Origin of the sequence: Curtobacterium sp. PhB190, from assembly GCF_004365385.1 — a bacterium.
Taxonomy (GTDB): domain Bacteria; phylum Actinomycetota; class Actinomycetes; order Actinomycetales; family Microbacteriaceae; genus Curtobacterium.
The window spans coordinates 172,193-227,343 of the sequence record NZ_SODN01000001.1 but is presented as its reverse complement, the minus strand read 5'-3'; the positions used below and the strand labels follow the sequence as shown (position 1 = coordinate 227,343).

The 55,151-nt window shown below is 72.2% G+C and carries 59 protein-coding genes and 1 tRNA gene (2 of these 60 running past the window's edge); 27 read left to right on the top strand and 33 right to left on the bottom strand.

All coding sequences use genetic code 11. The features are described 5' to 3' along the window. A protein-coding gene (locus EDF47_RS01045) for an SDR family NAD(P)-dependent oxidoreductase (protein ID WP_165901398.1) crosses the window boundary here: on the bottom strand, positions 1-361 show its 5' end (the start). 602 nt of this gene lie to the left of the window's left edge; the window shows 361 of its 963 coding nt (coding positions 1-361); it begins with the start codon at positions 359-361; its stop codon lies beyond the left edge, outside the window. A gap of 76 nt (positions 362-437) precedes the next feature. On the opposite strand from EDF47_RS01045, the gene EDF47_RS19685 reads away from it, so the two are divergent. Continuing rightward, entirely contained in the window at positions 438-701 is a 264-nt protein-coding gene (locus tag EDF47_RS19685; protein WP_123672725.1) for a hypothetical protein, read from the top strand. 45 nt (positions 702-746) lie between these two features. On the opposite strand, the gene EDF47_RS01040 is transcribed toward EDF47_RS19685, so the two are convergent. Beyond that, on the bottom strand, positions 747-950 hold the full coding sequence (locus EDF47_RS01040; RefSeq protein ID WP_111085656.1) for a hypothetical protein: 204 nt from the start codon (positions 948-950) through the stop codon (positions 747-749). Positions 951-1,094: 144 nt separating this feature from the next. Here EDF47_RS01040 and EDF47_RS01035 point away from each other — a divergent pair, with 144 nt between their 5' ends. Further along, entirely contained in the window at positions 1,095-2,093 is a 999-nt protein-coding gene (locus EDF47_RS01035; RefSeq protein ID WP_133936679.1) for an alpha/beta hydrolase, read from the top strand. Here EDF47_RS01035 and EDF47_RS01030 read toward each other — a convergent pair. Then, positions 2,087-2,341 carry a Rho termination factor N-terminal domain-containing protein gene (locus tag EDF47_RS01030; protein WP_133936680.1) on the bottom strand — a complete coding sequence of 85 codons (255 nt, stop codon included), beginning with the start codon at positions 2,339-2,341 and terminating at the stop codon, positions 2,087-2,089. The genes EDF47_RS01035 and EDF47_RS01030 overlap by 7 nt on opposite strands. Before the next feature lie 53 nt (positions 2,342-2,394). Beyond that, positions 2,395-2,736 (bottom strand): DUF3140 domain-containing protein, encoded by a 342-nt coding sequence (locus EDF47_RS01025; RefSeq protein WP_133936681.1) that lies wholly within the window; start codon positions 2,734-2,736, stop codon positions 2,395-2,397. 108 nt (positions 2,737-2,844) lie between these two features. Between EDF47_RS01025 and EDF47_RS01020 the strand changes: the two genes are divergently transcribed. Next, positions 2,845-3,744, top strand: coding sequence for an SDR family oxidoreductase (locus EDF47_RS01020; protein WP_133936682.1), 900 nt, complete (start codon positions 2,845-2,847; stop codon positions 3,742-3,744). Here the strand turns inward: EDF47_RS01020 and EDF47_RS01015 are convergent. Beyond that, positions 3,734-4,477, bottom strand: a complete 744-nt coding sequence (locus EDF47_RS01015; protein WP_133936683.1) for an alpha/beta hydrolase — start codon at positions 4,475-4,477, stop codon at positions 3,734-3,736. The two genes, EDF47_RS01020 and EDF47_RS01015, sit on opposite strands and share 11 nt — an antisense overlap. A gap of 30 nt (positions 4,478-4,507) precedes the next feature. On the opposite strand from EDF47_RS01015, the gene EDF47_RS01010 reads away from it, so the two are divergent. After that, entirely contained in the window at positions 4,508-5,473 is a 966-nt protein-coding gene (locus EDF47_RS01010) for an isoprenylcysteine carboxylmethyltransferase family protein (protein WP_166673167.1), read from the top strand. On the opposite strand, the gene EDF47_RS01005 is transcribed toward EDF47_RS01010, so the two are convergent. Together EDF47_RS01005 and EDF47_RS20110 are read right to left on the bottom strand one after the other, a co-directional pair. Beyond that, a complete protein-coding gene (locus tag EDF47_RS01005) occupies positions 5,454-5,870 on the bottom strand; it encodes a VOC family protein (protein WP_123672882.1) in 417 nt (138 codons plus the stop codon). The genes EDF47_RS01010 and EDF47_RS01005 overlap by 20 nt on opposite strands. A gap of 146 nt (positions 5,871-6,016) precedes the next feature. Next, entirely contained in the window at positions 6,017-6,610 is a 594-nt protein-coding gene (locus EDF47_RS20110) for a DapH/DapD/GlmU-related protein (RefSeq protein ID WP_132100522.1), read from the bottom strand. A gap of 201 nt (positions 6,611-6,811) precedes the next feature. Between EDF47_RS20110 and EDF47_RS00995 the strand changes: the two genes are divergently transcribed. The 3 genes from EDF47_RS00995 (at position 6,812) to EDF47_RS00985 (ending at position 11,801) form a co-directional block, all read left to right on the top strand. Continuing rightward, complete coding sequence (locus EDF47_RS00995) at positions 6,812-7,645, top strand: mechanosensitive ion channel domain-containing protein (protein ID WP_133936684.1); 834 nt, start codon at positions 6,812-6,814, stop codon at positions 7,643-7,645. 129 nt (positions 7,646-7,774) lie between these two features. Further along, on the top strand, positions 7,775-10,117 hold the full coding sequence (locus tag EDF47_RS00990) for an arylsulfatase (RefSeq protein WP_133936685.1): 2,343 nt from the start codon (positions 7,775-7,777) through the stop codon (positions 10,115-10,117). Position 10,118: 1 nt separating this feature from the next. Then, positions 10,119-11,801 carry a SulP family inorganic anion transporter gene (locus EDF47_RS00985; RefSeq protein ID WP_133936686.1) on the top strand — a complete coding sequence of 561 codons (1,683 nt, stop codon included), beginning with the start codon at positions 10,119-10,121 and terminating at the stop codon, positions 11,799-11,801. 8 nt (positions 11,802-11,809) lie between these two features. Here EDF47_RS00985 and EDF47_RS00980 read toward each other — a convergent pair whose 3' ends face one another. After that, positions 11,810-12,763, bottom strand: a complete 954-nt coding sequence (locus EDF47_RS00980) for a formylglycine-generating enzyme family protein (protein ID WP_131878845.1) — start codon at positions 12,761-12,763, stop codon at positions 11,810-11,812. A 171-nt stretch (positions 12,764-12,934) separates the two neighbouring features. On the opposite strand from EDF47_RS00980, the gene EDF47_RS00975 reads away from it, so the two are divergent. Further along, entirely contained in the window at positions 12,935-15,490 is a 2,556-nt protein-coding gene (locus EDF47_RS00975) for a LuxR C-terminal-related transcriptional regulator (RefSeq protein WP_133936687.1), read from the top strand. 144 nt (positions 15,491-15,634) lie between these two features. After that, positions 15,635-15,835, top strand: a complete 201-nt coding sequence (locus tag EDF47_RS00970; protein ID WP_123292622.1) for a hypothetical protein — start codon at positions 15,635-15,637, stop codon at positions 15,833-15,835. A gap of 58 nt (positions 15,836-15,893) precedes the next feature. On the opposite strand, the gene EDF47_RS00965 is transcribed toward EDF47_RS00970, so the two are convergent. The 9 genes from EDF47_RS00965 to EDF47_RS00920 form a co-directional block, all read right to left on the bottom strand. Beyond that, positions 15,894-17,531, bottom strand: a complete 1,638-nt coding sequence (locus EDF47_RS00965; protein ID WP_243692467.1) for a solute carrier family 23 protein — start codon at positions 17,529-17,531, stop codon at positions 15,894-15,896. Then, positions 17,531-18,208 (bottom strand): GAP family protein, encoded by a 678-nt coding sequence (locus EDF47_RS00960; protein ID WP_131878849.1) that lies wholly within the window; start codon positions 18,206-18,208, stop codon positions 17,531-17,533. The genes EDF47_RS00965 and EDF47_RS00960 overlap by 1 nt, the downstream gene beginning before the upstream one ends. Continuing rightward, positions 18,205-19,416 carry an AI-2E family transporter gene (locus EDF47_RS00955; RefSeq protein WP_131878851.1) on the bottom strand — a complete coding sequence of 404 codons (1,212 nt, stop codon included), beginning with the start codon at positions 19,414-19,416 and terminating at the stop codon, positions 18,205-18,207. The genes EDF47_RS00960 and EDF47_RS00955 overlap by 4 nt, the downstream gene beginning before the upstream one ends. A gap of 51 nt (positions 19,417-19,467) precedes the next feature. Continuing rightward, the gene (locus EDF47_RS00950; RefSeq protein WP_131878853.1) at positions 19,468-20,826 is read right to left on the bottom strand and encodes a hypothetical protein; all 1,359 of its coding nucleotides are present in this window, start codon (positions 20,824-20,826) and stop codon (positions 19,468-19,470) included. A gap of 31 nt (positions 20,827-20,857) precedes the next feature. Then, entirely contained in the window at positions 20,858-21,577 is a 720-nt protein-coding gene (locus EDF47_RS00945) for a GAP family protein (RefSeq protein ID WP_133936688.1), read from the bottom strand. 139 nt (positions 21,578-21,716) lie between these two features. Next, positions 21,717-22,211: a DUF1269 domain-containing protein gene (locus EDF47_RS00935; protein ID WP_123292617.1), complete on the bottom strand. Its 495-nt coding sequence runs from the start codon at positions 22,209-22,211 to the stop codon at positions 21,717-21,719. Between the two features lie 28 nt (positions 22,212-22,239). Continuing rightward, positions 22,240-22,746 (bottom strand): DUF1269 domain-containing protein, encoded by a 507-nt coding sequence (locus tag EDF47_RS20020; RefSeq protein WP_159573007.1) that lies wholly within the window; start codon positions 22,744-22,746, stop codon positions 22,240-22,242. A gap of 57 nt (positions 22,747-22,803) precedes the next feature. After that, the gene (locus tag EDF47_RS00925; protein ID WP_131878857.1) at positions 22,804-23,106 is read right to left on the bottom strand and encodes an SHOCT domain-containing protein; all 303 of its coding nucleotides are present in this window, start codon (positions 23,104-23,106) and stop codon (positions 22,804-22,806) included. Positions 23,107-23,114: 8 nt separating this feature from the next. After that, positions 23,115-23,543, bottom strand: coding sequence for a DUF6325 family protein (locus EDF47_RS00920; RefSeq protein WP_133938274.1), 429 nt, complete (start codon positions 23,541-23,543; stop codon positions 23,115-23,117). Positions 23,544-23,722: 179 nt separating this feature from the next. Here EDF47_RS00920 and EDF47_RS00915 point away from each other — a divergent pair, with 179 nt between their 5' ends. Both EDF47_RS00915 and EDF47_RS00910 read left to right on the top strand, forming a co-directional pair. After that, positions 23,723-23,977, top strand: a complete 255-nt coding sequence (locus tag EDF47_RS00915) for a DUF6458 family protein (protein ID WP_123340453.1) — start codon at positions 23,723-23,725, stop codon at positions 23,975-23,977. A gap of 17 nt (positions 23,978-23,994) precedes the next feature. Beyond that, the gene (locus EDF47_RS00910; protein ID WP_166673166.1) at positions 23,995-24,657 is read left to right on the top strand and encodes a GAP family protein; all 663 of its coding nucleotides are present in this window, start codon (positions 23,995-23,997) and stop codon (positions 24,655-24,657) included. A 61-nt stretch (positions 24,658-24,718) separates the two neighbouring features. Here the strand turns inward: EDF47_RS00910 and EDF47_RS00905 are convergent, their stop codons facing one another. Then, positions 24,719-25,654 (bottom strand): AraC family transcriptional regulator, encoded by a 936-nt coding sequence (locus EDF47_RS00905; protein ID WP_243650021.1) that lies wholly within the window; start codon positions 25,652-25,654, stop codon positions 24,719-24,721. A gap of 104 nt (positions 25,655-25,758) precedes the next feature. Between EDF47_RS00905 and EDF47_RS00900 the strand changes: the two genes are divergently transcribed. Further along, positions 25,759-26,091 carry a hypothetical protein gene (locus tag EDF47_RS00900; protein ID WP_131878863.1) on the top strand — a complete coding sequence of 111 codons (333 nt, stop codon included), beginning with the start codon at positions 25,759-25,761 and terminating at the stop codon, positions 26,089-26,091. Positions 26,092-26,177: 86 nt separating this feature from the next. Here EDF47_RS00900 and EDF47_RS00895 read toward each other — a convergent pair whose 3' ends face one another. After that, the gene (locus EDF47_RS00895; protein WP_123672695.1) at positions 26,178-26,492 is read right to left on the bottom strand and encodes a hypothetical protein; all 315 of its coding nucleotides are present in this window, start codon (positions 26,490-26,492) and stop codon (positions 26,178-26,180) included. Positions 26,493-26,699: 207 nt separating this feature from the next. Between EDF47_RS00895 and EDF47_RS00890 the strand changes: the two genes are divergently transcribed. Beyond that, positions 26,700-27,536, top strand: coding sequence for an alpha/beta hydrolase (locus EDF47_RS00890; RefSeq protein WP_133938270.1), 837 nt, complete (start codon positions 26,700-26,702; stop codon positions 27,534-27,536). Between the two features lie 172 nt (positions 27,537-27,708). On the opposite strand, the gene EDF47_RS00885 is transcribed toward EDF47_RS00890, so the two are convergent. Genes EDF47_RS00885 through EDF47_RS00855 form a run of 7 tightly spaced genes read right to left on the bottom strand, consistent with a single transcriptional unit; the run spans position 27,709 to position 36,555 of the window. Then, positions 27,709-29,334: an ABC transporter ATP-binding protein gene (locus EDF47_RS00885; protein WP_166673165.1), complete on the bottom strand. Its 1,626-nt coding sequence runs from the start codon at positions 29,332-29,334 to the stop codon at positions 27,709-27,711. Next, positions 29,331-30,227: an ABC transporter permease gene (locus EDF47_RS00880; RefSeq protein WP_133938266.1), complete on the bottom strand. Its 897-nt coding sequence runs from the start codon at positions 30,225-30,227 to the stop codon at positions 29,331-29,333. The genes EDF47_RS00885 and EDF47_RS00880 overlap by 4 nt, the downstream gene beginning before the upstream one ends. Beyond that, positions 30,224-31,207: an ABC transporter permease gene (locus EDF47_RS00875; protein WP_131878869.1), complete on the bottom strand. Its 984-nt coding sequence runs from the start codon at positions 31,205-31,207 to the stop codon at positions 30,224-30,226. The genes EDF47_RS00880 and EDF47_RS00875 overlap by 4 nt, the downstream gene beginning before the upstream one ends. Continuing rightward, positions 31,204-32,766, bottom strand: a complete 1,563-nt coding sequence (locus EDF47_RS00870) for an ABC transporter substrate-binding protein (RefSeq protein WP_123292605.1) — start codon at positions 32,764-32,766, stop codon at positions 31,204-31,206. The genes EDF47_RS00875 and EDF47_RS00870 overlap by 4 nt, the downstream gene beginning before the upstream one ends. A 56-nt stretch (positions 32,767-32,822) precedes the next feature. Then, positions 32,823-34,145 carry an NtaA/DmoA family FMN-dependent monooxygenase gene (locus EDF47_RS00865; RefSeq protein ID WP_123292604.1) on the bottom strand — a complete coding sequence of 441 codons (1,323 nt, stop codon included), beginning with the start codon at positions 34,143-34,145 and terminating at the stop codon, positions 32,823-32,825. Beyond that, positions 34,142-35,518 carry an LLM class flavin-dependent oxidoreductase gene (locus EDF47_RS00860; protein ID WP_133938264.1) on the bottom strand — a complete coding sequence of 459 codons (1,377 nt, stop codon included), beginning with the start codon at positions 35,516-35,518 and terminating at the stop codon, positions 34,142-34,144. Before EDF47_RS00860 ends, EDF47_RS00865 begins: the two co-directional genes overlap by 4 nt. Next, the gene (locus EDF47_RS00855; protein ID WP_166673164.1) at positions 35,515-36,555 is read right to left on the bottom strand and encodes an LLM class flavin-dependent oxidoreductase; all 1,041 of its coding nucleotides are present in this window, start codon (positions 36,553-36,555) and stop codon (positions 35,515-35,517) included. The genes EDF47_RS00860 and EDF47_RS00855 overlap by 4 nt, the downstream gene beginning before the upstream one ends. 235 nt (positions 36,556-36,790) lie before the next feature. On the opposite strand from EDF47_RS00855, the gene EDF47_RS00850 reads away from it, so the two are divergent. Next, the gene (locus EDF47_RS00850) at positions 36,791-37,798 is read left to right on the top strand and encodes an AraC family transcriptional regulator (RefSeq protein WP_133938260.1); all 1,008 of its coding nucleotides are present in this window, start codon (positions 36,791-36,793) and stop codon (positions 37,796-37,798) included. Between the two features lie 118 nt (positions 37,799-37,916). On the opposite strand, the gene EDF47_RS00845 is transcribed toward EDF47_RS00850, so the two are convergent. Both EDF47_RS00845 and EDF47_RS00840 read right to left on the bottom strand, forming a co-directional pair. After that, positions 37,917-38,249: an ASCH domain-containing protein gene (locus EDF47_RS00845; protein WP_133938258.1), complete on the bottom strand. Its 333-nt coding sequence runs from the start codon at positions 38,247-38,249 to the stop codon at positions 37,917-37,919. A 3-nt stretch (positions 38,250-38,252) separates the two neighbouring features. Next, on the bottom strand, positions 38,253-39,242 hold the full coding sequence (locus EDF47_RS00840) for a hypothetical protein (protein ID WP_123292599.1): 990 nt from the start codon (positions 39,240-39,242) through the stop codon (positions 38,253-38,255). Positions 39,243-39,372: 130 nt separating this feature from the next. Here EDF47_RS00840 and EDF47_RS00835 point away from each other — a divergent pair, with 130 nt between their 5' ends. Further along, on the top strand, positions 39,373-40,059 hold the full coding sequence (locus tag EDF47_RS00835) for an HAD family hydrolase (protein WP_133938256.1): 687 nt from the start codon (positions 39,373-39,375) through the stop codon (positions 40,057-40,059). Positions 40,060-40,147: 88 nt separating this feature from the next. Continuing rightward, positions 40,148-41,314 (top strand): N(5)-(carboxyethyl)ornithine synthase, encoded by a 1,167-nt coding sequence (locus EDF47_RS00830; protein WP_133938254.1) that lies wholly within the window; start codon positions 40,148-40,150, stop codon positions 41,312-41,314. A gap of 99 nt (positions 41,315-41,413) precedes the next feature. Here EDF47_RS00830 and EDF47_RS00825 read toward each other — a convergent pair whose 3' ends face one another. Further along, a complete protein-coding gene (locus EDF47_RS00825) occupies positions 41,414-41,992 on the bottom strand; it encodes a TetR/AcrR family transcriptional regulator (protein ID WP_123292596.1) in 579 nt (192 codons plus the stop codon). A gap of 81 nt (positions 41,993-42,073) precedes the next feature. On the opposite strand from EDF47_RS00825, the gene EDF47_RS00820 reads away from it, so the two are divergent. Further along, positions 42,074-42,955, top strand: coding sequence for an NAD-dependent epimerase/dehydratase family protein (locus EDF47_RS00820; RefSeq protein WP_131846194.1), 882 nt, complete (start codon positions 42,074-42,076; stop codon positions 42,953-42,955). Positions 42,956-43,104: 149 nt separating this feature from the next. Here the strand turns inward: EDF47_RS00820 and EDF47_RS00815 are convergent, their stop codons facing one another. Together EDF47_RS00815 and EDF47_RS00810 are read right to left on the bottom strand one after the other, a co-directional pair. Then, positions 43,105-43,302: a hypothetical protein gene (locus EDF47_RS00815; RefSeq protein WP_133938252.1), complete on the bottom strand. Its 198-nt coding sequence runs from the start codon at positions 43,300-43,302 to the stop codon at positions 43,105-43,107. Positions 43,303-43,327: 25 nt separating this feature from the next. Then, a tRNA-Val gene (locus EDF47_RS00810) sits at positions 43,328-43,400 on the bottom strand. A gap of 111 nt (positions 43,401-43,511) precedes the next feature. On the opposite strand from EDF47_RS00810, the gene EDF47_RS00805 reads away from it, so the two are divergent. The 5 genes from EDF47_RS00805 to EDF47_RS00785 all read left to right on the top strand — a co-directional run bounded on the left by EDF47_RS00805 (position 43,512) and on the right by EDF47_RS00785 (position 48,055). Further along, a complete protein-coding gene (locus EDF47_RS00805) occupies positions 43,512-44,156 on the top strand; it encodes a SatD family protein (RefSeq protein WP_123292593.1) in 645 nt (214 codons plus the stop codon). After that, positions 44,156-45,013 (top strand): hypothetical protein, encoded by an 858-nt coding sequence (locus EDF47_RS00800; protein WP_133938250.1) that lies wholly within the window; start codon positions 44,156-44,158, stop codon positions 45,011-45,013. Before EDF47_RS00805 ends, EDF47_RS00800 begins: the two co-directional genes overlap by 1 nt. Positions 45,014-45,938: 925 nt before the next feature. After that, entirely contained in the window at positions 45,939-46,466 is a 528-nt protein-coding gene (locus tag EDF47_RS00795) for a hypothetical protein (RefSeq protein ID WP_133938248.1), read from the top strand. A gap of 60 nt (positions 46,467-46,526) precedes the next feature. Continuing rightward, entirely contained in the window at positions 46,527-47,507 is a 981-nt protein-coding gene (locus tag EDF47_RS00790) for an aldo/keto reductase (protein ID WP_131920437.1), read from the top strand. Next, entirely contained in the window at positions 47,504-48,055 is a 552-nt protein-coding gene (locus EDF47_RS00785) for a hypothetical protein (protein WP_123292588.1), read from the top strand. The genes EDF47_RS00790 and EDF47_RS00785 overlap by 4 nt, the downstream gene beginning before the upstream one ends. Positions 48,056-48,141: 86 nt before the next feature. Here the strand turns inward: EDF47_RS00785 and EDF47_RS00780 are convergent, their stop codons facing one another. Continuing rightward, positions 48,142-49,725, bottom strand: coding sequence for a CoF synthetase (locus EDF47_RS00780; RefSeq protein WP_243833983.1), 1,584 nt, complete (start codon positions 49,723-49,725; stop codon positions 48,142-48,144). Continuing rightward, complete coding sequence (locus tag EDF47_RS00775) at positions 49,722-50,759, bottom strand: hypothetical protein (RefSeq protein ID WP_133938246.1); 1,038 nt, start codon at positions 50,757-50,759, stop codon at positions 49,722-49,724. The genes EDF47_RS00780 and EDF47_RS00775 overlap by 4 nt, the downstream gene beginning before the upstream one ends. A 103-nt stretch (positions 50,760-50,862) precedes the next feature. Here EDF47_RS00775 and EDF47_RS00770 point away from each other — a divergent pair, with 103 nt between their 5' ends. The 5 genes from EDF47_RS00770 to EDF47_RS00750 all read left to right on the top strand — a co-directional run. Then, positions 50,863-51,240 (top strand): holo-ACP synthase, encoded by a 378-nt coding sequence (locus tag EDF47_RS00770; RefSeq protein WP_131920443.1) that lies wholly within the window; start codon positions 50,863-50,865, stop codon positions 51,238-51,240. A gap of 124 nt (positions 51,241-51,364) precedes the next feature. Further along, positions 51,365-51,673, top strand: coding sequence for an acyl carrier protein (locus tag EDF47_RS00765; protein ID WP_123292585.1), 309 nt, complete (start codon positions 51,365-51,367; stop codon positions 51,671-51,673). Continuing rightward, positions 51,670-52,845: an acyl-CoA dehydrogenase family protein gene (locus tag EDF47_RS00760; protein WP_208320983.1), complete on the top strand. Its 1,176-nt coding sequence runs from the start codon at positions 51,670-51,672 to the stop codon at positions 52,843-52,845. The genes EDF47_RS00765 and EDF47_RS00760 overlap by 4 nt, the downstream gene beginning before the upstream one ends. Continuing rightward, positions 52,842-53,795, top strand: a complete 954-nt coding sequence (locus EDF47_RS00755; RefSeq protein ID WP_133938244.1) for an amino acid--[acyl-carrier-protein] ligase — start codon at positions 52,842-52,844, stop codon at positions 53,793-53,795. Before EDF47_RS00760 ends, EDF47_RS00755 begins: the two co-directional genes overlap by 4 nt. Continuing rightward, positions 53,792-55,151 carry the 5' portion of an alpha/beta fold hydrolase gene (locus EDF47_RS00750; protein WP_133938242.1) on the top strand. The gene runs 227 nt beyond the window's last position, so 1,360 of the gene's 1,587 nt are visible here — the first part of the coding sequence; the start codon lies at positions 53,792-53,794; the stop codon falls past the right edge of the window. Before EDF47_RS00755 ends, EDF47_RS00750 begins: the two co-directional genes overlap by 4 nt.

The following is a 55,151-nucleotide window of genomic DNA, read 5'->3' as shown; positions in this document are numbered from 1 at the left end:
TGAGGTGGCCGTAGAGGTTCGTGTCGACGACCCGCTTGAACGCCTCGGTGGGGGTCTGCTCGAACAGGCCGTAGACGAACAGGGCCGCGTTGCCGACGAAGACGTCGATCCGCCCGTGCCGACTCGTCACCGTGCCGATGAGGTCCTTGACCTGGTGCTCGTCGGCGACGTCCGTCGGGATCGCGACCGCGTCGGCCCCGAGTGCACGGCACTCGGCGGCAGCGGCCTCCAGGGAGTCGTGGCCGCGTGCGGCGAGCACGAGCGTGGCACCCTGTCGGGCGAACTCGTGCGCCGCGGCCCTCCCGATGCCGCTCGATGCTCCGGTGACGACGACGATCTTCCCGCGGTACCGATGTCCCATGCGTCCTTGGTACGCGCCTGCTGGTCCGTTCCCGCACAGACGGGCCGTACCCCTCACCCCGGTGCGAGGATGGAGCATGCGCAAGGACGACCTGACCGTCGACGAAGCCACGGTCATCGCCGAACACGCCCGGTCCGGTGCCCTCGAGCTGGACGACCCCGAGGTCCGCAAGGTCGTCGAGCAGGCGAACCGGGTGCTCGTCCGCGCACAGATGTGGGGCGAGGAACGGAGTCCGAAGCTGCGTCGTCGCCGTCGGTTCATCGCGATCGGTGCGCTCGTGATGGTGCTCGTCTGGGTGGCTGGCTTGCTCGTGCCGCTCGCGCTGCGCTTCGGCGTGTAGCCGGAGCCGAGCCGAGACCGGAGACGAAGCGTCGGCCCCCTCGGTTCAGCGGCCGGTGCGGGCGTTCCGGGCGAGGAGCCAGAGGTACGTGCTGTGCCCGACGAGCGCCAGGCCGAAGAAGATCGCGGCGACGGCGTAGACGCGGTCGAGCTTCCCCTGCCCGATCACGAGCATCACGATGCAGAAGGCAACGGCGATCGCCAGCACGCCGACCTGCACGGTCGACCAGATCCGTCGGAAGCGCGGCATGCCCGTCTCGTTCACCCGGCCATTCTCCCCCATGCCGAGCCCGCCGTGCGGTCGCCCGACGTCAGCCCGCGGTACGACGCGGGCGAGGCACGTCGGTACCGTGCTCCGATGTGCTGCCCCGCAGGCCGGACCTAGCGTGCAGGCATGGACACGCACCACCCCACGGCCACCCCCACCAGCATCCCGGCCCGCGCTGCACGCCGACGCCGACGCCCGCTCCGGATCATCGGGTTCTCGCTCGTCGGGCTCGTCGGCCTCGGCGCCCTCACGCTCGGCGGCACGGCCACCTACGACGCGATCGCGACGGCGGCGGAACGGGACGACATCCGCCCGTACGGCGAACTCGTCCCCGTCACCGGCGGCCGGGTGAACGTCGCCGTCACCGGGTCCGGCGCGTCGACCGTCGTGCTGCTGCCCGGCTTCGGCACGGCATCCCCCGTGATCGACTTCGCCCCGCTCGTCGACCGGCTGCAGGACACGCACCGGGTGGTGGTCGTCGAGCCGCTCGGGTACGGCCTGAGCGACGGCACCGACCGGCCCCGGACCAGCGCGAACATCGTCGACGAGGTGCACCAGGCGCTGTCGACCCTCGGCATCGACCGCTACGTGCTCGCGGGGCACTCGGTCGCCGGGATCTACGCGCTCGAGTACACGAACGCGTACCCGGACGAGGTGCAGGCGTTCGTCGGCATCGACAGCAGTGTGCCGACGCAGCCCGGCATCGACGAAGCCGTCGGGTCCGGCCTGTTCCGCTTCGTGAAGGCCACCGGGCTCGCCCGTGTGCTCACTGCCGTGTCCGGCGACGCGTACGCCGGGTTGCCCTACACCGATGCGCAGAAGGAGCAGATGACCCTGCTGTCACACCGCACCAGCATGCGCGCGACGTACCTGGACGAGTACGAGCACCTCGGCGCGAACTTCCGGCACGCCCGCAGCCTCGCGTTCCCCGTCGATCTACCGGTCCGCCTGTTCGTCGTGGGCGACGACCCGGAGGTGCCGGGGTGGGAGCGCCTGCACCGTGAGCAGGCGGCGTCGGTCACCGACGGCCAGGTCGTCCTGCTCGACGGCGGGCACTACCTGCACCACACGCGCGCGGCGGAGATCGCCGAGGGCATCGACGCGGTCGCCGACCTCGGTCAGTGATCCCGCAGCGCCTCGACGAGCTCGGCCTTGCGCTTCGACGAGTACCCGGTCAGTCCGAGCTCCTTCGCCCGCTTCCGGAGGTCCGCGACGGTCCAGTCGTCGTACGAGCCGGACTCGCCGCCCTTCCTCCCGACGGCCTCCTCGCCGCGGGCCGCTGCGGCGTTGCTGATCCGCGCGGCCTTCTCCTTCGAGTTGCCCTCCTTGCGGAGCTCCTCGTACATGTCCGGCTTCTTGAGTTGGTTCGGCATGGTGCGTCACGGTACGCGCGCCGGTCCCTGGTCGTTCCGAGCCGGCGCGCGGCTCAGCGCTTCTCGGGGTCGTGGCCCCAGTTCATCAAGGACCACCGCCACGGGGTGTCGTGTACGTCACCGTCCGGCCGCTGTTCCGAGTGCCGGGCGACGTAGCCGACCACCTTCCGCATGTGGGCGTGGTCGTCGTCGGTCAGGTCCGCCTTGTGCTTCTCGAGGATCCGGATGACGTGCCGCCCGCTCTCGTGCCCGGTCGACTCACCGCCGCCCGGGGGCTTCTGCCCGACGTGCTTCGACTCGTCGGTGTCGAGCCACTCGCGGAGCTCCGACGGGGTCATGTTCACCGCGTCGGCGAAGTCGCGCTCGGTCTGCTGGTCGTCGTCGTCGTCACTCATGGCCCCGAGGCAACCCCGCCGTCCTGGACGGGTGCGCAGGGCGGATGGCGCTCCGCCGCCGTCCAGCCGGGACGGGTTCCGTGGAGGCACGAGCAGGAAGGAACTCGCATGCCCACCGACCAGTACGAACACGGCGACCCGCGCACCCGCTACCCCGACGTCCAGCCGGAGCCGCAGACGCAGGACGAGCCGGGCCTCCAGTCCGCCATGGACCCGGTCCCCGACCTGGGCGAGACGAGCTACCGGGGCACCGGCCGGCTCGCCGGCCGCAAGGCCCTGATCACCGGCGGTGACTCCGGCATCGGCGGCGCCGTCGCGATCGCGTTCGCCCGCGAGGGCGCCGACGTCGCGATCGCCTACCTGCCGGAGGAGCAGTCCGACGCCGACCACGTCCTCGAGCAGATCCGTGCCGCCGGACGCACCGCCGTGGCGATCCCCGGCGACCTGCGTGACAAGGCGTACGCGCACGAGCTCGTCGACCAGGCGGTCGCCGGACTCGGCGGACTCGACGCCCTGGTGAGCGTCGCCGGCAAGCAGCGCTGGCAGCCGGACGTGCTCGACATCACCGACGACCAGTTCGAGGCGACCTTCGACGTGAACGTCTTCGGGCTGTTCCGCCTCGTCAAGGCGGCGCTCCCGCACCTGGAGCCCGGCGCGACGATCACCACGACGGCGTCCATGGAGGCGTACAAGCCGGCACCCGATCGGCTCGACTACGCGGCGTCGAAGGGCGCGATCAACAACCTGTCGAAGGGACTGTCGCAGCTGCTCGTCGAGCGCGGCATCCGCGTCAACGTCGTCGCTCCCGGGCCGACGTGGACGGTCCTGCAGCCGAGCGGCGGCGTCGACCCGTCGACGCTGCCCGAGTTCGGCAGCAGCGAGTCGCCGATGGGCCGCGCCGGGCAGCCGGCCGAACTCGCACCGGCCTACGTGTTCCTGGCGTCGGACGAGTCGAGCTACGTCGTCGGCGAGACGCTCAACGTGAACGGCGGCATGGTCACGCCCTGACCTGCGGATCCCGCCGCCGTGGTGCGACGCCGTCCGTCTTGTCCGCCACGTGGAAGTCGCGCAGGAGCGCTGCGACGAGTGCGGGCTTCTCGACGATGAGGCCGTGGGTGGCCCGCGGGACCACGGCGAGCTCGGCGTCGGGCAGCACGTGGAGTGCGGCGGTGACGTGGTCGATCCGGACCTCGTCGTCGTCGCCGTACAGCAGCAGCACGGGGACCGCGAGCTCGGCGAGCTCGTGGTTCCCGAACGCGGGCTCGGTCTCGTGCAGCGCCCGCGACTTCTCGGTGACCTCCGCCCAGTGCGCGGCTCCGTCCGGCGACACCTCGGCGTACGCGTCGGCCATGAACTGCGGTGGCACGCCGTCGAGCACACCCGGGTGCCACCCCGTCACGTCGAACGGTGCACCGCCGTGCACCAGCGTCCGCACCAGGTCGGGTCGGGAGAGCGCCAGGCGCAGTCCGACGAGTGCGCCGTCGCTCCAGCCGAACACGTGGACCGGACCGACACCGAGCGTCTCGATCACCACGGCCATCTCGGCCGCCGCGTCCGCGAGGTGCCAGGGGCCCTCGACGTCGGCGGTCCGACCGTGCCCGGAGCGGTCGGCGAGCACGACCCGGTAGCCGGACAGCGCGTCAGCGAGCGGCTCCATCGCCCGCGAGTCGGTCCCGCCGGGGTGCAGCAGGAGCAGGACGGGGCCGGTTCCCCCGCGGTCGGACGTCCAAGTGTGTCCCATGCGTGAGTCTCCCACTGCTAGCGTGCAGACGTGTCCTGGGGCCGACGGTACTTCGCACTGCAGGCCCTCGGCGGCGCGGTGTGGTGGATCACCATCGCGATCGTCCCCGCCGTCCGGACGCTCACGCTCGGCTCGCTGGACCCGGTGGTCGTCGCGGCCCTCGACGTCCCGCTCTTCGTCGTGGCCTCGGCGCTCGCGGCGGTCTCCGCGGGCACGGTCGGACGGATCGCGGCGACCGTCGCGACCGTGTGGACCGCGCTCGTCCTCGCCGGGCTCGCCGTCTGGGCGACCGGCACCGGCGAGGCCGGCTGGGGCGTCGTCGTCATGACCGCGGCGACCGTCGGTTCCGTGTTGGCCTTCGCCCTCGTCCTGCTCGGCCGGGTACCGACCGAGTGGTTGACGTCCGGTCCACTGCGGTTCCGCACGGCCGACCCGGGTGCCGCGACGTCACGGCACGTGGTCGCGACGACCGTGCAGATCGTCGTCTTCTGGGGGCTGTTCCTCGGGGTGTTCCCCGTGGCCATCGCCGTCGCCGAGCACCGCTGGCGGCTGCACCCCGCACTGCCCGGACCGGTCGTGACCGCGCTGCTGGTGGTCGGGCTCGTCGTCCTCGCGCTCGCCAGCGCGCTCGGCATCGCGTCGGCGGCGGCGATGTCGACCAAGGGCGCTGGGACCCCGCTGCCGTCCGCCAGTGCGAACCGGTTGGTCGTCGCCGGCCCGTTCCGCTCGGTGCGCAACCCGATGGCGCTCGCCGGCATCACGCAGGGCGTCGCCGTCGGGCTGCTGCTCGGGTCGTGGATGGTCGTCGTCTACGCACTCGCCGGGTCGATCGTGTGGAACTGCGTGGTCCGGCCGCTCGAGGAGGCCGACCTCGAGGCCCGCTTCGGCGACGACTTCCGCCGCTACGCCGCGCGGGTCCGGTGCTGGGTGCCGCGGTGGCCGATCGCGGCGAGCGTCGGCGGGGTCCCGGTCCCCCTCAGCTCGCCGCGCCGGTGATGTTCACGAGCCACGTGACGCGGAACCGGTCGGTGAGCATCCCGAAGGTGTCGCCCCACGGAGCCGTCGTGAGCGGTTCGATGATCGACGCGCCCTCTGCGAGCCCGTTCCAGTAGCGGGTCAGGGCCTCGTGGTCGTCGCCGCTGAGCGACAACGAGATCGTGCTCTCCGACGGCGTCTCCATGCCCGTCGGCGCGTCCGAGGCCATCAGCAGCAGGCCGTTCTCGCCCTCGAGCTGCCCGTGCATGACCTTGTCGGCATCGGCGGGGTCCTGGCTCATGCCGGCTTCGCCGAAGGTGCCGATCGTGAGCTCGCCGTGGAACACCGAGTGGTAGAAGTCGAGGGCTTCGCGGGCCCCCGAGCGGAAGCCGAGGTACGGGTTGAGACGCACGGACATGGTGGACTCCTCACGACGGGGCGGGCGTCGTCGCCCGCTGCGCGCCCATCGTCGCAGACGCGACGTGCCCGCGGAAGGGCACGGCGCCTTGGGCGTGCGATGCGGCCTGGAGGCTCGTGGCGGCGCCGCCCCGCGCCTCCAGGCCGTCAGGCGGTCGCTCTGCGGTCCGTGGCCGGGTCTGCCCCGGCCAGGTCACGGATGCGCTTCGCCGGCACGCCGGCGTAGACGCCGTGCGCCAGCAGGCGCCCGGTGACGACCGCGCCGGCCGCGACGACCACGTCGTGCTCGATGTGCGCGCCGGGCAGGATCGTCGCACGGCCGCCGATCCACACGCGGTCCTCGATGACGACCGGACGGCCGGTCGCGGTGTCGCTCCACCGGCCGTCGGCGTCGATCGCGTGGTGGCTCGTCATGATGAGGACCTGCATGCCGATCGCGGCGTTCGCACCGATGCTGACGGGGGCGATGGCCTCGATGGTCGTCGCGCGGTTGAAGTAGACGCCCCGCGCGACCGACAGGTTGCGCGGGTCGCCCGTGAGCGAGAAGCCGACGCCGGGGGCCGACTCGGCGTGCGCGCCCGCGGCGTTCAGCAGGAGCCGTCGCACGACCCGCGGCAGGAACGGCGAGCCGAGCAGGGCCGTGAGCAGGACGTGTTCCCGGGCGTGCGCGACGTCCTCGCGGAGGCGTCGGGCGAACGTCGAGGGGACGGGGACGGGGACGGGGACGGCTGGCGTGGCCATGCGGCCTCCTGGGCTCGGGGGACGGTGCGGGGTCGCACAGCCGAAACGTAGGCGCTGCAGGGCCGCTCGACAACGGACGCACTGTTGGTTGCGCGATCCTTGCGGTATCGCCCGCCGGCCGGCACGGCGGGCGATCTCACCCGGTCGGTGCGATCCGGGCAGCGCCCGTGCACGCCTACCGTGCTGCGGCTGGGAGGCGACATGCAGGAATTCGTGAGCGGTCTGGTGCAGAACTCGTCCTTCGGCGCCTGGGACGTGGTCCTCGCCGTCGTCGTCCTGGTCGTCGGGTGGTTCGCGTCCGTGTGGGCCCGGCGAGGCGTCGTCGTGGCGCTGGCGAAGTGGAGCGGGCTCGGACCGAGCGGGACGAACCTCGTGGCGCGTCTCGTGCGCTACTCGATCCTCCTGCTCACGATCGGCATCGTCCTCACCGTGCTCGGAGCGCCGTTGCAGCCGGTGCTCGCCGCGGTGATCATCATCAGTGCGGTCGCGTTCCTCGCCCTGCGCGGGATCGCGGCGAACTTCGGCGCGGGGCTGGTCATCCAGGCCCGACGACCGGTGCGGATCGGCGACTCGATCGAGGTCGAGGGCGTGGCCGGCCGCATCGTCGAGTTGACGGGGCGTTCCGTCCTGCTGGCCACCTCGGACGGCAGGACGATCCGGATCCCGAACACCATGCTGCTCGAGAACCCGCTCTGGAACGCCAGCGAGTCGGGGTCGGTCCGGAGCGAGGTCCGGGCGCGGCTGCACGGGTCACCGGACCTCGACCGGGTCTGCCCGGTGCTGCTGGACGCGGTGGCCTCGGTGTCCTCGGTGTCCTCGGTGTCGTCGACGGATCCCGAGGTCTTCCTGCACACGATCACGCCGGCCTGGGCGGACATCACCATCCGGTTCTGGTCCGCGTACGACGACCGCGAGGCCGCCCGGTCGTCGGTGGTGCGCGCGGTCGCGGTGGCGCTCGGCGGGGCCGGCCTGACCTGCTCGGTGTCGTCGGACGGACCGCGGTTCCTGACCGCGCTCGTCGACGCCGTGGACTGACGGTTCTGCCGGGTCGTGCGGGGTCGTGCGGGATCGTGCGGGGTCGTGCGATCTCACCCGTTCCGGGCGTGCACGTCGACGCGCCGGGCGGTGAGGCTCGTCGCGCAGACCAACGAACAGGAGCGGACCATGGCCAAGCAGTTCTCCGGCAAGGTCGAACTCGACGTGCGCGACTCCGTCGCCGACTGGGACGCGTTCATCCCGTCGAAGGCGCGGACGGGATCCCCGAACGTCCTCGTCGTGCTCTACGACGACACCGGGCAGGCAGCGTGGTCACCGTACGGCGGCCGGATCCAGATGCCCACGATGGAGCGGCTCGCCGCGAACGGCCTCACCTACTCGCAGTGGCACACCACGGCGCTCTGCTCCCCCACGCGGTCGACGTTCCTGACCGGCCGGAACCACCACGCGAACGGGTTCGCGTCGATCTCGGAGTCGTCGACCGGGTTCCCCGGCTACAGCTCGCACATCCCGCCCGAGAACGCGACGATGGCGAACGTGCTCCGTGACGCCGGGTGGTCGACGTTCTGGGTCGGCAAGAACCACAACGTCCCCATCGACGAGTGGACGGCCGGCGCCTCCAAGAAGAACTGGCCGCTCGCGCAGGGCTACGACCGGTTCTACGGCTTCATCGGCGGTGAGACGAACAACTGGTACCCCTCGCTCGCCGAGGACAACCACTACATCGACCAGCCGTCGCTGCCCGAGGACGGCTACCACCTGTCGAAGGACCTCGCCGACCAGGCGCTGAAGATGATCCGCGACACGAAGCAGACCGAGCCGGACAAGCCCTGGTACCTGTGGTTCTGCCCGGGCGCGAACCACGCGCCGCACCACGCCCCGCAGGAGTACATCGACAAGTACAAGGGACAGTTCGACGACGGCTACGAGGCCTACCGTGAGTGGGTGCTCCCCCGGATGATCGAACGCGGCATCCTCCCGGAGGGCACCGAACTCACGGAGCTCAACCCGATGACCCCCGGCACGTTCTCGGACTCCGACGTCGTGCGTCCGTGGGACGAACTCGACGCCGAGGAACGCGCGATGTTCAGCCGGATGGCCGAGGTCTACGCCGGGTTCTCCGAGTACACCGACGCGCAGGTCGGCCGCATCGTGGACTACCTCGAGGAGTCCGGGCAGCTCGACAACACCATCGTCGTCTACTGCGCGGACAACGGCGCGTCGGGCGAGGGCAGCCCGAACGGTTCGGTCAACGAGGGCAAGATCTTCGGCGGCTACCCCGACGACCTCGCGCAGAACCTGACGATGGTCGACGAGCTCGGCAGCCCGGACACCTACAACCACTACCCGACCGGATGGGCGGCGGCGTTCTCGACCCCGTACCGGATGTTCAAGCGGTACGTGTACCAGGGCGGGATCTGCGACCCGCTGGTGATCTCGTGGCCGGCCGGCATCGCCTCCCGCGGCGAGGTCCGGAACCAGTACCACCACTCGACCGACATCGTGCCGACCATCCTCGACGCCTGCGGCGTGACGTTCCCGGACACGTACGCCGGCGTGGAACAGCGACCACTCGACGGGGTCTCGATGCGGTCGTCCTTCGACGCAGCCGACGAACCGACGTCGAAGCACACGCAGTACTACGAGATGTTCGGCAACCGCGGCATCTGGCACGAGGGCTGGAAGGCGGTGACCGAGCACGGACCGGGAGCCGGGACGAGCGGTTTCGACAGCGACCGGTGGCAGCTGTTCCACACCGACGTCGACCGCTCCGAGGCGCACGACCTCGCCGCGGAGCACCCGGACAAGGTCGAGGAACTCGTGGCGCGCTGGTTCGCGGAGGCGAAGGCCAACAACGTGCTGCCCCTGAACGACCTGCTGATCCTGGGGAACCCCGAGGACTTCGAGACCTTCATCACGATGGAGTTCAAGGTCCCCGTCCCGCCGAGCGGGCAGTACACGTACTACCCGGGCACCACCGAGGTACCGGAGCGTTCCGCGGCCAACGTGCACGGGGTGTCGTACAAGATCGTCGCGGACGTCGACTTCACGCCGGACACCGAGGGCGTCGTGTTCGCGCACGGATCCCGGTTCGGCGGCCACGCCCTGTACGTCAAGGACGGGGAGCTGTCCTACGTGTACAACTTCCTCGGCATCCCGCCCGAGAACGTCGTCTCCACCCCGGCTCCCACCTCCGGGCGGCACCTCGTCGGGGTCTCCTTCACGAAGGAGGGCACCGGGGAGTACCGCGAGGCCACCGGACCGCTCGCGCTCTTCGTCGACGACGAGCAGGTCGCCGAGGCGCCGATCAGGACCGTGCTCGGGCACTTCTCGCTCTGCGGCGAGGGACTCTGCATCGGCTACGACAGCGGCGACGCCGTCACGCAGGCCTACGCGGGCGAGCGGTTCGAGTTCCACGACGGCACGATCCACAAGGTCGTGTTCGACATCGCCGACGATGCCTACGTCGACCTCGAGGCGCACCTCGCCGCCGCGATGTCGCGCGACTGAGATGGCGACCCGGCAGGTGGGGGCGGCACCGGCGCGCAGCCGGACGTGGTTCGCCCCCACCCTCCGGGGCTACGACCGCCGGTGGCTCGGGCGCGACGTCCTCGCCGGCCTGAGCGCCGGCGCGGTCGTCGTCCCCCAGGCCATGGCCTACGCGAGCATCGCGGAGCTGCCGGCACAGGTCGGGCTCTACACGTGCATGGCGCCGATGGCCGTCTACGCCCTGCTGGGCGGGTCGCGCGCGATGAGCGTGTCCACGACGTCGACGATCGCGACGCTCAGCGCCACGACGTTCGTCTCCGCGGGCGTCGCGGTCTCGTCCAACGACGCGCTCCGCGCACTGTCGACCCTCACCCTGCTCGTCGGCGTCGTCCTCGTCGTCGCCCGGCTGCTCACCCTGGGCTCGCTCGTCGAGAACATCAACAAGTCGACGCTGATCGGCGTCCAGATCGGGGTCGGCGCGACCGTCGCGGTCGGGCAGTTGCCGAAGTTGCTCGGACTCACCGACGACCCGACCGGCACGGGGTTCATCCGCTCCGTGGTGGCGGTCGTCGAGGCGCTCCCCCGTGCGCACGCCCCGACGGTCGTGCTGTCCGTCGCCTCGGTCGCCGTGCTCCTGCTGCTGCGCCGGTTCGTGCCCGCGGTGCCGGGTCCGCTCGTCGTGGTCGCCGGTGGCATCGCGGCCTCGGCCGTCCTGCACCTGACCGATCTCGGCGTCGAGGTGATCGACCCCGTCCCGAGCGGTCTCCCGGTGCCCGTGCTGCCCGACCTGAGCCTCGTGCCGGCGATGCTCCCCGGTGCCCTCGGCATCGCGATGATGGCGTTCCTCGAGTCCGCAGCGGTGGCACGTGGGATCCGACAGCCGAGCGAGCCGCCGATCGACAGCGACCGCGAGCTGCTCGCGGCCGCCGCGGCGAACCTCGCCGGCTCCCTGACCCAGACACTGCCCGCCGCCGGCGGGTTCTCGCAGAGCGCGGTCAACCAACGGGCCGGCGCACGCACCCAGGTGTCGACCCTGGTGACCGTCGCGCTCGCGGTGCTGGTCGCGCTCGTCCTCGGACCGGTCCTGGCCCTGATGCCCACGGCGACCCTCGCCGCCCTCGTCGTCACCGCCGTCGTCGGACTCATCGACGTCCCCGCGCTCCGGCGGCTGGCCCGCATCAGCCGACGCGACTTCTGGCTCGCCGTGGTGACCGCAGCGGTCGGACTGACCGCCGGACTACTGGCAGCCGTCGTCGCCGGGGTCGCCGGGACGTACTTCCTGGTCCTCCGCGAACTGCAGCGCGTCCGGCTGGCCCCGGGCCCCGTCGTCGGCACGACGATCAGCGCACGGATCGAGGGCGCCGTGTACACCGCGAACGTGCTGGCGTACGAGAACGCCGTCCTCCGGCTCGCCGACGACGCGGACGCGGCCGACGCCGTCGTCCTCGACCTGTCGCGGATGCACGAGGCGACCGTCACCGTCCTCGACGGCCTCGCCGACCTCGATCACGAGCTCGCGCAACGCGGCGTCGTGCTCCTGCTCGTGGGCCTGCCCGGGTCGGCTGCGGAGACGGCGGCGCGGACCGCGTGGTTCCGCGGCCTCGTCGACCACGGCAGGGTGCTGCCGACGGTCGACGCCGCGATGGCCGCGCGGACGGCACGGGCGCCACGGGCGTCTCAGGCGGGGAGGCCCGACCAGGGCTGAGGCCGGGATCAGCCGTCCCAGACCACCCGGAAGCCGATGTGGGTGGCGGCGGAGTCGCTGGTCTGCGGCGAGCGAGCCGCCGGCCGGTACCGCAGGCAGTACTCGGGCGCACACAGGTGCGACCCGCCCTTGAGGACCCGCGTGACGGTCGACGGTGTCGCCGGGGCGGCGTCGTGGTGGGTGTCCGTCGGGCCGCAGCCGCAGTGCGCGGACGACTCGGTCGCCCGTGCCTCGGCCGGCGGCGTCGGGGTCGTCGACGGGTCGTGCCGCTCGGTGTACCGCGAATCGGTCCACTCCCACACGTTGCCGATCATGTCCGCCAGACCGAGCGCGTTCGCGGGGAACGAGCCCACGGGCGACGTCCCCGTCCACCCGCGGGCTCCGGTGTTGCGGTACGGGAACGCCCCGTGCCACGTGTTGGCCATCGTCCGCCCGCCCGGGTGCGCCTCCCTCCCCCAGGCGAACGGCCACGACGGGTCACCGCCGGCGCGCGCCGCGTACTCCCACTCGACCTCGCTCGGCAGTCGCCCACCGACCCACGCCGCGTACGCCGACGCATCGCCGTGCGAGACCTGGACCACCGGGTGCTCCTCGCGTCCGTCCACCGACGACGTCGGCCCGGCCGGGTGCCGCCAGTCAGCACCCGGACACCAGGTCCACCAGGCCCGCCAGTCGCCGAGGTCCACCGGTCCGGTCGTGGGCGCGAACACCAGTGACCCCGGAGCCCGGTCGGCCGGCGCCAGGTCGGGGTACTGCACGGGGTCGAGCGCGCGCTCGGCCTCGGTCGTCCACCCGGTCGCCGCCACGAAGGCGGCGAACTCGGCGTTGGTGACGGGGTGCGCGGCGATCCGGAACGCGGCGACCGTGCGTTCGTGCACCGGCCCCTCGTCGGGGTAGTAGCGGTCCGAACCCATCAGGAACGCACCGCCCGCGACGTCCACGGCCTCGAGCAGGGTCAGCATGCACCCGATCCTCGGGCGTCGGGACCGCGGGCCGCCTCACCCGGAGCGGATGAGGCGGCCGCCCTCACCCGGATGGGGTGAATGTCCTCAACGCGCACGACGATCCCTCGCCTCAACCGCCCGCCGCACCTATCGTGAGCAACGCAAGCCTTTTCAGGGAAAGGCCTCCACATGCACACCTTCCAACAGACCAGGAGCAGCGGACAGCGCACCGGCACGGGGACGCCGGTCGGGTCGGACCCGACCACGACGGTCCCACCCACCGATGCGTTGGAGCGACCGCGGCTGCTCGACCACCTCCGACGGTTCCGCCGCTCCGACCGACGCCTGCTCACCATGTGGGCGCCGGGTGGTGCCGGCAAGTCCACCGCGCTCGCCGCGTGGGCGGAAGTCCTCTCGGCGGACGACGTCGTCGTGCGGTGGCTCGACGCGGACACACTGCTGCAGGAGGACCCGCCGCAGACCGTGCACGACGACACCGAGCAGTGGCTGTTCCTCGACGACGTCGACCGTCTGCTCGGCGGGCTCGGTGTCCCGCCGCTCATCCGACTCCTGCGCGCGTGCGGTCCCCGAACCCGCGTCGTCGTCGCCGGACGCTTCGAGCCGAGCGGGTTCGCCGCCGTCACGCAGGCGGCAGGCGGGCGGCTCGTCGTCCCGACGCAGGACCTCGCGTTCAGCGTCGAGGACACGCTGGCCCTCGCGCTCCGCTTCGACCTGGTGCTGCCGATCCAGGATGCCGAAACGCTCACCCACCGGACGGCGGGGTGGGCTGCGGGGCTCGCGCTGGCGATGCCGTACCTGCTCGAGCAGTCCGACCGCGGCGCAGCGGTCCGCCACTTCGGCGGCGACCAGCACCAGGTCGCCGACTACCTGGTGGCACGGGTCCTCGACACGCTCGACGACGACCACCGCGACGTCCTGATGCGGACGGCCGTCGGGTCCGAGGTCCCGCTCGCCCTCGCCGTCGAGCTCACCGGGCGTGCCGACGTCGGCACGGTGCTGCAGCGGCTGAGCGCCCGGAACGTGCTCGTGACCACGAGTGCCGACCAGGACGGCTTCCGGTTCCACCCGATCCTCGCCGGCTTCATGCGCGCCGAGTTCCGTCGCCGCGACGAGTGCGGCGCGGTCCGCAACCACGTCGCGGCGGCCGGGTGGTACGAGTCCAGGGGCCTGCACGTCCTCGCGCTCGAACAGGCACTGCTCGCGCGCGACCAGTCGGCGGTGCGCGGGCAGCTGGAGCGGTCCGGCGGTGTCCTGCTCATGGAGGGCCGCGCCGCCATCGTGGCGACGGCTCTGCGAGCGCTCCCACCGAGCCAGGACTCACTGGCCACGCTCACGATCCGCATCGGCATGGACGCCCCGTCGTTCCCGGACCGCATCGGCACCGAGGAGCGGTTCGCCCAGGCCGCCGTGCAGCTCGCTGCCGCGACACCCGACGAGGCACGGGCCTGGCGGCCCGTGGTCGAGGCGCTCCGGTCGTTCACCGTCGAGGACCCCGACGACGCCTCGGCGCGGTTGCAGGAACTCGGCGCGTACCTGCGGCAGACGCCCGTCGAGTCGCTCGACGTCGCGCTGCTGCTCCGGGCTGCGGTCGCCTGGTGCCTCGTCGTCGCCGGCCGCCGCCGCGACGCCGACCAACTGCTCCGCTCGATCCAGGCCGCCGCCGCGCACGCCGGGTTCTCGTGGGTCTTCCTCATCGCCTGCGACACCGCCGCGACGCTCGCCGTCCGCACCGGCGACTGGCGGACGGCCTGCGAGTACGAGGCGCGGATGGGCGCACTGCCCTTCGACACCGCACCGCCCTACAACCGCGCGACCGCCCGCGCACTGCTGCTCGCGACGTCACGCGCCTACCTGCGCTGCGAACCGGTGTCGTTCACCTCGTTGCACCGCATCGACCAGGCCGACCCGACCGGCAGCGAGCTCGGGCTGCTCTTCCAGGTGCGCGCACTGCTCCTCGTCGCGGCGATCGACGCCTCGCCCGCCCCGCGGGAGGCCCTCGCCCGGCTCGTGCCGCTCGTCCGCTTCGACGGCCGTGACCACCCGCGGGTGGTCGCCGGGGCCGCGACGCGCCTGCACGCCTGGTCGAGCACGCTCCACGGCGCACCCGCAGCGGCCGAGGTCCGCCGCATCGTCGCCGACGTCCTCGGCACCGACTCCCTCGAGGTGAACACGCTCCGGCTGCTGGCCGGCGGGCGGACCGACCACCTCGTCGAACGCGACCTGGCCGCGGCGGTCGACGGCGACGACGCGGCGTGGTCCGGCACGAGCATCGTGAACGCCCACCTCGCCCTCGCCGAGCACGCGTGCACCCACGGCCGGCCCGCCGAGGCGGCCGAGCGGATCCGCCGCGCGCTCGCCGTGAGCGAGGAGTTCGGGTACGCCCGCGAGTTCCTCGCCTGCCGGGGTGCGGGCGCGCAGCTGGTGTTCCGGCACCACGGGTCGTACGGGGCGCTCGAACCGTACGCCGACCACGTCCTCGCGCTGGCGGAGCACGAGCGGATCGGCGTCGGGCTGGAACGTCCGGAGGCCACGGTCCCGCTGACCCCCAAGGAGCAGGAGCTGTTGCTCGAGCTTCCGGCGCACCAGACCGTCGCCGAGATCGCGGCGAAGCACCACCTCAGCGTGAACACGATCAAGACCCACCTGCGGAGCATCTACGGCAAGCTGTCCGCCGCGGGGCGCACCGAGGCGGTGCAGGCCGCTCGTCGGCGCGGCCTGCTCTGAGGCAGTCCGACCGGGGACCCGGCACGCTCGGGCCGGACCCCCGGCGTGCTGCGGACACGACGGAGACCTCACCCGGATCAGGGGAACCCCGCACCGGCCCCCGCGCGGGATGATCGTGGCTCCACGACGAGCAGGAGGCCGACGATGAGCCGCTACGAGGTCCGTCTTCCCTACGCGATGTCGGAGACCCTCGTCGCCGCGTTCCCGGAGTTCTCGCTGGTGCAGATCGGCCCCGGCGAGACGCTGCTCGTCGGCGACCTGTCCGACCAGACGCAGCTGCACGGGCTGCTTGCCCGGATCGCCGACCTCGGGCTCGACATCGCCGAGCTCCGGCAGCTGCGCTGACACCGGACGGGCGCACGCGGCCTCGGGGGCTTCGGCGCACTCAGCGGGCTCAGTGACCTCAGCGGCCGAGTTCGGCGACGGCCGCCCGGTTGCTCGGGAAGAAGCGACTGCCCCCGACCAGGTCGAAGTGCTCGAGGTCGGCCCGCGTCGCCGCCCGTGCTCGCGAGAAGCCGACCTCGACCCCGTTGGCGCGGGCCCAGTCGAGCGCCTCGCCGGCGACGTCCGCCGCGGTCGTGTCGATCCCGGTGACCGCGCTGCAGTCGAGCACCAGGGCGTGCACCGGGACAGCCTGGTCGTCAGGGGCGAGCACGGAGCGGACCGCCGATGCGAAGCGCTGGGCGTTGCCGAAGAAGAGCGGTCCGGAGAACCGGAGGACCACGACGCCGGGTGCCGACGAGACGCTGCCGTCTCGGGCAGCCCGGAACACGTCGACCGGGTCGCCGCTCGGCACCAGGACGTCGGCGGGCGGGTTCGCGGCGGACCGGATGACGTTGACGAGCGACAGGACGAAGGCGATCGCGATGCCGATGATCGGGCCGAGCAGCAGCACCCCGAGGAAGCAGACGGCGGCGACGGCGAACTCGAACCGTCGGAGCCGCCAGAGCCGGGCGAAGTCGCGGAGGCCCAGGAGCGGCACGACCGCGACTGCGACGATCGCGCCGATCGCCGGCGAGGGGATGTCCTGCAGCAGCGCGGTGCCGAAGCAGACGACGAGCAGGGTGAGCACCGCGGCGATCAGCGACGGCAGCTGGGTCCTGGACCCGCTCTGGTCCATGGCCGCCGTCCGCGAGGCCGACGAACCGACCGTGAACCCGCCGGTGAGGCCGGAGCCGAGGTTCGCTGCACCGAACGCCCAGAGGTCGCGGTTCGCCCGGTCCGTGTAGTCGTGCGCTTCGGCGTACCGGCGGGCCACGAGCAGCCCCTCGGCCATCGCGACGAGGGTCAGGGCGACGGCGCTCGGGATGACCTGGACCCACTGGTGCCACGAGATCTGCGGCCACGTCAGGGTCGGTGGTCCGGCGGGCACTTCGCCGAGCACGGCCACGCCGGCGTCGTCCAGCCGGAACACGATCAGGACGACGGTCGTCAGGACGAGCACGACGAGTGCCCACGGGATCGCTCGGAACCGACGGCCGATGACCAGCACGGCCACGGACCCGACGGACAGGCACACCGACCACACGTTGAGGTGTCCGAGCCCGGTGACGAGTTCCCCGAACCGCGGGAGGAACTCGTCACCGCTGTTCACCTTGACCCCGAGCATCTTCGCCACCTGGCTGAGCAGGATGTCGAGCGCGAGCCCGCCCACGAACCCGACCAGGATCGGCGCGGACAGGAAGTTCGCCAGGAACCCCAGCTTCAGGACGGCGCACAGGGCGAACACGACGGCGCCGACGAGTGCCTGCGCCAGTGCGAGCTGGACGTACGACGCGCTGCCCGTCGCCGCGAGCCCGGCGAGCGAGGATCCGACGAGCGCGGCCGCCGCGGCGTCGGGCGACGCCACCAGCTGTCGACTCGACGCGAGCAGGGCGAACAGCACCGCCGGCACGATCAGGGAGTACAGCCCGGCGGTCGGTGGCAGACCGGCGATCTGCGCGTACCCGATGTTCAGCGGGATGGCGATCGCCGCGAGGGTCACGCCGGAGAGGGCCTCCGTGCGCCACGAGTGACGGTCGAGCCCGGCCAGGATGCGCATCAGAACGCACCGAGGCCCTTGCCGATGGTCGTCACACCGATGACGAGCAGCAGGACCGCCATGATCGTGGCGTTGTTGGCGGTGAGCCAGTCGCGCAGCGCCCCGAGCGCTCCCTGCACCCGGGTGCGGGCGACCAGGTAGCCGACGACGGGGACGGCGATGCTCAGCGAGGCGAGGACGACGAACACGACGAGCGCCCAGACGACCGACCCGGTGTCCGCGCCGCTGGTACCGACGGTGACGCCGGCCGCCACGGCCATCATGAGGTTCTTCGGGTTGACGGCGGCGAGCAGGAAGGCCAGTCCGGCGGCGCGCACCGGTGTCATCGAGTCGATCGCGGACATCCACTTCGGGGGCGTCGCCGTGGTGCCAGGGGCCGGCCGTGCCCGCCACTGCCGCACGGCGAGCAGCACGAGCAGCACGCCGAGCACCAGCTTCACGGCACCGGCGACGGGTTGCGACGCGTCGGGGTCACCGGCCGGGATCAGGGACGACAGCAGGGTGACGACCACGACGGCCACCGCGATGCCGACGACCCAGCCGACCAGGAACGCCGTCGCGACCGACCTGGCGCGCGGCGCGAGCAGCATCAGGATCGCGGCGATGATCGGGATCGGGCTGATCGCGATGGTCACGGCCTGCGGCAGGAGCTCGCCGATGAGCGGAGCGGTGTTCACGGGGTGCCCTTCGTCGTCGTGGTGCCGCCGGGAGCGGTCGGTGCGCGGCGTTCCGTCCGCCCAGTGGGGGGCCCGAGGCCGGTCACGTCGCCGAGGACCGGGCGCATCCACCGCGCGTCCGGGTTCGCGTCGACCAGGACCGCGCGGACCAGCAGGGTCAGCGGGATGGCGAGGACGGCACCCATCGGCCCGAGCACGGCCGACCAGAAGACGACGGACAGGAACGCGATGGTCTGGTTGAGGGACACCGCCGACCCGACGATGTGCGGCTGCAGGCCGGACTGGATGACCCCGTTGATCACGGCGTAGACGACGATGACGACGATCGCGTTCTGCCAGCCGTTCGCGAGCAGGGCGAGGATCACCGGCGGGATGATGCCGATCCAGTACCCGATGTTCGGGATGAAGCCGGTGATGAAGGCCAGCAGGCCCCAGAGCGCCGCACCGGGGACCCCGAGCAGGACCAGCGCGAGGGCGTCGAGCGCGGAGACCGCGGCGCCGAGGACGGCCGTGACGACCATGTACCGGCGGACACTGACGGTGAACCCGGTGAGTGCTTCGACGAGCTGGGGGCGGACCGGCCGGAGCCGGTCGGCGATGAGTCGACCCCACCCTGCGTCGAGGGTCATGAAGACGATCAGCGCGAGGACGACGACCAGGCCGACGCCGAGGCCGAAGACGCTGCCGACCAGGTCCGACACCGCGCCGATGACGGTGCCGGGGCTCAGCCCCGCCAGCAGTCTCTGCACCTCCTGCTGCCCGACGCCGAGCGACGTCAACCACTGCCCGAGCTGGTCCTCCACCGCGTGCATCTGGTCGGCGTACTGCGGGAACAGCGTGGCGAACTGGGCGACCGAGACCACGAGCGCCAGCGAGAACCCCACCAGCAGGACCAGGATCACCACGATGACGACCGCAGAGGCGAGGCTCCGGGCGAAGCCGAGTCGTTCGAGGAACACCCGGGCCGGCTGGACGCAGATGGTGACGACGAGGGCGAGCGCCGTGGGAGCGATGATGCCGGCGAACCGGGAGCAGCCGACGGCGATGACGACCGCTGCGGCGAGACCGAGCATGATGCGCAGCCCGCGACCCGACCCGACCGTGGCTGCCGGCGCGGCGTCGGGACCGGCGTCGGGCCCGGCGTGGCTCGGCGTCGCCGGATCGGCGGGTCGGCGCGGTCGGTGCGATCGGCGCTTCCAGAGTGACATCGGGGCCTCGTCTCCCTCGCGGCCCCGGTCCCCGGATGCCGTGCTCGGACGCTAGTGCGCTGCGGAACCGACGGGATCGTCAGTTCCGGGTGAGACCCCGGCGTCGCCGCGAGCCCCCTCCGGACGCTGGATCACCTCGAGCACGGCGACGAGGACGAGCGCGCCGACCAGGGTCCACACGACGAGCGCCGGTTCGAGCGGGCGGCTGAGCACGATGACGGTGGCCGCACCGAGCGCGACGAGGGTGCGGATGACGACCCTGCCCCGGTACAGCTGCACCCCGACCCGCCCGGTGCCGATGCCGAGGGCGTCGCCGCGGCGGCGGAGTGCCCCGGCACCGCGGACGGCGAGCCTCCGCAGACGTCGGGCTGTGTCGGACGAGCCGGCGAACCACGCGACGAGGGCCACGCACGCCGCAAGGACCGCGCCGGCCACGGCGGCGTGCGCGGCGAAGGCGACCACGGTGTCGTAGACGGCTCGAGCTGCGTTGCGTGGCATGAGGTCCGGCGCCAGCGCCCGCACCGCGAACACCCGTCCGATCCCGATCCCGGCGAGCGTGGCGAGCATGGCGAGGGCGACGCCGACCGCGGCGAGGGTGAGCGCCCGGGCCCGACGTCTGGCCATGACGACGCCGACGGCGATGCAGGCGACCAGGAGCCACGGCAGCCACACGGCGGACACCTGCAGCAGGGTGTACCCGGTCTGCGCCCGGACCACCGCGTCGGACGTCGCGATGACGATGGTCCGGTCGACCGCGGGGATCCGTTCGGCGAAGGTGAGCCCCCGGTCGACGAGCCGCTCCTTGACCTCGGCGACCACCGGCCCGAGCTGGATGCCGATCGACCCGTCCGCCCCGATCGCGACCGCTGCCCGTCGGTCGCCGCTGAGCGACGCCACCATCTGGGTGTGCCCGGTGCGGAGCAGTTGCTTCCACAGGTCGGCGAACTGATCGGACGCCACGAACCGGTCCACGGTGCCGGAGACCAGGTCCTGGATGCCGGCGGTCGCCGGTGCCTCGAGCGCCGAGAGCGCGGTCTTGGCCCGGGGTGGCAGGTCCAGCCCGCGGATGCCGTCGAAGAGCGCTCCCGTCAGCCCGGCGACGTCCAGTTGGTCCTCGATCGCGCCGACCGTGCGGTCCGCGACCAGCGTCTGGACCGCCCGGTCGCGGGCGAGCGGCGCGAACGTCGCCACGAAGGCCTCGGTCGAGGTGACCTCGCGCTGTGCCCAGGTGGTGATCACCACCACCGGTGCGAGCAGCGCCCCGACGACGATCAGTGCGGCGGACGGGATCGCCCAGCCCCACCCGCGGCGGCGGACCGTCGTGTCGTCGGAGTCCTGCCCGGCGAGCCGGATGCGCAGGCGCTCGTTCTCGGCGCGGAGTGCGGCGAGTTCGTCCTCGGTGGTGGTCATGGGCTGCGGTCCTTCCCGGGAGCGGCGAACGTCAGGAGATCAGGGCGGAGACGGCCTTCTGCAGCTGCAGCACACCGATGACCAAGATGAGCGCCGCGTTCAGCACGTTGGTGTGGCCGGCGATCCAGGTGCGCAGGCGCTCGAGGAGCGGTGCCGCAGCGTCCTCACGCGCGAGCACGAAGAACACCGGGACGGCGATCGGTGCGACCCCGACGGCGACGAAGGCGATCGCCACGGCGGCGCCCTGCCCGGCGGTCACCGGAGCGCCCGCGATGTCGATGCCGGCGATGATCGCGCACGAGGCGTCGACGGGGTTGACGGCGAAGATGCCGAACCCGAGTGCGAGGGACCGCGCCGGCGTGAACTCGCTGACCTTCTGCAGCCAGCCGGGCAGCTGTGGTGCGGCTGCCGCGACCTGCTCTGGCGTCGACGCCTCGGACATCTTCCGCAGGTCACGGCCGCCGCGCCGGAACACCCAGACCGCGGCGGCGATCAGCCCGAGTGCGATGACCAGCCGGACCACGGCCGTCCAGAGCGGGGTGTCGGTCCGGGGGTGGAAGTCGATCGCGGTGAACACCACGACGGAGACCCCCACGACGACGACGGTGGCGAGCAACCAGCCGATGAAGAACGCGAGGCCGTTGGCGCGGTACCGCCGCGAGAGCAGCTCGGCCACCAGGGCCATGATCGCCAGTGGGCTGAGCAGGATCCCGAGCGCCGGCGCGATGAGTCCGACGATGAGCGCACCCATGAGCCCGGTCCTTCCACGGGGGGGGGGGGGGGTGGGGGGGGGGGGGGGGGCGGGCCGGGCGGGGGGGGGGGGGGGGGGCGCCGCCCCCCCCCCCCCGCCCCCCGGGGGGGGGGGGGGGCGCGTCGCCCGGGGCGCACGCTCAGCGCGCGCCGGTCATGTCGTGCGCGAGCTCGTGTTCGTCGTCTGCCGACAACGAGGTCTGCACGATGGTCCCGCCGAAGCGGGAGAGGGCTGCACCGAACTTGTCCTCGGTGATCTTCGTGGCGTAGATGACGACCGCGGAACGACCGTCCGCGACGGCGCTCTTCACCCGGTCGCGGAACTCGGCGTTCAGCCCGGTCTTGTCGAGCCCGGCGAACAGCGCGCCGAGCGCACCGCCGATCACCAGTCCGAAGAACGGCACGAAGAACAGGAGTCCGAGGAGGGTGCCGAACAGGGCACCTCCGGCGGCACCGGCCCCGACGTTGCCCGCCGGACCAGGGGTCTCGACGTGCGTCTTGCCCTTGTCGTCGACGCGGACGAGCGCGAGGCCGGACAGCTCGACGACGAGGTCGCTCTGTAGCTGCTGGACTTCCTCGTAGGCGGCGACGGCACTGGCGTCGTCGTCGAACGAGATCACGATGAGGTCTGCCATGATCGTTTCCTTCCGTTGGTGGTGGTCGTCACTCGGAGTAGCGGCTGACCCGGACCGGGCCGGCGCCGTCGAGGATGCGGTGGGCGGCGTCGACGGTCTCGCCGTCACCGTGCACGATCACGAGGTACCGGTCGGCCTTCAGGTCGTCCTCGTACTGCGGGATCTCGTCCTCGGGGACGGCCAGGCCGATGAGTGCGCCGAGACCCGCACCGATGCCGGCTCCGACGAGCGTGCTGGCCAGCCACCCGGCGGCAGCGACCCACCCGATGCCCGGGAGCCAGACGAACCCGAGCAGCAGCCAACCGGTGAGCGCGCCCCACAGGGCACCCCACCCGCCGAACGTGCCGGCCTCGTTGCCGACCGGGATCCAGCCGTGCACCTTCTTCTCGTCCTTGACGCCCTTGCCGACGATCGAGACGACGTCGTCGCCGTACCCGGCGTCCTTGAGCGCCTTGGCGGCGCCGAGGGCCTCGTCACTCGTGGCGAAGACACCGACGGTCGAGTCGGTGGCGGTGGTCGTGGTCGTGGTGGCCATGGGGGTTCCCTTTCCTCGTGGTTGTTGAACGGTCGTGCTGCAGGTGGTCGGTGTCCGTCACCCGCCGATGAGGCGCTGCTTGGCGGCGGCGAACTCGTCGTCGGACAGGAGGCCCTGCTGCCGGAGCCGGCCGAGTCGCTCGAGCTCGCTCAGCAGGTCGGGAGCGGCGGGGACGTCCGCCACGGAGCGTTCCGCTGCGGCGCGTTCCGCTGCCACCCGCTCCTCTGCGGCGCGGTCCTCTGCCGCACGCTCCTCGTGCCCGCGCACCGCACCGCCGACCGCCGACGCGGTCCCGGCCACGACCGCGGTCCGTGCAGCGAGCCCGAGCAGGCCGGGTCGGCCGAATCGTCGGAACGGCATGGTGTCTCCTACCCGATGTGCGCCGAAGCGGCGAGGTCGTTGAGTTCCGGTGCGGGGACGCGTGCGCTCCAGAGCAGCTGGCCCCCGCTGTCGGCGAACCGCTCCGCCAGGTCCTTGGCCCAGAGCTGCTCGATCACGACGATCGCGGCCGAGGTCCCGGGCGCGAGCGTGTCCGCGACCTGGTCGACGTCGTCGTTGGCGGCCAGGCCGCGGGCTTCCAGGGCGACCGAGCCGGACGTGCCGGTCCTGGTCACGTCGTCGACCTCGCGGACGTTGACGGGGCCGTCCTCGGCCCGGCTGATGAGCAGCAGGTCGAGGACCCGGACCGTCTCGGCGTCCGTCAGGTCGACGAGCGCGCCGAGCACGGCGTCGTCGGGCAGCTCGCCTCGGAACGAGACGACGAACACCTCGGCCGGGCCGTACGTGAAGGTGGTCACGGTGCCTCCCCTGTGGTCATGGCACCAGGTGTAGCCGCGGCGGAACCGGTCGGGCACCACCCTGAGCGGGTGATCTGGCACGCCTCCGCAGATCACCCGGGGCGGGTGATGCACCGCCGGCACCGGCCGTTGATCGTTGCGTCCATGAACCCCGTGACAGCACGACCCGCGGTGACACCGTGAGCATCGGCGGTGGGATCTTCCTGCTCGTCGTCGGCGCGATCATGGCGTTCGCGTTCGACTTCACGGTCGTCGGCATCGACATCCAGCTCATCGGCTACATCCTGATGGTCGCCGGCTTCCTGGTCCTCGTGCTGGGGATCGTCCTCCGGCTCCGCCCGCGCCGTGCCACGACGAGCGTCGTCACCGAGATCGACCCCGTGACCGGACAGCGTGTCGTCCGCCGGGTCGACGAGGACGACCGAGGGGTCTGACCGGCACCGTGCTCGCCGTGATCGGCCAGCTGCTGCCCCTCGCCATCGCCGGTGCGCTGAGCTCCGTCCCCATCGCCGCGGTGCTCACCCTGCTGCTCGGCGGTCGCGACCTCGGTCCGGCCGTCCTGTTCGCGGTCGGCTCGGTGACCGGGGTCTTCGTCGTCACGGTCGCCGCGACGGCGCTGCTCGGCCGTGTCCTCGTCGTGGACCTGCCGGCGACGGCGTCACCGGGCCTCGGCCTGGGCGAGTGCCTGCTCGGGGTCGTCTCGGTCGTCGCCGCGGGGGTCGTGTTCCGGCGCCCCGCCGCAGCGGGACCGAGCCGGACGAGCGCACTCCTGACGGCGGCGGTCGGCACCGTCCGACCCGCCGTCGCGCTCGCCGTGGGCGCCGTGCTCGCGCTGCGTCCGAAGGCCCTGCTGCTGGCGTCCGGCGTCGGCATCGTGCTCGCCCCGGCTGAGCTGCCGGCGGTGCCGTCGACCGTCCTCGTCGGGGCGAGCACCCTGCTGATGACGGCCACGGTGACGGGGCCGATCGTCTTCGCGCTGGTCGGTGGGGAGCCGGCCCGCGCGGACCTGGAGCGGTTCCGCACCTGGCTGCGGCACAACTCGCGCGCCGTGACCGTCGTCGTCCTCGTGCTCGTCGGCGCGGTCCTGGTCGGCGACGGCCTCGGACGGCTCTGACGTCCGACGGATGAGCCGGCGCGAAGCCGTCGACAACGACCGACCGCCGGCCGACGGACCGCTACTCCCGCGCCGCCAGCGCCGTCTGCCGCGGCAGCTCCCCGAACTCCTGCCGGTAGCTCCCCGCGAACCGGCCCAGGTGCGCGAACCCCGTCGCCCGGGCGATCTCGGCGACGCTGCGGTCGTCGCCGGCCTCGAGCTGCTCCCGGGCGAGCAGGAGCCGGATCCGACGCAGGTACATCGTCGGCGTGATGCCGTGGTGCCGCTGGAACGCCGCCTGCACTCCTCGGACACTCAGCCCCGCGGCCTCGGCGACGTCGTTGACGGTGATCTGCTCGGTCGCGTGGTCGAGCAGGAACGTCTCGGCACGGGCGAAGCGCGCGGTCGACGCCATCACCGGCTCGTGCTGCCCCACCGGCCAGTGCGGGATCGCGGTCAGCAAGCCGCCGGCCGCGAACCGGGCGAGCTCCCGCTCCCGCTCGAGCGGCACGTCCGTCGGACCCTGCAGGACCTCCTGCGCGACCGACCGGACCATGAGCCACCAGGCGGCGAGCGGCGCACCCTCTGGCACGTGTCGGGGACGGAACTCCAGCGGACCCGGCGCCCAGTCACCGCGCTCGGCGGCGACCTGCTCGACGATCGACCGGTCGATGCGCAGCACGTCGTGCTGGAAGTCCACCCACCGGAACCGCTGCGGGTCCTGTCGGTAGAGCACGGGGCGGCCGATCTGCACCGGGTTGTCGTCGACCTGCGCCGAACCGGCCTTCACCCAGACGATCATCATCGCCCGCCCGGGCTCGACCGCGCCGCTCAGGGCACCCGTGCACCGCGTCGACTCGAGGGAGAGCAGGGCGGTGCCCCGCACTCGCTCCTCGAAGACGAAGCCCTCTCCGGTCGCCTCCACGGTGAGTCCGTGGGTCACGTGGGTCACCGACAGCGCCTCGGCCGCGACCGACGGCTCGTCTGTCCTGATCTCCCGCTGCGTGCGGTGCATCATCTCGGGCACGTGATGATCCTCGCGACATGTCGGCATCCGCGCAACGCACGACGCGCCGGGTTTCCTGGACGACGACCAGCATCCGCGCGTTTGACTGATGCGACATGAAGTACATCCAGTACGACCGCTCCACGTTCCTGACGAGCGACGACGTCGCCGACGCCGTGATCGAGTACGCCGCGGCGCTCGCCGGCGGCAGTCGCGCCGACGCGATCGCGGTCCCGACGGTGGCGGAGGACGGCACGATGACGACCACGAAGATCCTCATCGGCCCGTCGAGCGAGATCGTCGTCGCCGACGCGGACGAGGACGAGCTCGAGGTCGAGAACGGTGAGTTCGTGCAACGCCTGCGTGCTGCAGCGCGGACGTTCGACCACCCTGAGACGATCCACGCCGACACCCGCTCGGACCTGACGGGCGACGGACCGGTCGCCTGACCGCAGCGCGGTCGGAGCGACACGCACCGCGCGCACCGCGCCCACCGAGCCCACCGCGCGCACCGCGCTCACCGCGCGCAACGCGCTCACCGGCCGAGGTCGGTCGGGAACCTGCTGGCGTCGACCGCCAGGACCGCCTCGGTGCGTCGGCTCAGCTCGGCCAGGAACGCACCACTCTCGGGTTCCAGGTCGTCGTCCGGCGCCGGCTCCAGGGCGACTGCCACCGCTGGTGCGAGGAGCAGCTCCACCGTGCTGGCCGCGCCGAAGTCGTCGGTCGTCGGGACCGACACGACGTCGCTCAACCGGCTCTGGTGCAGGGCGGCCGCGTACCGGATCACCGCGTCGGCGACCGTGTCACCGGTCAGGACCCGGACGGTCCCCGCGTAGTTGACGTACTTCATCGGTGCTCCCTCGTGACGAGGGGCATCCGCCGCGGTGACGGTTCCCTGATCCTGCTGGACAGTAGGCCGTGGTCGCCGCTCCCGTCACAGACACCGACGCCGACGCCGACGCCGAGGGGTCTGTCCACTCCGCGCTGTCGCTCGGGATCCCGCTGGTAGCAACGAGGTGCGTGCCGCCTCCCGTGCGGCGCGGGAAGGAAGCGACTCTTGACCGAGATCACCGCCCACCACGGGCTCTTCAAGGACACGAACCTGCACGTCGACGACACCGGCGGCTCCGGCCGCACCGTCGTCCTGATCCACGGCTGGCCGCTGTCCGGCGAGTCCTGGAGCAAGCAGGTCCCGGCGTTCGTCGACGCCGGACACCGCGTCGTCACCTACGACCGTCGCGGCTTCGGTCGCAGCGACAAGCCGAAGACCGGCTACGACTACGACCACCTCACCGAGGACCTGCACACGATCCTCACCGAGCTCGACCTGCGAGACGTCACCCTCGTCGGCTTCTCGATGGGCGGCGGCGAGGTCGCCCGCTACTTCTCGAAGTACGGCACCGAGCGGCTGCACAGCGTCGTCTTCGCTTCGGCCGTGCCGCCGTACCTGCTGCAGACTTCGGACAACCCGGACGGCCCGCTGCCGAAGGAGCAGGCGGCCGAGATGACCGCGGGCCTGACGAAGGACGAGGACGCGTTCTACGACCAGTTCACGACCGACTTCTTCTCGGTGGACGGCACCCTGGTCGTCTCCGAGGAGGACCGGCAGCAGGCACTCACGCTCGCGAAGCAGGCGTCGAAGACCGCCGCGCTCGAGGCGATGGCGTCCTTCGCGAACACCGACTTCCGTGACGACCTGCCGAAGGTCACCGTGCCGACGCTCGTCATCCACGGTGACGGCGACGCGACCGTGCCGTTCGACGGCTCGGGTGCCCGCACGCACGCCGCGATCGCCGGCTCCGAGCTGCACGTCGTGGCCGGCGGCCCGCACGGCGTCAACGTCAGCCACCCGGACGAGTGGAACCGTGTGGTGCTGGCGTTCCTCGCGAAGTAGCGCGGAACGCTCAGCGTCCGCGGCACGGAACGCGACCGACAGGCGGACGGGAGGCCCGTGGCAGACCCGCCACCCCTCCCTCGCAGGCTCGGTCGGCGCGGCCCGCGTGCCGCTGGCGCGTCACGCTGATCGGCCTGCGCCCGTCCTCCTGTGCGCAGGTCCAGGGCCCCACTCAGGCCGCGGGAGCCACCAGACCGGCGCGCCGGCGCAGGTCGAGCGCGGCCGCGACGAGCTCGCGGGTGCGCGGGTGCGCGCCCGCGTCGAACAGCCGCTCCGCGGGGCCCACGTCGACGACACGACCGCCGTCGAAGACCGCGATGCGGTCGGCGACCCGGCGCACGACGGCGAGGTCGTGCGAGATGAACACGCAGGTCGTGCCGGTGGTGCGCTGCAGGTCGAGCACCAGGTCGAGGATCCGCGCCTGCACCGAGACGTCGAGGGCCGACGTGGGTTCGTCGCACACCACCAGCGGCACCGGTCCGGCGAACGCCCGGGCGATGGCGACGCGCTGCTTCTGCCCGCCGGACAGCTGGGCCGGCCGGCGGTCGAGGACGTCGGCCGGCAGCCCGACCCGCGCCGCGAGCTGCTCGGCGGTGCCGTCGCCGTGCAGCAGCCGGATCGCCCGCCCGAGCACCTGTCGGACCGTCCGTCGCGGGTTGAGCGAGGCGTCCGCGTTCTGGAACACGACCTGCACGGGTGGGGTACCGGTCGGCGTCCGGTCGCCGGCGTCCAGCGTGATCGTCCCGTCGTGTCGGACCAGTCCGGCGAGGGCTCGGCCGAAGGTCGTCTTGCCGGAGCCGGACTCCCCCACGACGCCCAGCACCTCACCGCGGCGCAGCTCGAGGTCGATGCCGTCGAGGGCGACGGCGCCGTCGTACTCCTTGCGGAGGCCCCTGATCGTCGCGAGGACGTCGTGCTGCGCGGTCTCGGCGGTCGTCCCCGTCGTTCCCGCCTTGCCCGCCGTTCCTGCCTTGCCCGTCGTGATGTCGGGCAGGGCGTCGACGAGCTGCTTCGTGTACGGCTCCGTGGGGTGGAGCAGCACCTGGGTCGCGGTGCCCTCCTCGACGAGCACCCCGTGGCGGAGCACCCCGACCCGTCCGCAGTGCGCCGCGACCAGCGGCAGGTTGTGGCTGATGAGCAGGGTCGCGAAGCCGATCTCGGTCCGGAGCTCGTCGATGAGCGCCATGATGCCCGCCTCGACCGTGCTGTCCAGGCCGGTCGTCGGTTCGTCGAGCACGAGCAGGCGCGGACGGGCCACGAGGGCCATGGCGATCGCGACGCGCTGCTGCTGACCGCCGGACAGCTCGTGCGGGTACCGGACCCCGATCGTCGTCGGCGTCGGCAGCCCGACCCGCGTGAACGCCTCGATCGTCGCGGTGTCCGCAGCCGCGCGGCCGGAGCCCGTGGCGCGCAGGACCTCGGCGACCTGGCGTCCGACCGTCATCGTCGGGTTGAGGGCGAGGCCGGGTTCCTGGTGGACGACCGCCACGACGTCGCGCCGGAACCGCCGGAGGCGCTCACCGCGCAGGGACGCGACGTCGACGCCGTCGACGACCAGCGCCGACGACCCGACGGCGGCGTCCGGTCCGAGCGACGCCGTCAGCGTGCCGGCGACGGTGCTCTTGCCGGAGCCGGACTCGCCCACGAGCCCGTACGAGCCACCGGGCTCGATCACGAACGCGACGTCGTCGACCACCCGGGCGCCGCGGTAGGACACGGTGAGCCCCTCGACGCGGACCAGTGCGTCGGTCGTGCCGGTGGTCCTGGGCTGCTCGCTCGTGCCGGTCTGCTCGGTCACTCGGAGACCTCCTTGAGGTTGTCGGCGATCAGGTTCGCGGACACGACGATCGACGCCACGGCGACACCCGGGAACACGACCGTCCACCACGCGGCCTGCAGGTAGGCGCGGTTCGCGTTGATGTCGAGCCCCCAGTCGGCGGCCGGTGGTTGCGAACCGAGCCCGAGGAACGACAGCGACGCGGTGATGAAGATCGCGGCGCCGAGGCTCAGGACCGCCTGGATCACGAAGACCCCGATCACGTTCGGCAGCAGCTCGGTGACCATCGCCCGGACGGCGCTCTCGCCCTGCAGCCGTGCGGCCTGGACGTAGGACTTGCCCATCTCGACGAGCACCGCGGCCCGGACGATCCGCGCGATGCCCGGCGCGAAGAGCACGCCGACGATGAGGACGAGCGCGGGCGTCGACACCCCGAACGCACCGACGAGCACGACCAGGAAGATCAGGCTGGGCAACGCAAGCAGCACGTCGAAGAACCGCATCAGGGCGGTGTCGACCCAGCCGCGGTGGTAGCCGGCGAGCAGGCCCAGGGTGCCGCCGACGACGGTCGCCAGCGCCGCGCCGAACGGGCCGATGACGAGCGCCGGCCGGGCCCCGGCGGCGACGCGGGCGAAGACGTCACGGCCGAGCGAGTCGGTGCCGAACCAGTGCGCAGCGCTCGGCGCCTGCAGGAGCTCGCCGGTGCGGGCGAAGGGCTGCAGGCCGAGCAGGTGCCAGCCCACGGCCAGGACGACCCACCAGAGCAGGATCGCCACGGAGACCAGGAACGTGGGACGCCGGAGGAGTCCGCGCCACCCGCGGCGGGTGACCCGTGCGGTGCCCGTGGTGGTCGACGCCGACGGACGACCGGCGACCCCGTCGGTCTCGACGGCGCCGGGGACGACGGCGGTCATGCGGTGGCCACCCGTTCGAAGCGGATCCGGGGATCGACCACCACGAACAGCAGGTCGGTGAGCAGGAGCGCGCCGAGCGAGAGCGCCCCGGCGAGCATCACCCCGCTCTCGAGCAGCAGGGCGTCCTTGCGTTCGGCGGCCGACACGAGCAGCGCGCCGAGGCCCGGGTAGGAGAACAGGGTCTCGACGATGACGCTGCCGCCGAGCAGGGTGCCGAGGTAGATGCCGAGCACCGAGAACGTCGGGATGAGCGCGTTGCGGACGACGTGCCGGCGGACGACCTGGCCGGTGGTCAGGCCCTTGAGCACGGCGGTGCGGTGGAACTGCGACCGGATCGTCTCGATCGTCCCCGCACGCACCATCCGGGTCAGGACGGCGAGGTACGCCAGGGCGAGCACCACGGCGGGCAGCGTGAGCACCCGGAGCCGCTCGCCGAACCCGGCGTCGAGCGCACCGGACGCCTGCACCGGCACCACCCGCAGCCAGACCGCGAAGACGAGCAGCAGCACGATCCCGACGACGAACTCCGGCACCGCCGAGATCGTCAGCAGCCCGACCGTGACGGCCCGGTCGGAGCGGCGACCCTGCCGGTACGCCTGCACGGCACCGAGCGTGATCGCGACCGGCACCATGATGACGAACGCGTACGCGCCGAGCAGCAGGGAGTTGCCGAGACGGCCGAGCACCAGGTCGCGGACCGGCTCGGAGTAGACGAAGCTCGTGCCCCAGTCCCCCGTGACGAACCCGCCGATCCAGTGCAGGTACCGGCTGACGAGGGACCCGTCGAGCCCGTGGTCGACGTTCCACGCGCGCACCTGCGCCGCCGTCGCGTACTGCCCGAGGGCGTTCCGGCCCGGGTCCCCCGGCACGACCTGGACCAGCCAGAACGTCAGGACGGAGACCACGACCAGGACGAGCGGGATCTGGACGACCCGTTGCCCGACCAGGGTCAGCAGACGACGGCGGCGCGCGGTGCTCATGACGCGGTGACCCCGATGCCCCGGAAGTCGAACCCGCCCGGGAAGTCCTGCCCCGACCGGAAGGTGCCCGTGACGCGCTTCTGCAGCAGGATGCTGCTCGACGCGAACGCAGGGACGATCACGGGCAGGTCGGTCCACTCGATCTCGGCGATCTGGTTCGCCAGGTCCTGCCGCTCCGACTCGTCGGTCGTCGACTCGTACCGGTCGGTCAGCTGCTCGAGCTCCGGGCTCGAGTACTTCGAGGCGTTCCAGACGGCGCCGTCGCGGTAGATCAGGTCGACGTACTGCGCGGGCAGGCGCTGCGCCCAGTTGGTGATCGTCACCGGGGCGTTCAGCCACGGGGTGTCGTCGCCGTCGGCGTAGTACTGCGCGCTCGTCAGCACCTTGAGGGTGACGTCGAACCCGCCGACCGCCTCGAGCTGCTGCTGCACCACCTGGGCGAGGGCCTTCTCGGCGTCGAGCGTCGTGATCTCGAACGAGACCGTCCTGCCGCCGAGCAGGTCCGCGACCTTCGCCTTGTCCTGCTCGCGCTGCTCGAGTCCCTTCGGCTGGATCGCCGAACTCGGGAAGAACGTGGTGTCGTTGCCGACCTCGGCTGCTCCGCCGTAGACCGTCTTGACGATCTCCTCGCGGTCGAGCGCGAGGGCGAAGGCCTCACGGACCTTCGGGTCGTCGAAGGGCGCCTTGGTGACGTCGAGGAAGATGCCGTCGAACTTGTTGAAGTACGGTTCGGTCTCGGTGTAGTCCGAGGCCTGCAGTGTCGACGTCGCGGTGGGGCTGGCGGCGATCTGGTCGATCTCCCCGCTCTGGAACGCGAGCAGCTGGGCCTGGTCGTCGGCGTAGAACTTCACGTCGACCTGCTGCAGCTCCACGTCCTTCGCGTCCCAGTAGTCCGGGTTCTTCGTGAACGTGGCGCCCTGGCCGGCCGAGTACTTCGTCAGCACGAACTGTCCGGCGCCGACGGGCTGCTTGGCCCAGTTCGCGCCGGCGTCGAAGCCGGCCGGCTGGATGGTCGTGTTCGAGCCCGTGAGCAGGTAGGGGAAGTCGGCGTACGGTTTGGCGAGCGTGAAGTCGATGGTCGAGGCACCGTCGGCGGCGACCGACTGCAGGATGCCGTCGAAGCTCGACTTGCCGGGCGACTGGCTGTCCTTGCCGATGATCGAGTCGAACGTCGCGACGACGTCCTTGCTCGTGAGCGCGGCACCGTCGGAGAACTGCAGGTCGTCGCGGAGCTGCACCGTCCAGGTGCGTCCGTCGGACGACGCCTTCCACGAGTCGGCCAGACGGCCCTCGAGCTTGCCCTTCGCGTCCTGGCTGAGCAGGCCCTCGGACGCCAACCCCACGATGAACATCGCGTTGTAGTCCGAGGTGGTGAGCGGGTTGATCGTGCTGTCGGGCTCCTGGAGTCCGAGCGTGTAGGTGCCGGTGTCCGAGGACGATCCGGGCGAGGCGTCGCCGCCGGACGAGCACGCGGCGAGCGTGAGGGCGAGGGCGGACGCGGTGGCCGCGAGGGCGAGGCGCTTGAGGCGACGCCGCCGCGACGTGAGGTCGACGGTCACGGATGACTCCTAGGGGTTCGGGTTGCAGGGGTGCGGTGCTGGGAGGGGTGGTGCGGTCAGCGGTGCGCGCGGTCCGGCACCCGGGGGTGTCCGAAGCGCTCGCGCAGGGTGAGGTCGTCGTACGCCGTGGCGGTCCGGCCGCGGCGCTGCAGTTCCGGCACGACGTGGTCGACGAACCGGTCGATCCCGCCGGGCAGGTACGGGAACTGCACGATGAAGCCGTCGGCGCCACCGTCGTCGGCGAGCTCCTCGAACCGGTCGGCGATCTCCGGTCCGGTGCCCGTCAGCAGGCTGCGGCGGTACGACCACGCGTAGACGTCGCGGGGCGTCGCGGGGCCGTCGGCGAGCAGCCGGTCGACCGCGGGCTTCGGCGAACGGGTCTCGTTCGAGGTGTCGAACTCCTCGGCGTAGTCGAACGGCACGTCGACGTCGCGGCCGGACAGGTCCTGCCCGATCTGGTGCGACACGTCCTCGAGGATGAGAGCGTCCGGCGTCAGGGCGAGGATCGCGTCCGCCTCGGCTCGGGCGTCGGCGGCGGTCTCCCCCACGACCGGCATCACCGACGGCATGATCTTCACCGCGTCGGCGGAGCGGCCGTGCCGGACGGCGCGGGCGCGCAGGTCGTCGACGAAGCGTCGGACGTCCGCGGTGGAGCCACCACGGGTGAACACCGCGTCGGCCGTGTCGGCGGCGAGTTCCAGCCCGGACTCGGACCCGCCGGCCTGGAACAGCAGCGGGTGGCCCTGCGGCGGCCGGGCGATGTTGAGCGGCCCGCGCACCCGGAAGAACTCGCCCTCGTGGTCGAGACGGTGCAGGCCGTCGCGGCGCGCGAAGACCCCGGACGACGGGTCGGCCACGATCGCGTCGTCGTCCCAGCTGTCCAGCAGCCCGTTGACGACGTCGACGAACTCGCGACCGCGCTCGTACCGCCGGGAGTGGTCGATGTGGGCGTCACCACCGAAGTTGCGAGCCTCTTCGTCGTAGCGGCTCGTGACGAGGTTCCACGCGGCTCGCCCACGGCTGAGGTGGTCGAGCGAGGCGAGGGTCCTGGCCACGTGGTACGGCTCGTTGTAGGTCGTCGACACGGTCGCGGCGAGGCCGATCCGCGACGTCACCTGGGACAGCGCGGCGAGCAGCGTGAACGGTTCGGGCCGCAGCGCACCGTAGTGGTCGACGCCCGACGGGTACCGGTCCCAGAAGTACAGGCCGTCGGCGAGGAAGAGCGTGTCGAAGACCCCGCGCTCGGCGGTCTGCGCGATGTGGCGGTGGTGCCGGATGCTCAGGTGCTCGGCGGGGCGCGAGGACGGGTGCCGCCACCCGGTGACGTGCGCGCCGCCCGGGTGGAAGGCGAAGGCGCCCAGCAGGATGCGGTCGCTCATGCGGACGCCTCCTGGTCGACAGCCGCGGGCGCGGGCGCGGCTGCCGAACCGTCGTACCGGCTCGCCGGTCGCGCCAACCCGAGGTGCTCCCGCAGGGTGTCGCCGCGGTACGTGCGGTCGTACACGCCGCGACGTTCGAGCTCCGGCACGACCTGGTCGACGAACCGGTCGACGCTCACCGGGATCGACGAGAACGCGAGCATGTAGCCGTCGGCGGCGTCCTGCTCGTAGCGCTCGGTCAGCCAGTCGGCGATCTGCTCGGGCGTGCCCGGCAGGAACCGACGGCGCAGGATCGTCCGGTAGACCTCGCGCAGCGTGGTGGCCTCGGCGGCGATGCGGCGGATCGACTCGTAGACGGACTTCGACTGGTTGATCGCCGTCTCGTCGAAGACGTGCTCGAACGGTGCGTCGAGCGGCCGGTCGGACAGGTCGGTCTGCAGGTAGTGGGACAGCAGGTCGAGCGAGACGCGGTCCGGTGTCAGCTCCTCGATCTCGTCGAGCTGCCGCAGCGCGTCGGCCTCGGTGTCGCCGATCACCGGCGACACCGCCGGCAGGATCAGCATCGACGACGCGTCACGTCCGTGCTCGACGGCGCGGCGCTTGTAGTCGGCGTACAGGGCCTGCGCGTCGGCGAGGTCGTCCTGCCAGAGGGTGAAGACGCCCTCGGCCTTCGCCCCGGCCAGCGCACGGCCGGCCTCGGACGCCCCGGCCTGGAACAGCACCGGGTGGGCCTGCGGCGGCCGGGCGATGTTGAGCGGGCCGCGCACGCGGAAGAACTCGCCCTCGTGGTCGAGCACGTGCAGTCCGTCGCGCTTCGCGAAGTACCCGGACTCCTGGTCGTACAGGAACGCGTCGTCGTCCCAGCTGTCCCAGAGGCCCTGCACGACGTCGACGAACTCGGCACCCCGGCGGTAGCGGACGGCGTGGTCGAGGTTCGCGTCGCGACCGAAGTTCCAGGCCTCTTCGTCCGAGGCGCTCGTGACGAGGTTCCAGGCGGCCCGACCCTCGCTCAGGTGGTCGATCGACGCCAGTTTCCGGGCCACGTGGTACGGCTCGTTGTAGGTGGTCGAGACCGTCGCGGCGAGCCCGATGTGCTCGGTCCGCTGCGACAGGGCACCGAGCAGGGTGAAGGGCTCGGTGCGGATGTTCACGGCGTGGTCGATGCCCGACGCGAAGCGGTCCCAGACGTACAGCTCGTCGGCGATGAACAGCGTCGCGAACCCACCGCGCTCGAGCGTCTGCGCGAACCGGACGTAGTACTCGACGTCCAGGTAGGCGTCCGGTTCGCTGCCCGGCAGGCGCCAGCTCGTGACGTGCTCGCCGCCGGGGTAGAACACCATCCCGCCGAGCACCAGGCCGCCGTCGCGGGTCATGCCGTCACCGCCTCGTGGGTCAGGACGGCGCCGAGCTGCGGGGCCACCTGCTCGGCGAACAGCGCGAGGGCGTCCGTCCGTGCACCGACGTCGGAGTAGCCGTCGTCGACCTGCACGTTGAGCTGCGTCGCGTACCGGGAGTACGGCTTCGACGCGATCGACTCCGCGATGTCGTCGGCCGTGCCGTAGTGCAGGTTGAGCGACGCGGCCTTCTCGGCCAGGGTCGTCGCCGGCGGCAGGAACGACTCGCCCCACGCGTACTTCGCCTCGATGCCCGCACGCGCCTCGCGCAGCGCGGTCTCGCGGTCCGGGGCCGGGTAGATCGCCGTCGAGAGCGCGACGCGGGGAACAGCGTCGTCCGGCAGGGCGGCGTGGTAGGCGTCCGCGGTGACCTCGGCCGGCACGGTCTGCGTGGTGCCGATCAGCACTCCGTGCCCCCGACGGGCGGCGATGGCGGCGCTCTCGGCGCTGAGCGTGGCGTCCCAGATCCGGTCGAGCAGCCCGCTGCCGTCCGGGTTCAGGCGTGCGGTCCCCGTGCCGAGTGACGCACCACGCAGCGCGTCGAGCAGCCGTGCGAGCTGCTCGTCGAACGCGGCACGACGGGTGTCGTGGTCGGCCCCGACCAGACCGGGCGCGAAGACGTCGAGGGTCTCCGGGCCGCCACCGTTCGCGACGCCGAGTTCCACCCGGCCGTCGCTGATCGCGTCGAGGACGGCGGCGTCCTCGGCGACCCGGACCGGGTCCTCGTGCGGCAACGTGACCGCTCCGAGCCCGAGCCGCAGGGTGGACGTCCGCTCGGCGAGGGCCGCGAAGAACACGAACGGTGACGGCAGTCCGCCGCGCGCCGGTGCGTCGTCGTGTCGGAAGTGGAACTGGCGGACCCAGGCCCCGTCGTACCCGAGGCGTTCCGCCGCGGTGAAGAGCTCGAGCTCCTCGCGGTAGGCCCGGGTCGCCGGCGGCGCCTCGGTGCCGTGCGAGAACACCGCGATCCGCAACGGCACCGTGGCCGCGCGGGCGGTGCGTTCGACGTGCGTCATGCAACACTCCCTCGTCAGTGGAGCGATGCAAACACGAGCGAGCGACGCGCACGAGCGTCGACGTAACGGGGCGCAGTGATTCGTCACGGAACGTAGGAGAGCGCGCACAGCGCGGAACAGGAGCATCATCACCGCCCTTGTGCCCGGAGCAGGACCGACGTAGCTTGGCGGCAGCTGCCCCGGACCCCGGTCGCCGGAACTCCTGTGTTCCTCGAGACGATCAGGGAGTGTCACCGTGCCGCAACAATCCGTCGACGAGACGTCATCCGCGACCACCACCGAACCGAACACCCCCACCGCTGCCGCACCGGTCCGCCTGGAGGCCTCGGCGTCCTCGCCCGAACAGGCCCTCGAGCAGTTGCCGGGCCTCGTCACGGGCACCTCCTGGCAGACCCGTCCGACCACCGGGGCGTACTCGTTCCGGTACCTGGCCGTCGGTGACGGCAACGTGACGCTCCGCCGGTCGCAGATGCGCGGCTACGTCCGCGGCACCGTGGCCTCCGACGACGCGTACATCGTCGTCCTGGTGCTCGGCGGCGTCGTCACGCTCGACCTCCTGCGCGGCGGCGGGCCGGTCGACAACGGCGTGCCGGCGCTGATGCCCACCGAACGACGCGCCGTGGTCGAGGCCAGCAACCACGACGCCGTCATGGTGCACCTCACCCGCGCGTTCGTGCGGTCCGTCGCCGAGGAGCGCCACGGCCTGCCCTCCGGCGGCCTGCACCTCGACGAGCGTGCCGTCCCCGCAGCGGACGCCGTCGTGCGCTGGCGGCAGGTCCTCGAGTCCGCTCGTCGGGTCCTCGCGGCACAGGGCGTGGCCTCCACCGCCTGGTCGGACGCCACCCGGGCCGTCGCCGTCGCCTTCCTCGCCCTGTACCCACCGAAGGCCGCCGAACCGTCGAGCGCCCTGTGGGCACCGCGGAACGCCCGGATCCGGCGGGCGGTCGACCACGTGCACGAGCACGCGGCGGAACCCATCGCCGTGTCGGACCTCGCCGCGGTGTCCGGCTTGAGCGTCCGTGCCGTGCAGGAGTCGTTCCAGCGGCTGTTCGGGATGCCGCCGTCGGCCTACGTCCGGTCCGTCCGGCTCCAGCGCGTCCGGGGCGACCTGCTGCGACTCGACACCGCGACCACCTCGGTGAGCGAGGTCGCACGCAGCTGGGGGTTCGCCCACCTCGGCCGGTTCTCGGCGGAGTACACGAGCCGCTACGGCGAGTACCCGAAGGCCACGCTGCACCGGTGACCGGTCGGGCACGGACCACGCGCCCTGGGCAGGGCCGACGGGCGGACGGGAGGCGTGGGGCGGGCCCGGACCGCGCCTCCCGTCCGTCAGGTCGTCCCGTCCACCGCCCTGGCGGACGTCACGCAGACGGCGTCGCGTCGAGCGCGATGACCGCGACCTGGACCACCGCGTCGTCCGGCATGTCCGGGTAGTAGTTGGCGCGCAGCTGCCGGGCGAAGTCGACCATGTCGGTGTCGGCCGGCTGGTGCGCCGCCCGAGGGGTGAGCTCCGCCAGGCGGTGGTCGGTCACCTCGGTGACCTGGCCGCCCAACGGCGTCGCTGAGGTGTGCTCGTCGAAGACGAACACCGCGGGGCCGGTGCGGATGTCCTCGTGCCAGCGCACCGTCGTGACCTTCTCGCCGCGGTGGACGGCGTCGTGGTGCTTCTGGTGGAAGTGGATCGTCTGGGACACGGATCAAGTCTGGTCGATGTCGACCAGGTCCGCGTGCCGCGCGGCGTAGGCCGTCGCACGGCGGATCCGGCGGAGCGTCAGCGGGACGATCCAGACGAGCACCGCCACCATGAGCACGAGGAACACCGGCGGCAGGATCCCGAGGTCGCCGCGGATCCACGTCGACACCATCTGGAACGCGAGCGCTGTGTAGAGCAGCCCGATGTACGCGAGCTGGAACCGCAGCGCGAGTGGGAGCACCGTGGCGTACCGGACGGCGCCGACCTGCTCAGCCGGGTCGAGCGGCAGGTCCGCGCCGCGGGCCACGATCTTCCCGAAGCGACGGAGCCGACCGAGGTCGTGGCCGGCGGACGCCCGCAAGAGCCCGCTCAACGGCAGCGACTGGAGCAGGGCCGCGAACGCGGTCGCAGTGAAGACCAGCTGGCCGGCGAGGAAGGCCGCCTGGGTGAGTCCAGCGGAGTCGTCCCCGGTGAAGGCGGCCAGGACCACCACGCCGATCGTCACGACGACGATGGACACGCCGAAGGTCACCGCGATCACCACGATCGCGTGGCGGAGTTCGGCCGGTCCGAACCGGTAGCCGACCGGGTACGCCGCCGGCGACGGCTCCGTGCGCCGGAACAGCGCACCGAGTGGTCGCGCGATCACCAGCAGCACCGCCGCTCCCCCGATCAGCACGACCGGCACCCAGACCGGCGCACCGGCCGAGACCGACGCGAGCACGACGACCACCGCACCCGCAACGTCCACGGCGACCACGCCCAGCAGCCACCACCGCAGGTACCGGGAGCTGTCCGTGGACGACCGGTGGTCCCAGTAGCCCGCCAACGACCCGACCACCGCAGGTCCGACGACGAACATCGGGATGCTGACGCTCACCGCGATGATCAGGACGTCCGAGACGTCGCTGAGTTCGAACACCGCCAGCAGGGTGCCCCCGAGGGTGAGCGCCGTGATCAGCACGATGAGCAGGACGTAGCTCAGGACCCGCATGGGGTGACTCCTCTTCCGGCAGGACGACGCCTCCCAGTGCATCCTGGCCGAGCGCCGACGGGCCGGCCCACTTCGTGCGGAGAACCGCATCACGTCAGGTCGTCGAGGTCGCCGTCCCTACGCTGAGGACATGGCGCATCTGCGAGCGGTCGGGTTCGACCTCGACGGGACGCTGTTCGACCACCGTGGCGCAGCGACCGCCGGTGCCGCCCGGTTCCTCGAGTCACTCGGCGTGCACGCCTCGGCGTTCGCCATCGGCCGCTGGTTCGCCGCCGAGACCGAGCAGTTCGAGCGGTGGCGAACAGGGCAGATCAGCTTCCCCGAGCAGCGGCGCGAACGGCTGCGGGCCGTCCTTCCCGCGCTCGGCGTGCCGATCCCCGCCGACGACGGTGGGCTGGACGAGCTCTTCGACGCGTACCGGCACCAGTACGAGGCATCGTGGCGTGCGTACCCGGGGAGCCTGCCGCTGCTGCGGACGCTCCGTGTGCAGGGGTACCGCATCGGCGTGCTGACGAACGGCACCGAGACGCAGCAGGTCGACAAGCTGCGCCGCACCGGCTTGCTCGACGCGGTCGACGTCGTGTGCACCTCGGAGCGGATCGAGGTGCAGAAGCCGGACCGTCGCGCGTTCGAGACCCTGTCCGCCGAACTCGGCGTCGAGCCGAGCGGCTGCTTGTTCGTCGGGGACAGTGTCGCGCACGACGTGGAGGCGGCCTGGGCCGCCGGGATGCACGGGCTGTTGATCGACCACGAGGCCACGGACGGCCCCGACATGGAGACCCTGGTGCTCACGGCGCTCGCCGACCGCCGCGGGTGACGTGGCCGCTCGGCCGCTCGACGGCTCGGCCGCTCGACGGCTCGACGGCTCGGCCGCTCGGCGGCGGCAAGCGGCCGTAGAGTGCACCATGACCCAAACACCGGCAGCATCGCCGCTGCTGCACCTCGGGGTGCTGGCCGAGTCGCGGAAACCCGACGAACGCCGCCTCCCGATCCACCCCGCCCACTTCGAGCGCATCGACCCCGACCTGCGCGCGAACATCATCCTGGAACGCGGGTACGGTCGCCGCTTCGGCGTCACGGACGACCAGCTCGAACCCCTCGTCGGCGCCATGGCGGACCGAGCCGAGCTCATCGCCGCGTCGGACGTCGTCCTGCTGCCCAAGCCCCAGGTGTCCGACCTCGAGGACCTGCGGGACGGGCAGGTCCTGTGGGGCTGGCCGCACTGCGTGCAGGACCCCGCCCTCACCCAGGTCGCGATCGACAAGCGCCTGACCCTCATCGCGTGGGAGTCGATGAACCACTGGCGGTCGGACGGCGGGTTCAGCCTGCACGTGTTCCACAAGAACAACGAGCTCGCGGGCTACTGCTCGGTCATCCACGCCCTGCAGCTCTGTGGTTCCACCGGGGACTACGGCCGCCGCCTCACCGCGGTCGTGATCGGCTTCGGGGCTACCGCCCGCGGTGCCGTCACCGCGCTGAACGCCCACGGGATCCACGACGTCCGCGTCCTGACCAACCGCGACATCGCCGCCGTGGGATCGCCGATCCCGTCCGTCGACATGCTGCAGATCAGCCAGGACGACCACGACCCCAGCGGCAACATGGTCAAGACCGAGGACGGTCCGGTGCCGCTGGCGCCGTACCTGGCCGAGAACGACATCGTCGTGAACTGCACGCTCCAGGACCCGAACGCGCCGCTCACGTACCTGCGCACCGAGGACCTGGGCGTGTTCCGTCCGGGCAGCCTCATCGTCGACGTCTCGATCGACGTGGGGATGGGGTTCGAGTGGGCGCAGGCGACGACCTTCGCCGAACCGATGACCACCGTCGGCGAGAGCACGAACTACTACGCCGTCGACCACAGCCCCTCGCTGCTCTGGAACTCGACGACGTGGGAGATCAGCGACGCGTTGATGCCGTTCCTCCGGCCGGTGATGGCGGGCGCGGCCGCGTGGGCCGACTCGGAGACGATCCGACGCGCCGTCGAGATCGAGGACGGCCACGTGCGGAACCCGGCGATCCTCGCGTTCCAGGGGCGCTCGGACGAGTACCCGCACGCGGTGGCCGGCTGACCCGGGCGCTGGGCGGGCGCTGGTCGGGCGCTGACCCGATGCGGAACGACGAGGTCGACGTCGTGCGACAACGGCCTCGTCGTACCGCGTCGGCGGTGCTCACCGGAGCGCCGCAGCAGCCTCCCGCAGCTCGGCGAACGCTGCGAGCGCATGACCCGCGAGTCCGTCGTCATCAGCGCGTGCCGCACCGGCCCACCGGTCGAACCCCTGCTTGAAGGCGAGCACGCCCATCTCGCTCGCGAGCCGGGCCGTCGGTTCCGCGACCCCGCGCTCGATGAGCGCATCGGTCATCGCGGCGGCCATCCCGACGCTCTTCAGGGCGTCGCGCTCCTGCAGTTCGGCGCTCGCGGCGACCGCGGCCTTGAGTCGCGGTCCCAGCTCGCGGTTCATCGGACCCATCTCGCCCGATGCACGTTCGAGCCCAGCGGCGACGGCGTCGAGCGGTGAACGTTCGGGCGCTGCGTCGGTGATCCCCTCGGACAACAAGCGGCTCAGCGTCTCCTGCCCGGCGACGAGCAGTTCGCGCTTGTCCGGGAAGTGTCGGAAGAAGGTGCTCTTCGTGACCCCCGCTCGCTCGGCGATCTGCGTCACGGTCGTCTCGTCGTACCCCTGCTCGGAGAACAGGTCGACGGCGGCCAGGACCAGCCGTTCCCGAGCTCCCGGTTCCCATCGCGCCATGGAAGCATCCTACGGGACGGGACAATTGTCTCATCACAGGTGTACGGTGACGAGACACTTGTCCCATCACTGGAGGATCTCATGCGCGTCTTCATCACCGGCGGCACCGGCACCATCGGAACGGCCGTCGTCGCCGAACTCATCGCCGCAGGCCACAGCGTCACTGCGCTCGCCCGCTCGGAACGCTCGGCCGCAGCCCTCACCGCGGCGGGCGCAGAACCGATCCGGGGCGGTCTCGGCGACCTCGACGTCCTGCGTGCCGGCGCTCGCGCCGCCGACGGCGTCGTCAGCCTCGCGTTCTCGAGCGACTTCAGCTCGCCGGACGCCCTGACCCGGGGCATCGCCGAGGAGGCGGACGCGATGGCCGCACTCGGCGAGGAACTCGTCGGCTCCGACCGCCCGTTCGTCGTCGTGTCCGGCACCCCGTGGGTCCCGGGCAGGGCGTCGACCGAGGCCGACCCTCTGCCCCTCGAGGGACCGGTCGCCGGCCGCGCTCGGTCGACGCTCGCCGCGCTCGAGCTCGCGGAGCGCGGCGTCCGGGTGTCGGCGATCCGCCTGCCGCGGACCGTGCACGCCGACGGCACGGGCGGCTTCGCGGGCATCCTCACCGAGACGGCCCGAGGCAGCGGTGTGGCCGGGTACCCCGGAGACGGCGAACAGCGCTGGCCCGCCGTGCACGCTCGGGACGCTGCCGTGCTCTTCCGACTGGCACTGGAGGTCGCACCGGCCGGCACGGTCTGGCACGCCGTGGCCGACGAGGGCGACCGGGTGCGCGACCTCGCCGAGGTGATCGGCCGACGGCTCGGACTGCCGGTCGAGCGCGTCGCGGATGAGACGTTCGGGGCGTTCGCCCCGATCTTCGTGATGGACCAGCCGGCGTCGAGTGAGCACACGCGTCGCACGCTCGGTTGGGAGCCGGTCCACGAATCACTGCTGGCAGACCTGGAACACGTCGAGCGCTGACGTCGAGCGCTGACGTCGCGCCCTGGGCGCGACCGAGGGACGGACGGGAGGCGCGGTGCAGGCCCGCACTGTGCCTCCCGTCCGCCGTCGGCGCGCGTGACCTGCCCCGCGTCGGTCGCGCGGACCGGTGCGGTCGTCAGGCGGTGCGGTCAGTTCCCCCACACGAAGAACGCGATGACCCCGCCGATCAGGACGGCGCCGATCGGGACGAGGTACACCCAGTCGTGACGGATGGGACCCTGTCCGGGCTGGTGGTCGCGCTGGAACGGCGCGACCGGGTTTCCACTCGTTCCCGGCAAGAAGTCGACGGAGTGCTGTCGGACCGGCTCGTGTCGTCGGCTGTTCATCGGACCCCCGTGATCGCGTCTGCGGTGGGCTCTGGCGGGCTCGAACCGCCGACCACTTCGGTGTAAACGAAGTGCTCTACCAACTGAGCTAAGAGCCCGCGACACGATCCTAGAGGTCGATCCCCCGTATCGTTGCGCTGGACATCCCGTCCGTTGGCCAGTTCAGCGCTCGGCTTCATTTCGCCGATAGTAAGCCGTACACTTAACCCATGTCCGACGACCCCGTCTACGCCGTGATCCTCGACCTCGTCGACTCACGAACGCTCGACGACCGCCCCGCCGCACAGCGCGAGGTCGAGCAGGCGTTCCGCGAGACAACCGACGTCACTCCGGTGGACCCGGTGCACGCGACCGTCGGCGACGAGTTCCAGGTGATCTACGCCACGCTCACGGACGCGCTCGTCGCCAGCACCGCCGCCATGCTCGCGCTGCCACCGACGGTGCAGGTCCGGCTCGGGATGGGTCGCGGGACGGTGCGGACGGTGGGGTCCGGCACGAGCGGTCCGCTCCAGGACGGCCCGGCGTGGTGGTCCGCCCGCGACGCCATCAACGAGACGCACCGCCGTGAAGACGGCAGGACGTCCTTCCTCCGGTCGTGGTTCCACGCGTCCGACGATCGCCACGGCACCGAGGAGCGACTCGTGAACGCCTACTTCCTCAGCCGCGACCACGTCATGGCCCGCCTGACGCCCCGGGCAAGACGCATCGCGCTCGGCCTCGTCCAGGGCCGGACCCAGGCGCAGATCGCCGCGACCGAGGGGATCACCCCGTCAGCGGTGTCCCAGTCGGTGCAGAAGTCGGGTGTGGCCGCGATCGTCGAGGGCCTCCGGGTCCTCGTGGGACAGGAACGCTGATGCTCGCCGGGATCCTCCTCGCACTCATCGGTCTGGGCGACGTCGTCCGGGCCCGCACCGGTGCCGATGCACACCGGCAGCGCACGCTGACCACCATCGCGGTCGTCGTGCTGTGGGCCGGGGTGTCCGCCGTGGCGTGGCTCGGTCTCGGTGTCCCCGTGTGGGGTGTCCTCGTCACGGTGGTGCTCGCGGCGGCGTGGATCGCCACGACCGCGCCGGTCCGAGCCGGTACCGGGACCGCCGACGACGACCATGACGCGCCGACGACCCGGGGGCTGCTGCGGCGGTCCGGGTCCTGGCCAGCGGTCCTGCTCGCCCTCGCCGTCGCCGTGCTGCTGCTCTGGGGGCCACTGCCCGACGGCACGGGCTTCGTGGTCGACTGGCACGACGGCTCGGGCCTGGCGTTCGTCGACGCCGTTCCGCTCGCCGCCGTCGTGGGCGGTGTCGGCTCGGCGCTGTTCCTCGTCGACTCCGCGAACGTGGTCGTCGCCCAGGCACTCCCGCCGGGACTGCAGCGCGGAGCCACCACGGGCGCCGAGGCCGATGACCTCCGCCGCCGGTTCGGGCGACGCCGACGCGCCGACGCCGACGCCGAACAGTCCGGGGACAGCACGGTGAGCCTCAAGGGTGGACGACTGATCGGCCCGATCGAACGGCTGCTCCTGGCCGGGTTCGCGGTGGCGGGGGCCTTCCCGGTGGTCGCCGCACTGATCGCGGCCAAGGGCATCGTCCGGTTCCCCGAGATCCGGCGCGAGACGACCGGCTACCAGGCGGAGTACTTCCTGATCGGCAGCCTGGTGAGCTGGGCGATGGCCTTCGCCGCCGCCGGCATGTGCTGGCTCCTGGCGCACAGCTGACCCGCGCGGAGTCCGTCCTGTCCCGCTCCCCCGTCCCCGTCCCCCGTCCCCCGAGGTTCCGAAATCTCGGCATCTCGCGGCCCCGAGCGCGCCGCTATGGAACCTCGGCGATGAACAGGCGGCGAGTCGTGGAACCTCGGCCCAGCGAGTCCGCCCGGCATCGGGCGCTTTCGGAGCCTCGTCAGGCTGCGCGGCGGGCCCGACCCTCGACCTGGCGTTGAACGAACGCCTGTCGGAGCCGCTCGAACAGCACGGCCGGACGCCCAGTGTCCGCGGCTGTCGCGTGGATGACGATCCAGCCGTTCACCGCGAACCCGTTCGACCGTCGCTGATCGTGCTGGAAAGTGCGGCGGCGTCGTGCCCAGCGACTCCCCGCGACGACCGCGGCTGCCAGTCCGTCGATCGTGGCGAGGCCGCGCGGGCCCACGAGGTAGTCACCGAGGACGACGAGCTCGGTCGGGGTGAGCAGCGACGCCGACTCGAACCACGCTCGTGGCGGCGGGCTGACCGGGATGCCACGGACGAGATCCGGTCGGAAGCCCTCGACGCGTGGACCGGAGCCCTGAGGTCACGACCGGTCAGCCGCGCAGGGCTCGCTCCGGCCGCCAGCGCCTCTCGCACCGGGAACGGCCTCGGCGAGTGGTCGACGCGTGCTCGATTCCCCATGACGAGAGCATCGCGCACGAGGTGTCGGGCCCGACCCCGGTGGGACGCATCTGTGGAGAACGACGCGGGACGGGCCTCCAGTCCGAACCCGGAGGACGCGGTGAGGTTCCACGACATGCCGCGCGATGATCACCGAGGTGCCGATCCCGGGCGAACAGCGGCCCGAGATGCCGAGATTTCGGAACCTCGGCGGCACACCGCGGAACCTCGGGCGCACCCGCACCCGAGAACCCCGGGGGTGGCGGGTACCCTCTCCCTCGTGAACGGTGCCGATGTCCTCGACGAATCCGGGCGGCTGCGGCTCCTCGGCTCCGGGGTGACGGGTGCCGCGTTCGCGGTCGTCCTCGTCATGCTCGTGCTGTCGTCGTGGACCGAGGCGACCACCACCGTCCTGGTCTCCGTCGGCATCCCCTCCGCGGCGGCAGGTGCCGCGATCGCCGTGTACCTGCAGCTCCGGTCCTGGCGCGCCGAGGGCGGGTACGAGAACTCGGTCCTGGTCCGCGACTGGGTCGCCGAGGGCCAGATCCCGGTCGGAGTACCCGCCGAGCTGTGGATCCCGCTCGTCCAGGCGCAGGCCGACCGCGAAGGAGCCGGCTGGGGCAAGGTCGTCCTCGGCACGCTGTGGATCGCGATGACGTGGTCGATGCGTGACCAGCACGACGCCCTCATCACGACGATGTTGATCCTGCTCTGGGCCGGAATGGTCCTGTGGGCGGCGGTGTGGGTCATCCCCCGCGCTCGAGCGGCCCGTGCGCTGCTCCGCCGCGGCGTCTCCACGATCGGCTGAGCGACCGCGCGGGACCATTGGCTGAGCGACCGCCGGAGCCCGCTGACTACGCTCGGCGGCATGCAGAGTCGCACCCTCGGTCGCACCGGCCGCGAAGTCTCCCCCATCGGTCTCGGTACGTGGCAGTTCGGCGGTGACTGGGGTCCGGTGAGCGAAGCGGACGCGAACGCCGTGATGGACGCCTCGGTCGAGTCCGGTGTCACGCTCTTCGACACCGCCGACGTGTACGGCGACGGTCGCAGCGAGCAGCTCATCGGTTCATGGCGCGCATCGAACCCCGACGTGCCGTTGACGGTCACGACGAAGATGGGGCGCCGCGCCGAGCAGGTCCCGGCGAACTACGTCGCAGCGAACTTCCGCGAGTGGGTCGACCGTTCCCGCACGAACCTGCGGCAGGACACGCTCGACCTGGTGCAGCTGCACTGCCCGCCGTCCGAGGTCATCGGCGACGACGCCGTGTACGACGCCCTCGACGCGCTGGTCGCCGACGGCTCGGTCGCCGCCTACGGCGTCAGCGTCGAGACGGCCGACCAGGCACTCGCCGCGATCGCCCGGCCCGGCGTCGCGAGCGTCCAGATCATCCTCAACGCGTTCCGGCTCAAGCCGCTGGACCGCGTGCTGCCGGCGGCCCTGGAGGCAGGGGTCGGCATCCTCGCGCGCGTCCCGCTGGCGTCGGGGTTGCTGTCCGGCAAGTACACGACGGAGACGTCGTTCGCCGAGGGCGACCACCGCAACTACAACCGCCACGGCGAGGCCTTCGACCAGGGCGAGACGTTCAGCGGTGTGGACTACGACGACGGCGTGCGCGCGGCGCAGACCTTCGCAGCGTCGCTGCCGGACGCCGTCTCGGTGCCGCAGGCGGCGCTCGCCTGGGTCATCGCGCAGGACGGCGTGACCGCGGCGATCCCCGGAGCCCGCAACCCGGAGCAGGCCCGGTCGAACGCGGCGGCCGGCGACCTGCCGGAGATCGACGGCCTGGACGCCACGGTGCGCGACCTCTACGACACGTGGTTCCGCGCCACGGTCCACGACCGCTGGTGAGGACCCGCGTCGTCGCGGTCGCGGTGGCCGCACTCCTGCTGCTGTCGGGCTGCGCAGCGCCGGGGGCGGGGGCGTCGCGCGACGCTCCGCCGTGGCCGCGGCCGACCGACCTGTCCGCCCGTGCCGACGCTGCGGGGCTGCGGAACGTGTGGGGCGAGCGGCTCGCCGAGCACGTCCACACCCACCTGACGATCCTCGACGGTGACACCCCGGTGACGGTCCCGGCGAACATCGGGCACTCGGACCGGGGGAAGTTCGCCGCCGAGATCCACACGCACGACACCTCGGGCATCGTGCACGTCGAGTCCCCCACCGAGCAGACGTTCACGCTCGGCCAGTTCTTCGACGAGTGGGGTGTCTCGCTCGGTCCGGAACACGTCGGCGGCCTGCGCGGCGAGCTCACGGTGTGGGTGGACGGGCGCCGGACGATCGGCAACCCACGCTCGATCGAGCTGACGAACCGGCGCGAGGTCGTCCTGATCGTCACGACGATCGGCGAGGTCCCGCGCCTGCCAGCCCCCTTCGACTGGCCGCCGCAGTACGGCTAGCTCGAACGGTGCGGGGTTCCGTACCCGGTGCGCCCCGCCGGGACTCGCACCGAAGACGGAACCTCGCACGGAACCGCACCGCCCGCTCACGCCTCCTTCGGCGCGACCCACGCCAGGTCGAGCTCCCACCGCTCCACCGAGCCGGCCGGCAACTGCCACACGTACTCGTTCTTGAGCTTCTTACCGTCCTCGCGGAACGGCCCCGTCCGGTACGGGTAGAACGCCACCGTCGGCAGTGTGCCGGGCGGCGCAGTGCGGATCGCGTTCGAGAAGTCCTTGTTCAGCCGCCGCAGTTCGGCGATGACCGCGGGGCGCGCCGCGTCCGAGTCGAAGGACCCGGCGCCCGCCGCGAGCTGGAACGCGATGTGCAGCTGGCGGTCGCCCCGGTCGTCCTCGTAGCTGATGAGCCGGTGGTTCTCGACGGCCTCGAGCAGCTCCGGGTCGCCGTAGACCACGTCACGCACGACGTCGGGTGCGACGACCGCGCCGTTGTAGTCGACGGACAGGTCGGACCGGCCGTAGTGGAACAGCAGCGGCAGGTCGAGCTCGGCGGCGTCGGCGAGTTCGTCGAAGCCGTGTGCGCGGAGCGTCTGCCGCAGTGGACGCATCCGCACCACGTGCCCGCGGTCGTGGATGTTGTACCGGATCCGGGGGCTGATGTTCTCGGAGCGGGCGATCGTGACGACGAGTTCACCGAGTTCGTTCGTCTCGATCAGGTACCCGAACGGGTTGAACTGGAACACCATCGGCAGCACGCCGTACTCGGCCTGCTTCGTGAGCGCGGCGGACAGCTCCGGTGAGGCGGCGATGGCCCGGCGCAGCCGCACGCTGAACGGCGTCTCGATGCCGAGGTTGATCTCCAGGTCGCTCGCCCCGTACGAGCCGAGGACGGCCTGTGCGTACTGCTCGATGTGGGCGCGCATGTTCTCGCTGATGCCCTCACCACCGAACGCCGCGACGATCGTGTACTCGCTCCAGTCGAGACGGTCGTCCTCGAACAGCGCCTTCAGGAACGGCGGGTAGCTGCAGATGATGTACGTGAAGTCGGTGCCGAACTCGCGCATCGTCTGCACGATCTTGTCGCGGTCCGGCCCGATCGACTTGATCATCGACGACTCGGTGAGCGACGCCGTCACGTTCATGCCGGTGGCCCACGCCCCGAGCGAGAACGCGTTGAGCACGAACGGCTGCTTCGGCAGGTCCTTCGCGGTGCGCGAGAACCCGAGCTGCAGCAGTTGCCGTGTGGCCTGGCGTTCGTCGGGACCGCGCACCCAGCTGGTCGGCGTGCCGCTCGACCCGCTCGACTCGTCGACGACGACCCCGCGCCGTGGCAGCCGCCCGTCGACGCAGCGCTCGGGGATGCTCCACCGCTTGACGTACGACTCCTTGTCCATCTCGGGCAGCCCCGAGATCGCTGCGGCGATCCCGCCACGCGTGTCGAGACGGAACGGACGGGAGGCCCGCCCCGCCTCCGCCAGGAAGGCCCCGTACGCAGGCACCCGCTTCGCAGCCCGCTCCACGGTCCGCCAGGCACGCCAGCGTCCGAGGGTCCAGCGGAGCGGCTCGATGCCCGGCGTGAGCAGGAGCTTGTGGGTGCCGACGCGCGGCATGAACAGCGCCACGAAGGTCTCGACGACCCAGACGACCGTGAAGACCGCCGCGCGCTTCACCGTGCACCCCCGAGCGTCATGGCGGCCGCGGGTCTGCGGTGTGCCAGGGGTGGTGGCGCGCTGTGCCCGAAGCGGAACAGCATCCACGCCATCCGGCCGTCGGACTCGTCGACGCCGGCCTGCTCGACGAAGGCGGCGTGCGAGCGCGGGTTCGTGATCACGGTGCCGAACGGGTGCAGGGCGATCCCGCGCGCGGTGAACTCGAGCCAGATCCGCATGAACACCCGGCCGGCCTCGACGTACTCGGCCGGCATGCGGAACGGGCCCTCGAGCCAGCCGAGCTGCCGGACCCCACGCATGGTCGACAGGTACACGCGCTTGAAGACCCCGCCGACGCCGGGTGCTTCCCACAGCCCGCGGTGCTCCATCGCGAACCGGAGCACCGGGCCGGGCATGAGCATCGTCTCGGCCGACAGACCGTCACCGGTCGTCGCCGCCTGCCGCTTCGAGAACCGCAGCCAGTGCAGGATCTCGTCGTGCACGGCGTCGTGCTGCAGGTCGTCGAACAGCGTCTCCTGGTTGACGCGCACGATCTCGTCGACGGTCGGCCGGTCAGACGTGGTGCGGAAGCGCTGCCCGGCTGCCGACGCGATGGCGGACGCGGCCTCGATCGCTGAGTCGTCCACCAGGGTGGCGTCGTAGGGCCTGCGTGAGGTGCGCCGCGCGAGGAAGCGACCCAGGGCCTCCCGGTCGTCCGCCGTGACCGCCCGCGGACGCAAGGTCACGCTGCCCAAGCGGTGCAGACCGTCATCGGCCGCGCCGTCCAGCCGGCCGAAGTCCATCTCGGCGTGGTCGAGCCGTTCCTGCACGGAGAAACCGTGCGCCCGGGCGACGACCTCGAGCCCGGCCAGGAACACCCCCGCGCAGACGTGCCCGAACGGGATGCCGAAGGACTCCGCCGGCAGCCCCCGTTGCAGGTCGTAGAACACGGTCGCGGTGCGGTCGTCCTCGACGCGCACGACGATCGGTTGCGAGTTGTGCGGCGACGGGTAGTGTCGCGCGTCCTCGATGATGCCGGTCCACGGTGATGCCATCGGTTCCCCCTCGGTGGTCTCTGGCACCGATCATACGAACCCCCTCCGACGCCCATGCCGCTGCCGGCATGCGGGGTCGCCGCGACCTGCGTAGCCTGCTGCCATGGGCACGATCCGGACCGGTACCGACCTCGCCGCGGTCGAGGACGTCGTCGCGGGCATCTCCGCCCACGGTGAGCGGTACCTGGACCGGCTCTTCACCGTGCGGGAGCGTACCGACGCGGGCGACGACCCGGAGCGTCTGGCGGCACGGTTCGCGGGCAAGGAAGCGGTGGTGAAGCTGCTCCGCCCCGCTCCGGACCAGGCGATCCCGCTGCGCGACGTGGCGATCGTCCTCGACGACCGCGGGGCGCCGACGGTCGAGCTGACCGGGGCCGCCGCCGCGCTGGCCGAGTCGGTCGGGTGCGGCCCGATCGCGGTGTCACTCGCGCACGAGCGGGGGCTGGCCGTGGCGACGGCGGTCGCGCTGTCCGACCGCTGACGGGGCGCACCGGCACCACCGCCCGCGCCACCCTGTACCACCGCACAGGGGCGTCGGACGCCGTGCGGTTTCGCGCACCCGCACGGCGGTTTCCCGAGGCCCGGTCTTCCTTATCGTTGCCGTCATGGACCAGGAACCACAGCTCTCCAGCACGACCGCACCGACGGCGACCACGACCGCGACGCTCGCCGACCCGGCGATCGAGCAGGCCGTCCGCCGCGCCCTCGCCGACCACGGGCGCCTGACCGTGGACGCGCAGGACGTCGCCTCGATCGCCGACCTGTACGCGCTCGGGCTGTCGTCGCACGCCACGGTGAACGTCATGCTCGCCGTCGAGTCCGAGCTCGACGTCGAGTTCCCCGACTCGGTCCTGAACCGGTCGACCTTCGCCACCGTCGAGTCGATCGTGGCCGCTGCGGAGCTCGCCTCGTGACCCTGACCATGGCGGCGACCGCGGTCGTCGACCGGTTCGCCGAGCGTGCCGCCGCCGTCGCCGCGGTCGCCGCGCAGTTCGCGGACGAGGTCGACCGCGACGCCCGTCCGCCGCGCGAGGCCATCGCTGCGATGCGCGAGTACGGTCTGCTCGCCGCTGCCGTCCCCGCCGAGCACGGTGGCGAGGGCGCTTCGGTGTCCGAGCTCTCCGCGATCGCCACCGAACTCGGTCGGGCCTGCGCCGCGACCGGCATGGTGTTCGCGATGCACCAGGGCCAGGTCATGGCGCTCTGGCGGCACGGCGGCGACGGTGCCGGCGTGCTCGAGACCATCGCCGCGGTCCGCGACGGCGCACTCGTCGCCTCGGCCACGACGGAGCGCGGGGTCGGTGGCGACGCCCGTCGTTCCACGTGCTCGATCGAGGCCACCGACGACGGCCGGATCCGCCTGCGCAAGGACGCGCCGGTGATCTCGTACGCCACCGAGGCCGACGCGGTGTTCGTCACCGCCCGCCGCGACCCGGACGCCCCGGCCTCCGACCAGCGGCTGCTCATCTGCCGGACCGACTCGATGGTGCTGTCGCAGACCTCCACCTGGGACACCATGGGGCTGCGCGGGACCTGCAGCAACGGCTGGATCCTCGACACCGAGACCACCGTCGACCGGGTGTTCCGCGACGACTACGCCGCCATCTCGGCGCAGACGGTCCTGCCGGTCTCGCACGTGCTCTGGGCCTCGGTGTGGCTCGGCATCGCCGCCTCGGCGAGCGAGCGCGCCCGGACCGCCGTCCGCAAGCAGGCCCGCGCCGCGATCGGGACGACCCCGCCCGGAGCATTCCGGCTCGCCGAACTCCTGGTCGACCTGCAGGCCCTCGCCGACTCCGTCCGGCACGCCGCCGAGCGGTTCGACGCCGCGGCCGACGACCCCGAGGTGCTCGCCTCGAGCGCCTACGCCCTCGCCGCGAACGCCCTGAAGATCGGGGCGTCCGAGCGCGTCACCGACATCGTCACGAAGGCGATGCGGATCGTCGGGATCGCGGGCTACGCCGCCTCAGGTCCGATGAGCATCGCCCGACACCTCCGAGACGCCCACGGCGCCGCCGTCATGGTGAGCAACGACCGTCTCCTCAAGAACGACGCCGACCTGGCCCTCATGACGGGAGTGATCCTGTGACCCTCACGGACCCCACCACCACCACCACCACCGCTCCGGACCTCGACGCCGCCCGCGCCGCACTCCGTGCCCGCCTGCTCGCCGACCGCGTGCTCATCGACCTCGGCTCCCCCGGGCTGTACGGCCGCACCGGCGTGTTCGAGCGCGTGTACACGGCCGTCGACGCCGCAGCCGAGCGCAGCCAGCAGGACCTCGACGCCGAGGTGCTGCGGTTCCCGCCGGTCGAGCCGCTCGCCGCGTTCGAGCGCACCGACTACATCGCGTCGTTCCCGGACCTCGCCGCGTCGATCTCCGGCTTCACCGGCGACGACCGCACGCACCGGGCACTGCTCGCCGCCCGCGAGCGCGGTGAGCGCTGGGAGGGCTTCCTCGAGCCCGCCGACCTCATGCTCACCCCCGCGGTCTGCCACCCGGTGTACGGCCTGGTCGGCGACACGATCCCGCAGGAGGGCCGCTTCTTCGACATCGTCGGCGACTCCTTCCGCCGCGAGCCGTCGCTCGACCCGATGCGCCTGCAGGCCTTCCACATGCACGAGTTCGTGCACATCGGCACGCCGGCGTCGGCCCAGCAGCACCGCGACGGCCGGATCCCGGTGATGCGCGAGCTGCTCGAGTCGTTCGGGCTCGAGATCGACGTCGTCCCCGCCAACGACCCGTTCTTCGGCCGCGTCGGGCAGATGCTCGCCCGCAACCAGGTCGAGCAGGCGCTCAAGTTCGAGTTCGTCACGCCCGTCTACGGCGACGACCACCCGACCACGGCGATCAGCTCGGCGAACCTGCACGAGGACCACTTCGGCACCTCGTTCGGCCTCCGCACCGCCGACGGCGAGGTCGCCCACAGCGCCTGCATCGCCTTCGGCCTGGAGCGCATCACCATCGCCCTGTTCGCCGCACACGGCACGGACGTCGACGCCTGGCCGGCGTCGGTCCGCGCGGCACTCGAGCTGTGACGACGCTGCACGGATGGTCCGGTTCGCCGGCCGTCCGGGCCGCCGTGCAGCTGCCGCCCGCGGCGCGGGCCGGCGTCGTCATCTGCCCGCCGCTGGGACAGGAAGGCGTGATCGCGTACCGCACGCTCCGCCTGCTCGCAGACCGTCTGGAGGCCCGTGGCATCGCCTCGGTGCGCTACGACCCGTCCGGACGTGGTGACGGTGAACCCGACACCGACCCCGACGCGCAGGTCCGGTCCGCACGCCACGCGGCCGCCGTGCTCCGCACGTCGGGAGTGCAGCACGTCGCGTTCGTCGGACTCGCCTCCGCAGCCCTCGTCGCCGCGGCCGCCGCGGAGGACGCCGACGCCCTGCTCGTCTGGGACGCCCCGGCGTCCGGTCGGGGCTGGCTCCGTCGGCAACGTGCCCTCGCGACGATCACGATCGGCAGCGAGCGGATCGTGGACGGCGTCGAGAGCCTGATCGGCATCGAGGTCGAACCCGACGAGGCGACGGCGCTCTCCGCCCTCGCCTTCGCGCCGCGCACCGGTCCGACCGTGGCGCTGGTGCGGCCCGAGACCCGCGCGCCGAAGGCCCTCGGACCCGTCGAGACCGTCGAGGTGCCCGGCAGCGCCGAGTTGCTCGACGGCACGAGCATCCACGCCCGGATCCCCGGAGCCGCGGTCGACCGAGCCGTCGCCTGGCTCGACGCCTGGGCGCCGACCGCTGCGGCGCCGGTGGTGCCGCCCGTGCTCGACGAGGTCCTGGACGTCGACGGCCGCGTGTCGGAGCGCATCGTCCGCCTCGGCCCCGACGCGTTGTTCGCCGTCGAGACCGTGTCGTCCGCCCAGCACCACGACGCCCCGCTCGTCGTCCTGCACAACGGCGCCGCCGAACACCGGGTCGGCGCCACCGACTACCAGGTCGACCTCGCCCGTGCCCTCGCGCGTGACGGCGCCCGCGTCGTCCGGGTCGACCGCCGTGCCACCGGCGAGAGCACCAGCGTGCGCGAGGACGAACGCAGCTTCCTCTTCGCCCAGGAGTGGGTGGAGGACCAGTCCGCCGTCGTCGCCGACCTCGGCACCCCCTCGGACCGCCTGGTGCTCGTCGGCATGTGCGCCGGCGCGTGGCTCGCCGGTCGGTCGGCGGACGAGGCTCCGCGCCTGGTCGTCGAGATCAGCCCGAACGACTACCGCCGGCAGCCGGCGGCCCCCGGCAGCTACGAGGACGCCGTCCGCGCGGTCGACGCGCCCTCGGCACGTCGGCTGTGGGTCCGCCGGCGGTACAACGCCGTCGTGCCGAAGGCCCTGCGCGAGTGGATCGCGCGGCGGGACCGCGTCGGCGGCGTCGTCGAGCACGTCCGACCGCTCGTGGAGC

Coding starts and splice junctions, on each gene's coding strand:
- EDF47_RS19685 (WP_123672725.1), top strand. CDS start 438: ATGCGCAAGGACGACCTGACCGTCGACGAAGCCACGGTCATCGCCGAA.
- EDF47_RS01040 (WP_111085656.1), bottom strand. CDS start 950: ATGCCGCGCTTCCGACGGATCTGGTCGACCGTGCAGGTCGGCGTGCTG.
- EDF47_RS01035 (WP_133936679.1), top strand. CDS start 1,095: ATGGACACGCACCACCCCACGGCCACCCCCACCAGCATCCCGGCCCGC.
- EDF47_RS01030 (WP_133936680.1), bottom strand. CDS start 2,341: ATGCCGAACCAACTCAAGAAGCCGGACATGTACGAGGAGCTCCGCAAG.
- EDF47_RS01025 (WP_133936681.1), bottom strand. CDS start 2,736: ATGAGTGACGACGACGACGACCAGCAGACCGAGCGCGACTTCGCCGAC.
- EDF47_RS01020 (WP_133936682.1), top strand. CDS start 2,845: ATGCCCACCGACCAGTACGAACACGGCGACCCGCGCACCCGCTACCCC.
- EDF47_RS01015 (WP_133936683.1), bottom strand. CDS start 4,477: ATGGGACACACTTGGACGTCCGACCGCGGGGGAACCGGCCCCGTCCTG.
- EDF47_RS01005 (WP_123672882.1), bottom strand. CDS start 5,870: ATGTCCGTGCGTCTCAACCCGTACCTCGGCTTCCGCTCGGGGGCCCGC.
- EDF47_RS20110 (WP_132100522.1), bottom strand. CDS start 6,610: ATGGCCACGCCAGCCGTCCCCGTCCCCGTCCCCGTCCCCTCGACGTTC.
- EDF47_RS00995 (WP_133936684.1), top strand. CDS start 6,812: ATGCAGGAATTCGTGAGCGGTCTGGTGCAGAACTCGTCCTTCGGCGCC.
- EDF47_RS00990 (WP_133936685.1), top strand. CDS start 7,775: ATGGCCAAGCAGTTCTCCGGCAAGGTCGAACTCGACGTGCGCGACTCC.
- EDF47_RS00985 (WP_133936686.1), top strand. CDS start 10,119: ATGGCGACCCGGCAGGTGGGGGCGGCACCGGCGCGCAGCCGGACGTGG.
- EDF47_RS00980 (WP_131878845.1), bottom strand. CDS start 12,763: ATGCTGACCCTGCTCGAGGCCGTGGACGTCGCGGGCGGTGCGTTCCTG.
- EDF47_RS00975 (WP_133936687.1), top strand. CDS start 12,935: ATGCACACCTTCCAACAGACCAGGAGCAGCGGACAGCGCACCGGCACG.
- EDF47_RS00970 (WP_123292622.1), top strand. CDS start 15,635: ATGAGCCGCTACGAGGTCCGTCTTCCCTACGCGATGTCGGAGACCCTC.
- EDF47_RS00965 (WP_243692467.1), bottom strand. CDS start 17,531: ATGCGCATCCTGGCCGGGCTCGACCGTCACTCGTGGCGCACGGAGGCC.
- EDF47_RS00955 (WP_131878851.1), bottom strand. CDS start 19,416: ATGTCACTCTGGAAGCGCCGATCGCACCGACCGCGCCGACCCGCCGAT.
- EDF47_RS00950 (WP_131878853.1), bottom strand. CDS start 20,826: ATGACCACCACCGAGGACGAACTCGCCGCACTCCGCGCCGAGAACGAG.
- EDF47_RS00945 (WP_133936688.1), bottom strand. CDS start 21,577: ATGGGTGCGCTCATCGTCGGACTCATCGCGCCGGCGCTCGGGATCCTG.
- EDF47_RS00935 (WP_123292617.1), bottom strand. CDS start 22,211: ATGGCAGACCTCATCGTGATCTCGTTCGACGACGACGCCAGTGCCGTC.
- EDF47_RS20020 (WP_159573007.1), bottom strand. CDS start 22,746: ATGGCCACCACGACCACGACCACCGCCACCGACTCGACCGTCGGTGTC.
- EDF47_RS00925 (WP_131878857.1), bottom strand. CDS start 23,106: ATGCCGTTCCGACGATTCGGCCGACCCGGCCTGCTCGGGCTCGCTGCA.
- EDF47_RS00905 (WP_243650021.1), bottom strand. CDS start 25,654: ATGATGCACCGCACGCAGCGGGAGATCAGGACAGACGAGCCGTCGGTC.
- EDF47_RS00900 (WP_131878863.1), top strand. CDS start 25,759: ATGAAGTACATCCAGTACGACCGCTCCACGTTCCTGACGAGCGACGAC.
- EDF47_RS00895 (WP_123672695.1), bottom strand. CDS start 26,492: ATGAAGTACGTCAACTACGCGGGGACCGTCCGGGTCCTGACCGGTGAC.
- EDF47_RS00880 (WP_133938266.1), bottom strand. CDS start 30,227: ATGACCGCCGTCGTCCCCGGCGCCGTCGAGACCGACGGGGTCGCCGGT.
- EDF47_RS00875 (WP_131878869.1), bottom strand. CDS start 31,207: ATGAGCACCGCGCGCCGCCGTCGTCTGCTGACCCTGGTCGGGCAACGG.
- EDF47_RS00865 (WP_123292604.1), bottom strand. CDS start 34,145: ATGAGCGACCGCATCCTGCTGGGCGCCTTCGCCTTCCACCCGGGCGGC.
- EDF47_RS00860 (WP_133938264.1), bottom strand. CDS start 35,518: ATGACCCGCGACGGCGGCCTGGTGCTCGGCGGGATGGTGTTCTACCCC.
- EDF47_RS00855 (WP_166673164.1), bottom strand. CDS start 36,555: ATGACGCACGTCGAACGCACCGCCCGCGCGGCCACGGTGCCGTTGCGG.
- EDF47_RS00840 (WP_123292599.1), bottom strand. CDS start 39,242: ATGCGGGTCCTGAGCTACGTCCTGCTCATCGTGCTGATCACGGCGCTC.
- EDF47_RS00835 (WP_133938256.1), top strand. CDS start 39,373: ATGGCGCATCTGCGAGCGGTCGGGTTCGACCTCGACGGGACGCTGTTC.
- EDF47_RS00830 (WP_133938254.1), top strand. CDS start 40,148: ATGACCCAAACACCGGCAGCATCGCCGCTGCTGCACCTCGGGGTGCTG.
- EDF47_RS00825 (WP_123292596.1), bottom strand. CDS start 41,992: ATGGCGCGATGGGAACCGGGAGCTCGGGAACGGCTGGTCCTGGCCGCC.
- EDF47_RS00820 (WP_131846194.1), top strand. CDS start 42,074: ATGCGCGTCTTCATCACCGGCGGCACCGGCACCATCGGAACGGCCGTC.
- EDF47_RS00815 (WP_133938252.1), bottom strand. CDS start 43,302: ATGAACAGCCGACGACACGAGCCGGTCCGACAGCACTCCGTCGACTTC.
- EDF47_RS00805 (WP_123292593.1), top strand. CDS start 43,512: ATGTCCGACGACCCCGTCTACGCCGTGATCCTCGACCTCGTCGACTCA.
- EDF47_RS00800 (WP_133938250.1), top strand. CDS start 44,156: ATGCTCGCCGGGATCCTCCTCGCACTCATCGGTCTGGGCGACGTCGTC.
- EDF47_RS00790 (WP_131920437.1), top strand. CDS start 46,527: ATGCAGAGTCGCACCCTCGGTCGCACCGGCCGCGAAGTCTCCCCCATC.
- EDF47_RS00775 (WP_133938246.1), bottom strand. CDS start 50,759: ATGGCATCACCGTGGACCGGCATCATCGAGGACGCGCGACACTACCCG.
- EDF47_RS00770 (WP_131920443.1), top strand. CDS start 50,863: ATGGGCACGATCCGGACCGGTACCGACCTCGCCGCGGTCGAGGACGTC.
- EDF47_RS00765 (WP_123292585.1), top strand. CDS start 51,365: ATGGACCAGGAACCACAGCTCTCCAGCACGACCGCACCGACGGCGACC.